General features: G+C 35.5%; 58 protein-coding genes and 2 pseudogenes (1 of these 60 running past the window's edge). 47 read left to right on the forward strand and 13 right to left on the reverse strand.

Going from position 1 to position 57,671, the window contains the following annotated elements; genetic code table 11:
• Window positions 1-190: 190 nt before the first annotated feature.
• A complete protein-coding gene (locus ACQKP0_RS08140; protein ID WP_427405335.1) occupies window positions 191-652 on the reverse strand; it encodes a GNAT family N-acetyltransferase in 462 nt (153 codons plus the stop codon).
• 136 nt (window positions 653-788) lie between these two features.
• On the opposite strand from ACQKP0_RS08140, the gene ACQKP0_RS08145 reads away from it, so the two are divergent.
• The 9 genes and pseudogenes from ACQKP0_RS08145 (at window position 789) to ACQKP0_RS08185 (ending at window position 7,253) form a co-directional block, all read left to right on the forward strand.
• On the forward strand, window positions 789-1,589 hold the full coding sequence (locus ACQKP0_RS08145; RefSeq protein ID WP_427405336.1) for an aminoglycoside adenylyltransferase domain-containing protein: 801 nt from the start codon (window positions 789-791) through the stop codon (window positions 1,587-1,589).
• 121 nt (window positions 1,590-1,710) lie between these two features.
• Complete coding sequence (locus ACQKP0_RS08150; RefSeq protein WP_427405337.1) at window positions 1,711-2,709, forward strand: zinc-dependent alcohol dehydrogenase family protein; 999 nt, start codon at window positions 1,711-1,713, stop codon at window positions 2,707-2,709.
• Window positions 2,696-3,673 carry a nucleotidyltransferase domain-containing protein gene (locus ACQKP0_RS08155; protein WP_427405338.1) on the forward strand — a complete coding sequence of 326 codons (978 nt, stop codon included), beginning with the start codon at window positions 2,696-2,698 and terminating at the stop codon, window positions 3,671-3,673. The genes ACQKP0_RS08150 and ACQKP0_RS08155 overlap by 14 nt, the downstream gene beginning before the upstream one ends.
• A 22-nt stretch (window positions 3,674-3,695) precedes the next feature.
• Window positions 3,696-4,607, forward strand: a complete 912-nt coding sequence (locus tag ACQKP0_RS08160) for a phosphotransferase enzyme family protein (RefSeq protein WP_427405339.1) — start codon at window positions 3,696-3,698, stop codon at window positions 4,605-4,607.
• Window positions 4,604-5,173 carry a nucleotidyltransferase family protein gene (locus ACQKP0_RS08165; RefSeq protein ID WP_427405340.1) on the forward strand — a complete coding sequence of 190 codons (570 nt, stop codon included), beginning with the start codon at window positions 4,604-4,606 and terminating at the stop codon, window positions 5,171-5,173. Before ACQKP0_RS08160 ends, ACQKP0_RS08165 begins: the two co-directional genes overlap by 4 nt.
• A gap of 12 nt (window positions 5,174-5,185) precedes the next feature.
• The gene (locus ACQKP0_RS08170; protein WP_427405341.1) at window positions 5,186-5,416 is read left to right on the forward strand and encodes a hypothetical protein; all 231 of its coding nucleotides are present in this window, start codon (window positions 5,186-5,188) and stop codon (window positions 5,414-5,416) included.
• Window positions 5,416-6,177: a kanamycin nucleotidyltransferase C-terminal domain-containing protein gene (locus ACQKP0_RS08175; RefSeq protein ID WP_427405342.1), complete on the forward strand. Its 762-nt coding sequence runs from the start codon at window positions 5,416-5,418 to the stop codon at window positions 6,175-6,177. The genes ACQKP0_RS08170 and ACQKP0_RS08175 overlap by 1 nt, the downstream gene beginning before the upstream one ends.
• A gap of 247 nt (window positions 6,178-6,424) precedes the next feature.
• Window positions 6,425-6,892 (forward strand): annotated as a pseudogene (locus tag ACQKP0_RS08180) (NUDIX hydrolase).
• A 145-nt stretch (window positions 6,893-7,037) separates the two neighbouring features.
• Window positions 7,038-7,253, forward strand: coding sequence for a cysteine-rich CWC family protein (locus ACQKP0_RS08185; RefSeq protein ID WP_427405343.1), 216 nt, complete (start codon window positions 7,038-7,040; stop codon window positions 7,251-7,253).
• A gap of 96 nt (window positions 7,254-7,349) precedes the next feature.
• On the opposite strand, the gene splB is transcribed toward ACQKP0_RS08185, so the two are convergent.
• Both splB and ACQKP0_RS08195 read right to left on the reverse strand, forming a co-directional pair.
• Window positions 7,350-8,378, reverse strand: a complete 1,029-nt coding sequence (splB, locus tag ACQKP0_RS08190) for a spore photoproduct lyase (RefSeq protein WP_427405344.1) — start codon at window positions 8,376-8,378, stop codon at window positions 7,350-7,352.
• Window positions 8,371-8,628 carry a transcriptional regulator SplA domain-containing protein gene (locus ACQKP0_RS08195; protein WP_427405345.1) on the reverse strand — a complete coding sequence of 86 codons (258 nt, stop codon included), beginning with the start codon at window positions 8,626-8,628 and terminating at the stop codon, window positions 8,371-8,373. Before ACQKP0_RS08195 ends, splB begins: the two co-directional genes overlap by 8 nt.
• Before the next feature lie 213 nt (window positions 8,629-8,841).
• On the opposite strand from ACQKP0_RS08195, the gene ACQKP0_RS08200 reads away from it, so the two are divergent.
• Together ACQKP0_RS08200 and ACQKP0_RS08205 are read left to right on the forward strand one after the other, a co-directional pair.
• On the forward strand, window positions 8,842-9,699 hold the full coding sequence (locus ACQKP0_RS08200) for a VOC family protein (RefSeq protein ID WP_427405346.1): 858 nt from the start codon (window positions 8,842-8,844) through the stop codon (window positions 9,697-9,699).
• Between the two features lie 37 nt (window positions 9,700-9,736).
• Window positions 9,737-10,342 carry a nitroreductase family protein gene (locus ACQKP0_RS08205; RefSeq protein ID WP_427405347.1) on the forward strand — a complete coding sequence of 202 codons (606 nt, stop codon included), beginning with the start codon at window positions 9,737-9,739 and terminating at the stop codon, window positions 10,340-10,342.
• Between the two features lie 203 nt (window positions 10,343-10,545).
• On the opposite strand, the gene ACQKP0_RS08210 is transcribed toward ACQKP0_RS08205, so the two are convergent.
• Together ACQKP0_RS08210 and ACQKP0_RS08215 are read right to left on the reverse strand one after the other, a co-directional pair.
• Window positions 10,546-11,625 (reverse strand): nitric oxide synthase oxygenase, encoded by a 1,080-nt coding sequence (locus ACQKP0_RS08210; protein ID WP_427405348.1) that lies wholly within the window; start codon window positions 11,623-11,625, stop codon window positions 10,546-10,548.
• A gap of 224 nt (window positions 11,626-11,849) precedes the next feature.
• Window positions 11,850-13,544, reverse strand: coding sequence for a M4 family metallopeptidase (locus tag ACQKP0_RS08215; RefSeq protein WP_427405565.1), 1,695 nt, complete (start codon window positions 13,542-13,544; stop codon window positions 11,850-11,852).
• Window positions 13,545-13,790: 246 nt separating this feature from the next.
• Between ACQKP0_RS08215 and ACQKP0_RS08220 the strand changes: the two genes are divergently transcribed.
• The 3 genes from ACQKP0_RS08220 (at window position 13,791) to ACQKP0_RS08230 (ending at window position 15,639) form a co-directional block, all read left to right on the forward strand.
• Entirely contained in the window at window positions 13,791-14,435 is a 645-nt protein-coding gene (locus ACQKP0_RS08220; protein WP_427405349.1) for a DUF4047 domain-containing protein, read from the forward strand.
• Window positions 14,407-14,949 (forward strand): signal peptidase I SipW, encoded by a 543-nt coding sequence (gene sipW, locus ACQKP0_RS08225; protein WP_427405350.1) that lies wholly within the window; start codon window positions 14,407-14,409, stop codon window positions 14,947-14,949. The genes ACQKP0_RS08220 and sipW overlap by 29 nt, the downstream gene beginning before the upstream one ends.
• Before the next feature lie 90 nt (window positions 14,950-15,039).
• The gene (locus ACQKP0_RS08230) at window positions 15,040-15,639 is read left to right on the forward strand and encodes a TasA family protein (RefSeq protein WP_427405351.1); all 600 of its coding nucleotides are present in this window, start codon (window positions 15,040-15,042) and stop codon (window positions 15,637-15,639) included.
• 225 nt (window positions 15,640-15,864) lie between these two features.
• Here ACQKP0_RS08230 and ACQKP0_RS08235 read toward each other — a convergent pair whose 3' ends face one another.
• Both ACQKP0_RS08235 and ACQKP0_RS08240 read right to left on the reverse strand, forming a co-directional pair.
• Entirely contained in the window at window positions 15,865-16,536 is a 672-nt protein-coding gene (locus ACQKP0_RS08235; protein ID WP_427405352.1) for a tetratricopeptide repeat protein, read from the reverse strand.
• Window positions 16,520-17,107: a helix-turn-helix domain-containing protein gene (locus ACQKP0_RS08240; protein WP_427405353.1), complete on the reverse strand. Its 588-nt coding sequence runs from the start codon at window positions 17,105-17,107 to the stop codon at window positions 16,520-16,522. Before ACQKP0_RS08240 ends, ACQKP0_RS08235 begins: the two co-directional genes overlap by 17 nt.
• Window positions 17,108-17,384: 277 nt before the next feature.
• Here ACQKP0_RS08240 and ACQKP0_RS08245 point away from each other — a divergent pair, with 277 nt between their 5' ends.
• Both ACQKP0_RS08245 and ACQKP0_RS08250 read left to right on the forward strand, forming a co-directional pair.
• Complete coding sequence (locus tag ACQKP0_RS08245; protein WP_427405354.1) at window positions 17,385-17,816, forward strand: DUF2935 domain-containing protein; 432 nt, start codon at window positions 17,385-17,387, stop codon at window positions 17,814-17,816.
• 178 nt (window positions 17,817-17,994) lie between these two features.
• Window positions 17,995-18,486 carry a hypothetical protein gene (locus ACQKP0_RS08250; protein WP_427405355.1) on the forward strand — a complete coding sequence of 164 codons (492 nt, stop codon included), beginning with the start codon at window positions 17,995-17,997 and terminating at the stop codon, window positions 18,484-18,486.
• 177 nt (window positions 18,487-18,663) lie between these two features.
• On the opposite strand, the gene ACQKP0_RS08255 is transcribed toward ACQKP0_RS08250, so the two are convergent.
• The 5 genes from ACQKP0_RS08255 to ACQKP0_RS08275 form a co-directional block, all read right to left on the reverse strand.
• Entirely contained in the window at window positions 18,664-18,837 is a 174-nt protein-coding gene (locus ACQKP0_RS08255; protein WP_427405356.1) for a hypothetical protein, read from the reverse strand.
• On the reverse strand, window positions 18,830-19,654 hold the full coding sequence (locus ACQKP0_RS08260; RefSeq protein ID WP_427405357.1) for an extradiol ring-cleavage dioxygenase: 825 nt from the start codon (window positions 19,652-19,654) through the stop codon (window positions 18,830-18,832). Before ACQKP0_RS08260 ends, ACQKP0_RS08255 begins: the two co-directional genes overlap by 8 nt.
• 253 nt (window positions 19,655-19,907) lie before the next feature.
• On the reverse strand, window positions 19,908-21,287 hold the full coding sequence (locus tag ACQKP0_RS08265) for a sensor histidine kinase (RefSeq protein WP_427405358.1): 1,380 nt from the start codon (window positions 21,285-21,287) through the stop codon (window positions 19,908-19,910).
• Window positions 21,284-21,961 (reverse strand): response regulator transcription factor, encoded by a 678-nt coding sequence (locus ACQKP0_RS08270; RefSeq protein ID WP_427405359.1) that lies wholly within the window; start codon window positions 21,959-21,961, stop codon window positions 21,284-21,286. Before ACQKP0_RS08270 ends, ACQKP0_RS08265 begins: the two co-directional genes overlap by 4 nt.
• A 156-nt stretch (window positions 21,962-22,117) precedes the next feature.
• On the reverse strand, window positions 22,118-23,572 hold the full coding sequence (locus tag ACQKP0_RS08275) for an alanine/glycine:cation symporter family protein (protein WP_427405360.1): 1,455 nt from the start codon (window positions 23,570-23,572) through the stop codon (window positions 22,118-22,120).
• A 260-nt stretch (window positions 23,573-23,832) separates the two neighbouring features.
• On the opposite strand from ACQKP0_RS08275, the gene ACQKP0_RS08280 reads away from it, so the two are divergent.
• Window positions 23,833-24,033 carry a PspC domain-containing protein gene (locus tag ACQKP0_RS08280; protein WP_427405361.1) on the forward strand — a complete coding sequence of 67 codons (201 nt, stop codon included), beginning with the start codon at window positions 23,833-23,835 and terminating at the stop codon, window positions 24,031-24,033.
• 168 nt (window positions 24,034-24,201) lie between these two features.
• On the opposite strand, the gene ACQKP0_RS08285 is transcribed toward ACQKP0_RS08280, so the two are convergent.
• Complete coding sequence (locus ACQKP0_RS08285; protein WP_427405362.1) at window positions 24,202-25,131, reverse strand: LytR family transcriptional regulator; 930 nt, start codon at window positions 25,129-25,131, stop codon at window positions 24,202-24,204.
• 193 nt (window positions 25,132-25,324) lie between these two features.
• Here ACQKP0_RS08285 and nagA point away from each other — a divergent pair, with 193 nt between their 5' ends.
• From nagA to ACQKP0_RS08435, 30 genes and pseudogenes are all read left to right on the forward strand, one after another.
• A complete protein-coding gene (nagA, locus tag ACQKP0_RS08290; RefSeq protein ID WP_427405363.1) occupies window positions 25,325-26,473 on the forward strand; it encodes an N-acetylglucosamine-6-phosphate deacetylase in 1,149 nt (382 codons plus the stop codon).
• A gap of 3 nt (window positions 26,474-26,476) precedes the next feature.
• Window positions 26,477-27,205 (forward strand): glucosamine-6-phosphate deaminase, encoded by a 729-nt coding sequence (gene nagB, locus ACQKP0_RS08295; RefSeq protein ID WP_427405364.1) that lies wholly within the window; start codon window positions 26,477-26,479, stop codon window positions 27,203-27,205.
• A complete protein-coding gene (locus ACQKP0_RS08300; RefSeq protein ID WP_427405365.1) occupies window positions 27,195-27,905 on the forward strand; it encodes a GntR family transcriptional regulator in 711 nt (236 codons plus the stop codon). Before nagB ends, ACQKP0_RS08300 begins: the two co-directional genes overlap by 11 nt.
• Before the next feature lie 539 nt (window positions 27,906-28,444).
• A complete protein-coding gene (locus ACQKP0_RS08305; RefSeq protein ID WP_427405366.1) occupies window positions 28,445-29,164 on the forward strand; it encodes a YveK family protein in 720 nt (239 codons plus the stop codon).
• Window positions 29,161-29,808: a CpsD/CapB family tyrosine-protein kinase gene (locus tag ACQKP0_RS08310; RefSeq protein WP_427405367.1), complete on the forward strand. Its 648-nt coding sequence runs from the start codon at window positions 29,161-29,163 to the stop codon at window positions 29,806-29,808. Before ACQKP0_RS08305 ends, ACQKP0_RS08310 begins: the two co-directional genes overlap by 4 nt.
• A gap of 586 nt (window positions 29,809-30,394) precedes the next feature.
• The gene (locus ACQKP0_RS08315; RefSeq protein WP_427405368.1) at window positions 30,395-32,221 is read left to right on the forward strand and encodes a polysaccharide biosynthesis protein; all 1,827 of its coding nucleotides are present in this window, start codon (window positions 30,395-30,397) and stop codon (window positions 32,219-32,221) included.
• A 31-nt stretch (window positions 32,222-32,252) separates the two neighbouring features.
• Entirely contained in the window at window positions 32,253-33,407 is a 1,155-nt protein-coding gene (locus ACQKP0_RS08320; protein WP_427405369.1) for a glycosyltransferase family 4 protein, read from the forward strand.
• Window positions 33,392-34,489 (forward strand): glycosyltransferase family 1 protein, encoded by a 1,098-nt coding sequence (locus tag ACQKP0_RS08325; RefSeq protein ID WP_427405370.1) that lies wholly within the window; start codon window positions 33,392-33,394, stop codon window positions 34,487-34,489. The genes ACQKP0_RS08320 and ACQKP0_RS08325 overlap by 16 nt, the downstream gene beginning before the upstream one ends.
• 6 nt (window positions 34,490-34,495) lie before the next feature.
• Window positions 34,496-35,401 carry a glycosyltransferase family 2 protein gene (locus ACQKP0_RS08330; protein WP_427405371.1) on the forward strand — a complete coding sequence of 302 codons (906 nt, stop codon included), beginning with the start codon at window positions 34,496-34,498 and terminating at the stop codon, window positions 35,399-35,401.
• Between the two features lie 226 nt (window positions 35,402-35,627).
• Window positions 35,628-36,707, forward strand: coding sequence for an EpsG family protein (locus ACQKP0_RS08335; RefSeq protein WP_427405372.1), 1,080 nt, complete (start codon window positions 35,628-35,630; stop codon window positions 36,705-36,707).
• Window positions 36,708-36,723: 16 nt separating this feature from the next.
• Window positions 36,724-37,887: a glycosyltransferase family 1 protein gene (locus ACQKP0_RS08340; RefSeq protein WP_427405373.1), complete on the forward strand. Its 1,164-nt coding sequence runs from the start codon at window positions 36,724-36,726 to the stop codon at window positions 37,885-37,887.
• Between the two features lie 19 nt (window positions 37,888-37,906).
• Complete coding sequence (locus ACQKP0_RS08345; RefSeq protein WP_427405374.1) at window positions 37,907-39,103, forward strand: glycosyltransferase; 1,197 nt, start codon at window positions 37,907-37,909, stop codon at window positions 39,101-39,103.
• Between the two features lie 22 nt (window positions 39,104-39,125).
• A complete protein-coding gene (galE, locus tag ACQKP0_RS08350; RefSeq protein ID WP_427405375.1) occupies window positions 39,126-40,175 on the forward strand; it encodes a UDP-glucose 4-epimerase GalE in 1,050 nt (349 codons plus the stop codon).
• Window positions 40,159-40,773: a sugar transferase gene (locus tag ACQKP0_RS08355; protein WP_427405376.1), complete on the forward strand. Its 615-nt coding sequence runs from the start codon at window positions 40,159-40,161 to the stop codon at window positions 40,771-40,773. The genes galE and ACQKP0_RS08355 overlap by 17 nt, the downstream gene beginning before the upstream one ends.
• Window positions 40,770-41,369, forward strand: a pseudogene (locus ACQKP0_RS08360) (acetyltransferase); the annotation flags it as partial. The gene ACQKP0_RS08355 and the pseudogene ACQKP0_RS08360, both read left to right, overlap by 4 nt.
• A 27-nt stretch (window positions 41,370-41,396) precedes the next feature.
• Window positions 41,397-42,581, forward strand: a complete 1,185-nt coding sequence (locus ACQKP0_RS08365; RefSeq protein ID WP_427405566.1) for a DegT/DnrJ/EryC1/StrS family aminotransferase — start codon at window positions 41,397-41,399, stop codon at window positions 42,579-42,581.
• Window positions 42,582-42,600: 19 nt separating this feature from the next.
• A complete protein-coding gene (locus ACQKP0_RS08370) occupies window positions 42,601-42,927 on the forward strand; it encodes a helix-turn-helix domain-containing protein (protein WP_427405377.1) in 327 nt (108 codons plus the stop codon).
• A 12-nt stretch (window positions 42,928-42,939) separates the two neighbouring features.
• Window positions 42,940-43,977 (forward strand): glycosyltransferase family 2 protein, encoded by a 1,038-nt coding sequence (locus tag ACQKP0_RS08375; RefSeq protein ID WP_427405378.1) that lies wholly within the window; start codon window positions 42,940-42,942, stop codon window positions 43,975-43,977.
• Between the two features lie 19 nt (window positions 43,978-43,996).
• Entirely contained in the window at window positions 43,997-45,190 is a 1,194-nt protein-coding gene (locus ACQKP0_RS08380) for a CDP-glycerol glycerophosphotransferase family protein (protein WP_427405379.1), read from the forward strand.
• The gene (locus tag ACQKP0_RS08385) at window positions 45,171-45,593 is read left to right on the forward strand and encodes an adenylyltransferase/cytidyltransferase family protein (protein ID WP_427405380.1); all 423 of its coding nucleotides are present in this window, start codon (window positions 45,171-45,173) and stop codon (window positions 45,591-45,593) included. Before ACQKP0_RS08380 ends, ACQKP0_RS08385 begins: the two co-directional genes overlap by 20 nt.
• Window positions 45,594-45,612: 19 nt before the next feature.
• On the forward strand, window positions 45,613-46,608 hold the full coding sequence (locus tag ACQKP0_RS08390) for a glycosyltransferase family 2 protein (RefSeq protein ID WP_427405381.1): 996 nt from the start codon (window positions 45,613-45,615) through the stop codon (window positions 46,606-46,608).
• Window positions 46,609-46,612: 4 nt separating this feature from the next.
• Window positions 46,613-47,644 carry a glycosyltransferase family 2 protein gene (locus tag ACQKP0_RS08395; RefSeq protein WP_427405382.1) on the forward strand — a complete coding sequence of 344 codons (1,032 nt, stop codon included), beginning with the start codon at window positions 46,613-46,615 and terminating at the stop codon, window positions 47,642-47,644.
• Window positions 47,645-47,665: 21 nt separating this feature from the next.
• A complete protein-coding gene (locus tag ACQKP0_RS08400; RefSeq protein ID WP_427405383.1) occupies window positions 47,666-48,856 on the forward strand; it encodes a glycosyltransferase in 1,191 nt (396 codons plus the stop codon).
• 6 nt (window positions 48,857-48,862) lie between these two features.
• Entirely contained in the window at window positions 48,863-50,053 is a 1,191-nt protein-coding gene (locus ACQKP0_RS08405) for a glycosyltransferase (RefSeq protein ID WP_427405384.1), read from the forward strand.
• A 26-nt stretch (window positions 50,054-50,079) separates the two neighbouring features.
• Window positions 50,080-51,093 carry a glucosamine inositolphosphorylceramide transferase family protein gene (locus ACQKP0_RS08410; RefSeq protein WP_427405385.1) on the forward strand — a complete coding sequence of 338 codons (1,014 nt, stop codon included), beginning with the start codon at window positions 50,080-50,082 and terminating at the stop codon, window positions 51,091-51,093.
• A gap of 77 nt (window positions 51,094-51,170) precedes the next feature.
• Window positions 51,171-52,430, forward strand: coding sequence for a polysaccharide deacetylase family protein (locus tag ACQKP0_RS08415; RefSeq protein WP_427405386.1), 1,260 nt, complete (start codon window positions 51,171-51,173; stop codon window positions 52,428-52,430).
• Between the two features lie 51 nt (window positions 52,431-52,481).
• On the forward strand, window positions 52,482-54,272 hold the full coding sequence (locus ACQKP0_RS08420) for an ABC transporter ATP-binding protein (RefSeq protein ID WP_427405567.1): 1,791 nt from the start codon (window positions 52,482-52,484) through the stop codon (window positions 54,270-54,272).
• A gap of 23 nt (window positions 54,273-54,295) precedes the next feature.
• A complete protein-coding gene (locus ACQKP0_RS08425; protein ID WP_427405387.1) occupies window positions 54,296-55,462 on the forward strand; it encodes a glycosyltransferase in 1,167 nt (388 codons plus the stop codon).
• A gap of 63 nt (window positions 55,463-55,525) precedes the next feature.
• A complete protein-coding gene (locus ACQKP0_RS08430; protein WP_427405388.1) occupies window positions 55,526-56,455 on the forward strand; it encodes a PIG-L deacetylase family protein in 930 nt (309 codons plus the stop codon).
• 81 nt (window positions 56,456-56,536) lie between these two features.
• Window positions 56,537-57,671, forward strand: the 5' portion of a protein-coding gene (locus tag ACQKP0_RS08435; RefSeq protein WP_427405389.1) for a hypothetical protein. The gene runs 35 nt beyond the window's last position; only the first 1,135 of its 1,170 coding nucleotides appear in the window; its start codon is at window positions 56,537-56,539; the stop codon falls past the right edge of the window.

Consider the following 57,671-nt stretch of genomic DNA (forward strand, 5'->3'; position numbering starts at 1 on the left):
GCGGTCAATTTCGGGGTCCCTTTAGGGGCTTTGTTGGTAAAGTGCCCTTATAGGGCGAAATTAAAACCGCCGGTTCTACCGGCGGATACTTACTTCTAGATTAAGTAATATTTACATATAAAGGTTTCAAGGTGGCAATCTTCCAAATAAAGATAAGGTTTAACCCAATCATTATTACGAGTACTCTGTTCTAAACGGTTTTTACATATTCTATTAAGGTAAGTTTATCATTGATTTTATGTTCATCTATTTTTTTATAGCCTAGTTTCTCATAGAAATGCCGATTTCTAGCGTTATCTTTCGGTGTATTAAGACTCCACTTCTTTGCAGCTTTAAAAGAATCTTCAACTTGTTTCATGATTTCAGAACCAAATCCTTTGTTTTGGCAGGAAGGTTTTAGAAAAACTTGATGGATCCTATAATGCGTGTTTGATATCTTCATGATATTCATTCCACCTACAATTTTATCACCTTCATAAATTGTAAAATGAAATGAATGACGCAGCCTCCACATGAATTCTTCATAGGATTCGGTATATGGACTGGTTTGATAATCATGATATTTTTCAAAGTCTGATTTAAACGCTTCTTTTTGAATCGCAAACAATTCATCGGCATCCTGTTTTTTTGATCTTAGAATCTTTACATTCACCTTATTCACCCCTTTTCAATTTTTCAAATTATCATATGAATCATTGTTATTTGGGGTTCTATGGGTATTGGTTTAAATAAATGGAGTTGCAACATGATAAAATTAACAGTATAACCAGATATTATTAGGATGGGAGATGAATGAAGAATTGTCGGTTAATGAGTATTTAAAAAAGGTTACCTCATTATTTCAAAACCAGTTGGGATCTAATTTAATAGGAATATATTTGCATGGTTCATTAGCCATGGGGTGTTTTCACCCTGAACTGAGTGATGTCGATATATTAGTAGTTATAAAAGAAAGATTATCGAAGGAAAAAAAGAAAAATATCATTCAAGATATTTTACAATTGGAAGAGTATAAGTTGGAAATGAGTATTTTGCTAGAAAAGGACGTAGTAGATTTTAAGCACCCCACTCCATTCGAGCTGCATTATTCCCAAATGCATAGGGAGAGGTATTTACAAGCTGAAGATTACCTTTGTGCAGATAGCGTTGATCCAGATATAGCTGCCCACCTTGTAGTAACCTTTGAACGAGGGAAATGTCTATATGGTAAGCCAATTCGTGACGTATTGAAACCAATTGAAGGGGAATATTATCTTCAATCCATTCTTTTTGACATCGAGAATGCGGTTCAGGAAATCGTTCATAATCCAGTCTATTATACTCTCAATTTATGCAGAGTCTTTTTCTTTTTAACAGACGGTGTGGTTTCTTCTAAAAAAGAGGGGGGAGAATGGGGAATGAAGGTACTGCCTGATCGATATAAGGATCTTGTTTCAATAAGCTTGATCCAATACATTGAACCTACCTCAAAGTTGAACTGGGATAATGTGCTTTTAATAGAGTTTGCAGAGTATATGATAGAGGAAATCCAGAGTGGGACACGGGGTCAGGTCCATTGTCCCATTCCTAAAATTGAAAATTTTTTTTAGAAGATTAAAGGAACATTTAATAAATATATCGAAATTCAAAACATGTATTATCTAACTATGAACAGTTAATTTTAATTAGGGACCATCAAAATTTTTCCTACAAATAAAGGAGACACCATATTTGAAAGCAACATCAATTATGTTTCATGAGTTTGGAAATCCAGAAGAGGTTTTACGATTGGTCAATAAAAGTGTAAAACCGCCATCAACAGGAGAAATTCTTGTACGGATGAAAATGTCGCCAATCAACCCGTCTGATTTGATTCCGATAAGAGGGGCGTATGCACATCGAATTTCTTTGCCTACCATTCCAGGCTATGAAGGAGTTGGCGTGGTGGAGGAGGTCGGTCCATCTGTTTCCCAAGACTTAATTGGGAAACGCGTATTGCCTTTAAGGGGGGAAGGAACTTGGCAGGGCTTGGTACGGGCACCTGCGGAATTAGCTGTTCCGATTCCAGATTCGATAGAGGATCATATAGCTGCCCAATTATATATTAACCCGATGACCGCTTGGGTAACGTGTACAGAAATTTTAGAGCTGGGGCCGGGTGATGTGCTAGTAATGAATGCAGCTGGCTCAGCTATTGGACGGATTTTTGCCCAGCTATCTCAAATTATTGGATTTCAGTTTATTGCTGTCACGAGAAATAATCATTATACTGATGAACTGCTTCAACTAGGTGCAGCACATGTAATTGATACGTCAAATACATCGTTACAAGAAATGGTAATGGAACTTACGGATGGACGAGGAGCAAGTGCGGCAATTGATTCAATTGGAGGGACAGAGGGGACAAAGCTTGCCTTTTGTGTTCGGCCTAACGGGAACTTCCTAACAATCGGTCTATTATCGGGAATACCGATTCAATGGAAGAAAGTTTCTGAGAGTACAAAATTAAATATAAAGCTTTTTCATCTTCGTCATTGGAATGCAAAGGTTTCTGTACAAACATGGCAAGAAACCTTTCAAACCTTAATTCATTTAATAGAAAACAAAAGCCTTACACTTGGAGTTCCTGATTCATTTTATCCTATTGAAAAAGTAAAAAAAGCTGTTCGAGCAGCAGAATCTACTAGTAGAAATGGGATGAAGGTGTTTTTAACTTTTGGACTTGAATAATAGAAGTAAAGAATTAAGAACTAAAGCAATTGATTGGATGAAGACAATTGATGGAGATATACATTACTCGAGTATTGGAGGTTCCACTGCGAGAGGGGAGGCAGATGAATATAGTGATATTGATCTAGTGATTTATCTGGAAAATGATTCAACCATTGGGGAGCAAAACCTTATTTATGACGGTGAATTAATACAAATAGAAATGAAACATAGAAATGAATTGCCAGATAAGAATGATATCACTGCTTTCCCCTGGGACTACAGATTCTTGAATGAACTCCTTATAATGAGAGATGTTGATGGACGTTTTAAACAAATAAAAGGATGGGCAATGGAGTATTTTTCTTCGAAAGAAGGAAAAGCACAGGTTTTTAATCAAGTTGCAAAACTTGTAGCTGATCGAAATGGGTATGCCCTTAAGTATTTGAAAACAAATAAAATGTATTCAGCTTTACATGCAGCGTTAGGGGCAGGGGCAGAAGCTGCACTTTTATATCAATTTTTTGCATTTAATGATCTTTCAACAGGTACTTTAATCCGGAATATCGGAAAAATAAAGAGTCACTTTCATACCTTTCAAGCAGCAGCACCCTTTTCTATGAATATAGATCCATCAAAGGTGAGCGATACTCTTTCACATTATCGTGAATATTTAAGAAATCAAAATTATACATGTGATTTTGCGTTATCCAGGATTCAGGATCAACTGTTTGAAAGAAAAGCGAAAAGATTAATAGAATCTAAAGAAATTTATAATTTGTTGTGGCAAGCCTATGCAGAAGGTGTGTGGCTTTATTTTGAAACATGTAACGGAAAGGATTTTGAAAATTATTTCAATGAGCTGCCATCAGACATCCAAGAAGATTTATCCATCATCGGATTTGTTTCTTTATCAGAGGATAAAATCATGACTATTTGTCAATTAAGTGAGGAACTTTTGCAATTTGCTGATAGGTTGAAGTGATATAAGGGTTGGTGGAATGAAAATGCTAACAAAAGAGATAATCTTTAAACATTGGGGACTTATGGTTTCAGAAATAAAGCAGCTTTCAGAAAGGGCAGCCCTACTGCAGTCCAATGATGGAAGCCAATGGGTAATAAAAAGAAAGATGGGTGAGGATGCTGCCAAAAATGAACTCAAACTACTAATTTATTTAAATAAGCAAAAGATGAAGGTGCCTAGCCCTTTCCTTTCTATAAATGGCGATTATTTCGTCAATGTGGAAGAAGAGAAATACTGTCTATATAGCTATTTGCCTGGAAAAGTATTTAGTGCAAGTGAGAGTTTACAGCATCCACAGCTATTCGGAAAAACTTTAGCTGTTTTACATAAAGGAATGGACCAAGAAAAACTAGAGGCTGACTTCGTGAAAAAGGATCTTTACCAAATGGTCTACGGCTGGGCGGTTGATCAAATAGGAAAAGTCGACGATCATATACAGCTGAAAACGATTTTTCAAGAAATGGAGATGGAGCTTCGGGATAGAGTAGGGAACATAAAGAAGCAGTTAATCCATCGGGATGCTCATTTCAAAAACATGGTTTATTTCAAAGAGCAGGAAATGGGAATCATTGATTTTGAAATTGCAGAGGTCAATGTCCGAATATTTGATCTTTGCTATTGTGCGACAAGTGTACTGAATGAGATTTTTTTGGATAAAAGGTTAAAAGAGCAATGGATTCACTTTGTGGAAAAATTAGTCGATACCTATCATCAAAACAATCCTTTAAGTCAGCTAGAGTACGGTTCTATATGGTATGTCATGCTTTCTATTCAAGCCATTTTCATGGCGTATTTTGCACATATCCCACACTTATACAAAATCAATAAAGAAATGTTTCTGTGGATCTATGAGAAGAAGGAATTAATCTGTTCGTTGGAGGAATCAATAGGATGATAAAAACAGAGGAAGATATTATCCAAATGATTAAAGAGGATCAATGGATGATGGATATTTTACGAGCGGCAAAAACATTGCACCTGCCGGATTGGTGGGTATGTGCCGGGTTTGTTCGTTCAAAAATTTGGGATATGCTCCACGGTTTTCACAAACGAACACCATTGCAAGATGTCGATGTTATTTATTATGATCCTTCTCTTTTGGATGAAAAAGTCGAAAAAAATCTTGAAAACAAGCTTAAGAATTTGCTCCCCAATGTTCCATGGTCTGTTAAAAACGAAGCACGTATGCATGTAGTGAATCATATTCCTCCATATACATCAGCTGTAGATGCAATATGTAAATTTCCAGAAACAGCAACAGCATTAGGGGTAAAATTAAATGATGCGGATCAGATAGTGTTAACTGCTCCTTGCGGTTTGGAGGATGTTTTGAATATGAGAGTTCGTCCGACACCCTTTTTCAGTGAGGATAAAGATCAGGCTACCATTTATAAAGAGCGGATTTTGAAAAAGAATTGGAAAGCGATTTGGGATCAGGTGGATATTCAACATATTCGATAAGGGGGGGAAATGATGAAGTATTTATTCATTTCAATGATATTAGCAGGTGGATTAGGAATTATTTTAATCATGTTTGAACCAATTTTTGCTGGACTACTGGCATTTGGAATTGTCGGAGGATGTATATTTAGAGGTGTTTTTTTACTTGAAAAAATTAATAAAAAACTCACAGTTTTAGTACCTGATAAAAATAAAGTGATAGAAGCTTATGAAAAATATAAGGATGAAAAAGGAGAAATCTGATGTTAGCCTATCCAGTTGCCACGACAAGGGAAGAAAAATATAAAATGATCGAAGAAATCAAGGATAGATTACTAGCAAAATACGGAGAAAAGATTTTAGCGATTGGTGTATATGGATCCATCGGCCAAGAGAATGAAGGACCGTATTCAGATATTGAAATGCATGTCATTGTGGAAGATGGTTTAGAATTAAATGGATATGAATTCATATATGATAAATTTAAAATTGAAATAGGGATTGAACAGAAGAGTGAACTTTTTAAAGAAGCAGCTGAGGTGGATGATTCATGGGCAATAAAAGCTGGAGCTTTTGTTCATATTATCCCATTCTATGATCCAACGAATCTATTTTTAGAATTGAAAAAGCAGCCCTTTCAAGCTTCTGATTCAGTGTTTCGAGAAATCATGAGGGAATTCATGATCTGGGAACCATATGAAACGGTTGGAAAGATAAGAAACAACTATAGAAATAATAATTTTGATTATATAACATTAGGTGCAAAGGATTTAGCATGGCAAACAGCGAAACTAATTGGACTCGCCAATAAGCAATTTTTTACAACAAGAGCTAGGACATTCGAGGAGTCCTTACGGATGGAATCTAGGCCTAAGGGATATGAAGAATTGGTTCATCAAATGATGGCAGGAACTTTAACGGACAAGCAACATATCTATCAACTTTGTGAAAATTTGTGGACAGGTTTAAATGAGTGGTTTGAGGAATTAGGAATTGATTATAAGATAAAAGAGCTGCCTTTTTAAGGTGGGCATAATAAGCAAAGAAACTTCGCTAAAAACAAAAAAAGGCTGGAAGGTAACCATTATTCCTAATGACTTACCAACCAAAACCTTACCGTGCTTTCATTATATCGAAGTATGTCAAAATATGTCGACAAGTAAGTTATGGTTCTGTTGGTTTGTTTTTCCTGATGTTAAGATTGTTGGTGAAGGCAAAAAAATGATCAGATTGATAAATTCAATCTGATCAAAGGTCTGAGGAGGAACAAATATGGGATATATCATGGATCTTCGAAAGATGGTTGGGAGCAGACCACTTATTATGGCTGGTGCCAATGTTATTCTTATTGATAAGCAAGGGCGTGTATTATTTCAGCTGCGAAAGGATAATCAATGCTGAGGCTTTCCAGGTGGATCTATGGAGCCTGGAGAGACTTTGGAAGAGTTAGCGAATCGAGAATTGTTCGAAGAGACCGGACTTATTGCGACCCAGCTTTCGTTCTTTCATGTGTTTTCTGGAGAAGAATTTTACTATAAATATCCACATGGTGATGAAGTATATAATGTAGTCACTACATTTATTTGTACAGAATATGAAGGGGAATTGAAAATGGAAAGCGATGAAGTGACAGAATTACGCTTCTTTCCTCCAACTCAGATTCCTGAAAATATTAGTCCACCAGATCTTCCAATACTACGAGAATTTTTAAACCATTGGAGAAAAAATTATCAGGTTTAAATATTTCGTTTGTACGGGACGCGGGGTCGGGTCCATTGTCCCGTTTTGTTGTTTTTTACATGCAGGGAAAACCATTTTTCTGAGAAGGGTTGCCCTAATCCTAAGCTATTTTTTATTCATTAATATCCTAAGAGGAGAAAAAATTATGACAAAAGAATTCAATGAAGTAGAGAATTGCCCGCTTTGTGGTAAAAATAATAATTGTTGTTATTCTCAAGATAAGTCGTTAGGAATCTGTTGGTGCAGTGAAGAAGTATTTCCTAATGAAATTTTTGATCTAGTCCCACCAAAGGAGCTAAGAAAAACTTGTATATGTAAAAGCTGTCTAGAGAAATTTAAAAAGGAAGCTTTACCGCAATAACATCGGAATACGGATTAGCATGAATTGTTGATTTCATAATTGTTTTGAGGGATTTGCCTTCAGTAAAGAACCCCTCTTCAGGCAAATCTCCCTAAATTAAGTAAAGTATTCAATTTTCGATTCAGGAAAATACTGATGAATATATCCCCCTAATGTGTCTTTAATGTCCTCCTGCTCCTCATTTGTATAAACATATTTCCCAATTCCGTAGCGTCCCCATTTCCATTTTCGTTTCGATTCATCTAACTCGAGCTTAGTCATTGGATAGTTTTCTTGGATGACCCGTTTGGCTGGTTTTGTAAAGCGGTGTTGGATCATTTCGAAGGTTAGGTCTTTTTTTGCCATGGGTGGAAGGGCTGCTTCAAGTTTTTCAAACATTTCATGATATCCTGATTTCCATCCTTCATGTAAATAAATAGGAGCTACAATGAACCCTAATGGGTAGCCCGCTTCAGCAACCTTAACCGCTGCCTCGATTCTTTCATTCAATCTTGATGTGCCAGGCTCAAAAAATTTAATAATGTAATCATCATTGATACTGAAGCGGAATCGAGTTCTTCCGTTATGCTTAGCATCAAGGAGATGATCAACATGTGCAAACTTTGTGACAAAGCGAAGTCTTCCGTATTTAGATTCCCCGAAGTACTCTATAGCTTTCTTTAATGTATGTGTAAGATGGTCGACACCAACGATATCAGATGTACAGGAGGCTTCAAAACGGGTAGGCTCTGGTGCTCGTTCTTTCATATACTCCTCAGCGGCATCAAGAATTTCGTCGACATTCACATATGTCCGAATATATGGCTTGCTCCCCATTGTTGTTTGCAAGTAGCAATAGTGACAATGACCCATACATCCAGTAGCAAAAGGTATAGCGTATTCGGCTGAAGGCTTGGATGTATCAAATTTTAATGTTTTTCTTATACCAACAACGAGTGTTGATTTAGCCATTCGATATTTTTGAAAATGATTTTCCCCCGGTAAGTTTCGAATTTGATTATGGGAAGTTGTTTGACGAATTTCAATTCCCATTTGTTCAAATTTAGCAATGAGCTCTCTCCCTAATGAGTAATCCAGTGCCTTTGGTTCAACATAAACGAGCTGAGGAACAAATGGTTTAACCATAGAAATCCTCAATCATAGGTAAGCCAAATGCTTCCTGATATGCTTGCTCAGCTTCATCCTCCGACTTGTACACGGCAAATTCATCAGAATATGGATAATAGGTCTCATGTAAAAAGAGTGCTAATTCATTAGGGTTATCTGGATTTTGTACCACTGCTGCTTGTTGTACATTAGCTACATCCTGTGCATGGGGGTTACGGATAATGACATAGACCACTTCACCTGCTCTAATGCTTGGAGTAGTATCCATCATCTCACCTAGCTTTCATAAAGTTTCCTTTTCATTATTTCTTAATCCAGTGTTTTTTATGTTTATTAAGGGAAAATATTAATAATGTAAACTTTAGCTTTACGGTTTTTATTAGAAAAAAAACAATCTAATTACTTGACTAATGTAAGTTTAAAAAATATAATAACTTACATAAAGTAACTTGTTATTTCTTTTAGGAGGTACCCATCCATTATGGAATTTCATCAAAGTCCTCATACATTCGTTGATCAGGTTTATTTAAAGGTTTCCAATTTGGAACGCTCACTTGAGTTTTATCGAAATATCATTGGATTTCAAATTTTAAAGCAAGAAGAAAGAAAAGCACTTTTAACGGCTGATGGAAAAAATCCGCTGTTAATCATTGAACAGCCTGAACATGTGACTCCAAAGCAAGGAAGAACGACTGGGTTGTATCATTTTGCTCTTCTATTGCCAACTCGAGCTGACTTAGCTGCTGTATTACAGCACTTTATTCAAGTCGGTTATCCGTTACAAGGAGCATCTGATCATTTAGTTAGTGAAGCCTTATATTTAGCCGATCCAGATGGGAATGGAATAGAAATATACGCGGACCGTCCTGCTTCTACCTGGGATTGGGAAAATGGAGAAGTAAAGATGGTGACTGATCCAATTGATGTTCGTGGATTATTAGCAGAAGGACAAGGGAAAAAATGGACTGGCCTTCCTGCGAGTACATTAATGGGACATATTCACTTACATGTATCTGAATTGCAAAAGACGAAAGAGTTTTATTGCGATGGTCTAGGTTTTGATGTGGTCTCTAGGTATGGAAATCAGGCCCTATTTATCTCGACTGGCGGTTATCATCATCATATCGGATTAAATACATGGAATGGTGTTGGGGCACCTAAGCCTGCAGAAAATAGTGTTGGATTAAAATGGTTTACACTTGTTTTTCCGAATGAGGAAGCAAGGAATAAAGTAATGGATCAATTGCAAAGAATACATGTGATGGTCAAAAAAGAAGATGAATGTTACTTTACAGAAGACCCTTCAGGGAATCGTATAAAATTATCGGTTAAACGGTAATTTTTCATAAATATTTAACAACAAGGAGACAAACAAAATGACAAACAAAAATGATTTTTATTCAGCAATCGAAAATAGACGTTCTATCTATGGAATCAGTTCTGAAGCAGTTGTATCAAATGAAAGAATTCAAGAAGTAATCAACCATGCTGTAAAACATACACCTTCATCTTTCAATTCACAAAGTGCGAGAGTGGTTGTTTTAACAGGTGAAAACCATACAAAATTATGGAGCATTACAACAGAAACATTGAAAAAAGTGGTTCCTGCTGAAAACTTCGGACCAACTCAAGATAAAATGAATGCTTTTGGTAGTGGCTATGGTACAGTATTATTCTTTGAAGACAATGGAGTCATTGAATCACTTCAAGAACAATTTGCAGCATATGCAGACAATTTCCCACTTTGGTCATTACAATCAAATGGTATGCTTCAATATGTAATCTGGACATCTTTAGAGCTAGAAGGATTCGGAGCAACATTACAACACTACAACCCACTTATCGATGACGAAGTGAAAAAAGAATGGAACATCCCAAGCAACTGGAAACTACTTGCTCAAATGCCATTCGGAAAACCAACAGCTCCAGCTGGCCAAAAAGAATTCAAACCACTAGAAGACCGCGTAAAATTCTATAACTAAGTCGGTTATGGTGTCAGGCACCGTTCGTGGACAAATTGGTTATTTTTCCACCTGACGTGGACAGTGTGATGACTTAAATTTTATAACGAATGAATAAAGCATACAGATGTTAGTCTGTATGCTTTATTTGTGGGACGAGGGACCAGACCCTCTGTCCCAATCGAGAAGAAAGAAAATAAAGACAGTGGGACAGGGACCTGTCCCTAATACGGTGATTTTTGATAAAAATAGTTTGGTTTTTTAATTTCGTTTTTGTATGGTTTATGGTAAATATGTGTGGTAGCAGGCGCTAATGGGGGAATGAGCCAGACCCAATTACCAGTTACCGGTCTTCCTTTTTCTACTTCTATTTCCTCAAATCGTTTGAACTGATGGGCAGCTGTATGGTGGTCGACAATACTGACGCCATCTTCCTTAAAGGAATGTAAAACAGCAGTATTTAATTCTAGCAGTGCTCGATCTTTCCAAAGAGAGGCATTTGTTTTTGTATTTAATCCCATTAAATTTCCTATTCGCGGGAGCATATTATATCGAGATTCATCAGCCAAATTTCGTGCGCCTACCTCAGTCCCCATATACCAGCCGTTAAAGGGAGCGGCAGAATAAGAAATTCCACCAATTTCTAGCCTCATACTCGAGATAATAGGTACCCCATACCATTTCAGATGCAAATCTTCAAACCATTTATATTGAGGATGGCGAATTGGAACTTCAAGAATGAGCTCATTTGGTATATCAAAAAGTTTTGGCGAATGGTCATTCACTTGAATGACTAAGGGTAAAACATCGAAATGTCCGCCTTTTCCTTTCCAGCCTAGCTTTTGACACACTTCTGTAAAATCCAAGGAATCTGGATCACCGATAACGCCATCTTCCGTTTGATAACCAGCATAACGAATCAATTGATGATTCCATATTCGTATAGAATGATCAGCAGCTTTTGGTGAAAATATAGTGATAGTAGGACGAATACGGCCATTATTTGTCGCGAATTCAATGTGTTCAAGCAATGCTTCAAAGATTTCTTCCTCTGTCCGAACATGTCTTTTATCAATAACCTTTAAATTTTCCCAAAATAATCTACCGATACAACGATTACTATTTCGCCATGCCATTTTTGCCCCATAGTCTAGTTCATCAAATGTATGTTCATAATAACCCTGTTCTTGTATTTCTTTTTGGATTTCATTCAATCTATTTTCTATCTGTTTTTCCGATTTATTTATTTCCGAATAATAAGTTCGGATAAAATCCTCTGCTTCTATCAGTACATCCTTTATCAAAAGGGGATCCTCCTGTAGTAGAAAATATTCTAATATAATCATAAAGGAATCTAAGTAAGTGAAACAAGGTAGACTGAGCGAAATATATGTTAAATTCATGACTAAAGCAATAATAAAAAGCCAACGTAAAGTTGGCTCAAGATTTGGGCTATAAATAGAAAATTGCGTGCAAACAAAAAAGTACCTACACCGAATGTGCAGGTACCAATATGGACTACGTTTTATTAATAGACCCCTACCGCATCGTAAGCATCGTTTATGGCTTGTACTTCTGCGGATGGTGCTCCATTTTTGTCAGGATAAAGGTCTCTTGCTGCTTGAGTCATGGCCTGACGCATTTGGCTAAAGTCAGAAGATGATGTTAAATAAAGTGTTAGGGCACGATAGAAGATTTTTTCTGCTTTCGCCTTTCCGATTCCTTGGACAGTTACTCCGTAATGTGTGCCTCCTTGAGTGAGGAGATAAGCAGCTTTATTATTAATACTGCTGTTGACATGTACCCCACCATGATCTTGATCTCCTAGATAACGCTGACTATAATGATCTGGATAATATCCTGATTCTGTATAACCTCCGATATAAACAGATGCTGGATCACTCAATGAGCGTAGTCCATCACCAGGTATATCAGGGGTCCAAATATCTTCACCCATTAACCATAATCCTTCATCTGTTTTGTTTTCAATGAAGGAGCCCATGATATCCGCTAGTGATTCATTAAGTGCACCAGATTCACCTTCATATTCTAAGTCGGCTGTGTTGCTAATTACCCCATGTGTCATTTCATGTCCAATAACATCTAAACCGCCGGAAAGAGAAATCATTCTTTGACCATCACCATCACCGTATAACATTTGCTTTCCATTCCAAGCGGCATTATTCCACTTATCGCCGATATGGACGGATGAAATGATTTTCATGCCTTTGTCGTCTAAGGAATTGCGTTTAAAAGTCTTTTGATAATAATCGTAAACTTTTTCAGCGTTAATATGGGCTGAAACAGCTGCAGGATCATAGAAGAAGTTAGAAGGACTCTTCACCTCATCTCCCGTGTAACCTAGTAGTGCAGAAAGAATAATAAATATATCTGTACCAAGGTGCATCGCATTAAACGTATGAACACCTTTTGAACGTGTTCCGTCAAATAAATAGTGTGCTCCAGTATTTGGATCTTTGACCGCTTGGAATGTTTGCAGCTTGCCGAAGATATCCATTCCTCTAGCTTGAACAGGGTCAGGATTCTCTGGAAGTGCTTCTTGAATCGCGTTGAAGCTGTGAATAATGTTTCCATTTGTTGCATCGATAAAATAATGCCAATATCCAGGTTCTGGTTTAGACGTAGATGCTTTGATTACATAAGCTAGATAATTTTTCCCCTTATATGGATAAATCATTAAATCTGAATCGATATCTCCATCATAGTAATTAACTTCCCCAATTTGTTCCTCAATGTTTTGCTTTGCTACTTGGATCGCTTCATCCTTTGATACTGTAGCAGTTGTTGGAATGACAGCGCGTGCTAAGTTAGGTGTTACTTTACCGAAAAAGGCAAAGACATTATTGTCTTTATCTAGTGCGGTCGTTTGAGCAGATCCATAAATCGGAATCCCATTGTATTGTTCGACCGTTCGGAAATGGGTGGTATTTGTGTTACTATCCACTTGTTCTTTAACAATTTTAAACTGGTCTTTTGCATTGCCAGTTGATTTAAACAGACTCGCTTTTGATTGCAGGAATGCATATAAAGCTTCCTGTTTGCTCACCCCCTCAGGAGCCTTCCATAATCCAATGATGGATGATGGAGTTTTTAATTGTTGATCATACTTTACTTTTTCTGCAGCAAAAGTATGGTTCAATGGGAAAGCTAATCCCCCGAATGTAAGTGAAGCAGCTAATACAGCAGGAATGACCTTCTTCATTTTTTTCTTTTTCTTTTTCAACCTAATCACCTCTCCGTAATTTTTTGAATTCTCCATCATTATTCTGAATTTTCTACGAACAGTCAATTGGGTTATTTTTATCTATATTTTTCATGACTTTCTTTCATTTTTGGAAAAATTAAGGCCGTAATTTTAACTATTTTCATAGAAAATAACCCAATTTACAATATTCGGATTATTCAGTAGTATGGACACAAATTAGAAGTTGTATAAAGGAGAGTGGGGATGAGTAGAAAATATCATAAAGTTGTATTTCCTTGCCTATGCTGTCTTTCGTTTTATTTAGGAACACAAATAATAGGGGAAACAGAAGCATCGTTTTCAAGTCAAACATCTTTAGAAAAAATAACCATTACGACGGCTTTTGTGTTTCCATCCACTATTAAAGATCTAAAGAATCGAGCAAAGAAAACAGTCAAACAAATCCAACAAAGCTTTGAAAGAATCGACCTGACTTCTAAGAATCTTTCCATAAAAGAAATAAAAGAAAAGCTTGCTAGAATTTCACAAACCAAGGGTCAAATTGAAGAGTTTTACAAAATATATGATGAACTGAGTCGTTATTATCAACAAGTTCAAAAACAAAAAGATGGTAATCATACATTCAATTATGTGAGTGATGGCTTTAAAAACGTGGATATGCTGAAAAGGGACAAAAAGTTATCGAGTTACTCTCGTCGTATTGAAGCAATAAGTGTTTCCTTAAGGGAACAGATTGAAAAACTAGAAAAACAGGAAACACAAGTTCCGCAAAAAAAGAGGAAACCGCAGGATTCACAAGAAGAAAAAAAGAATCAGGAAACGCCAATTCTACAAGATGATGAGCAGGGGGTGAAAAAAAGTGAAGAAAGTGATTCGCCTGGTAAGTAAGGCTATAAGTGGGTTTGTCTTACTATTATTATGCTGCTTAGTTATTCTAGTTCTCTCTTCTAAAGCTTCTGGAGGTGAGCCAACCATTTTGGGTTGTCAAGTGAAGGTAGTCCTATCAGGTTCAATGGAACCAACCTTTCAAACAGGTTCGATCATTGCTATTAAACTGGCAGACAGTGGGGCTACATACACGAAGGGGGATGTCATTACTTTTCGCGATGAAGAAAAACTCATTACACACAGAATTATAGAAGTGAAGAAAGTGAATGGACAAGTCTTGTACAAAACGAAGGGAGATAATAATAACGCTCCTGATACAAATCCTGTTGTTGCACAAAATGTGGTTGGAAAATATACAAGCTTCACAGTTCCATACGCAGGATATTTAGTAAACTATGCAACGTCTAAAGCAGGATCGGCACTTTTATTAATAATACCTGGCCTATTATTAGTACTTTCTGCAGCTCGTTCCTTAATCGGTACGATGAAAGAGATAGAAACAAAGAATGCGTAATCAATTTAGTATTTACTCTTATGTATCAAATGAAGGATAGGTAAGAGATGAATAGATATTTTTCAAAATATATATTGGGGAGGAATTCAAATGAGTTTAACAAAGAAGGTAACAAAAGGTTTAATGACAGCAGCATTAGGTTTTTCATTAATTGGAGGGGGAACATTTGCGTACTTTAGTGATAGCGTAGCCACAAATAACACCTTTGCAGCAGGTACATTAGATTTATCTGTGAATCCTGAGGCTGTAGTGAATATTAACAACATTAAACCAGGGGATGAAATTAAGCGTGAATTTATGTTGACGAATAATGGAACGTTAAATATTTCAAAAGTATTATTGAATACGAAGTATACTGTAAATGATGCGAAGCTGGATGGAAAAGATAATACAGAGGATATGGCGAAGCATATAAAAGTAACGATTCTTTATAACCAAAATACTGCAAGTGCACCAGTGATTGAGACAACATTATATGATTTGCAAAATCAAACTCCAGATCTGACCCAAATTGATACACTAACAGGACCGAAGCCAGATGGACTTACTCCAGGAGAGAAAAATAAGATGATTGTTCTCTTTGAATTTAAGGATAACGGACAAGACCAAAATCAGTTCCAAGGAGATTCTCTGCAGGTTGAATGGAAGTTCAATGCTGAACAAGAAGCAGGTTCTTTAAGTGAAGGCTAATATGAAAGTTGTTAAGTAGTTATAAGGGCTACTTATATTGGTAGGAAATTGGCCAGGTAAAATGGCATTCATACATAGAAGCCATTTTTACCTGGCTTTGATTTACGTTAAAATGTAATCCTTCACTTATTTAAGTTTTAACAAGCTTTACCTTGGAGGCTATATAATTATGCCATGGAGTGAAACTTCCTTGGTAAAAAGTATTTTTACTTGAATTGTTCCCAATTAAATCATCCTCATAAAAGTATTTGAAATATGAAAAGCCTTTAAAGGTTGTTCCGTCTCTACATAATGGTTATACATCTTTTTTCCAAAAATGTTGATCCATCGAACATGGTTGTTTAATTTGAAATAGGGGAGAGCTCTTTTTTCTAGATAGCTGTAATATTCATCTAGTTTATTTTCAATATTTAATAAAAGAAGTTTAAATACTATATTGTACATCCGATTATCCAGTTTTTTAGCAAGTGATATCCCTTCACGAGCTTTTTTTAACAAAACCGATTTCTTTAATAGATTGCCTTCAAATGAAGTATTTACATAGTTATATAGACGCTTGAGATAGAGCATCGATGACTTTTCTGCTATACGAAGCGCTTCATCATAATATTTCTGAGCTTTTGCATATTCCTTTCTTTTATAGTACTCTAACCCGAGGTTATTCAGAAACATCCCTTTTTTATTGAGAGCGCCTAATATTTCACTGTCATGAATTAGATTTTGATAACGTTCTTCTATCCATTGGAAATCAAGGTTTGTATCCTTTCCAATCTGTAGAAGTATAAGAGATTCTGCGTTAAAAGCTTGTAGAAAATTGTTCGTTTTCTTGAAATGTTTTAGTGCTTTTTCTGCATAAACATAGGCCATAAGTTCTGATTCATTAATAATGATAGGCAACGGCTAAATCATAATAATATTCCGGATTTCCATAGATATCTATATCGATTTTTTTTAAGACCTCAATCGCTTTTAGCTGGTTTTCGCTATTTGGTTGATGAAATAGATAATGGATACCCATAATGTGCCATAGTAAGTTTTTTTCATATGGTGGAAGATCTGGATGATTGTTTTTGACATGCTGCACAATTTGGTATGCTTTTTTTCCATCTTGATGCAAAAGGTAATATCTAGCCTCTAATAGATGAAAAAATGCAGCAAATTTGGAGGCACTGATGAAAGGGAATGATTCAATCGTTTCTTTGATTTTTTCAACAGTCTCCATTCTTTGCATAATCATCGCATTATGCCAGTAATGGAGCTGTTTCTCAATATTATGAAAAGATTCAATTTCTTTTTGAATATCAATTTGTAGGCGATCTGAAAACATCGCAATAATTTCGGATGAATAAGCAGTTTTCCCATGTTCAATCTTACTTACATGTGTGGCTGTACAAATTCCAATACCTAATTGCGCTTGTGTAAGACCATTCCTTTCTCGGTAATATTTGATGATTTCCCCCACTTGCATATATATTTCCCTCCCTTATGTCGTTATTTTTATAGTTTGATCTTATTAAGGGAATCTCCTTTAAAAGTAATAATAGTCAGTAGAATAATCCTATATATATCAAAGAATTTTCGTTTTACAGGTGACTTTGGAGGTGTACTCTCAATTCAATGGAAGGACTAAAGTTCTAGATCACATGTGTAATAAGGAAAAACTAAAATCACAACAGGATGAGTTCTTTTCAAACATTTTTCTTAATAAGCTTTATATAAGGAAAATAAGTGAAAGGGATGATTGCATGCAATATTATTATGGAACTCAGATGCCTCTTAGGGTATTAGATGAGTGCGAGTTTTGGAAGCAGCAAGAAGAAGAGCATACGATCGTGATCCGGGAGCTGGTAAAAGAGTTAGAAACGGAAAATGTTGAGGCATTGTTAGAGTGGGAAAAATCCTTTACTGAAGCTCATAATCGGGTAGTTCGGTTTATCGAAACGACCATTCGCACAACGGGAACCTTCACTTATGAATTGTATCGGGACTTGACGAAGCTAGTGTCTTATTGTTTGGAACAAAGTGTTCAGTTCATTGATTTTTGCAATAAACTGATTGAAGAGAGTGAACCGATTAAAGATAATCCAACAGCGAAAGTAGTTCTGAAGCACATCATTCGCGAATCGGAATATTTTGTAGGTATCGCACAAGCGGTTTTATATAGTAAATCCATCTAGCGGGGGGCTGACATTATCAGTCCTTTTTCTATTAATCCGTGGTAATGTGAGGGCGCGTTTCTTAGTAGTAACAGTGCACCATAGAATTCATTAGGACCAACATTTTTTATTTAACAAAGCTTATCTGGGAGGTATGTTAATGGGAAAAATGGAGAAGTTATAAAAAAGGAGCAAAGATATGGTAGGTTTAATTATTGCAATCATTATTTTTAATTTTATAGCATTTAAAAATATCAAGAAAAGGCTAACCACCAATCAAATTATCCATATTTGTGTATTTACTATCGCCTTTCAAACGTCCTTTGATATTTTTATTGAGATGAAATATCATGGCTATTGGTATTTTTCGAAAGGGATAGAGTATTCAGATCTTATTGCCCATCTTTTTGTTGTTCCACCCGTCAATTTGATGTTTCTTAAATGGTATCCATTCCGTTCTAAGTTTTGGAAGCTATTTCTATATTACGTTTTATGGGAAATAGTAACTCTGTTATATGAGCTAGTGGCCTTGCTTCCAGAGCCATGGGGTTATTTTCATTACGGATGGTGGAATGTATGGCATACACTGATTATAAATCCTATACTATTCATTATTTTAAGAAGTTATTATAAATGGATTGTGAAAAAAGAAAAAGAAGCAGTGGAGCATTACCGAAGAGGAACAATATGAAAAAAACACAATTATGTACTCTATTCTTACCATTTTACATATTGGACTATTTATATCTTAATAAAAAAAGTAACCATGGCCTCTCATCATCTTCTTGAATATCGGTTTAGCCAATAGTTATCAATATTATCTAAAGGTTTTAAAAACAACAAACTAGAATCGATATTAGGATTCCTATTAAAAAAGATTGGTGTCAGGCATTGTCGGTGCCTGACACCTTCCATGGACATATAATGTTTTTTTCCATCCCTGGCGGACACCTATAATTTGTAAATATATCATATAGTGTCCATATGGGGTGGAAAAATATCCTGTTTGTCCATGGACGGTGCCTGACACCAATTTATTCATCGTCGATTGAAGTAGTAACTTCTGCACATATAAGACCAAAGTAGGTGGGGACTTGGTAGGAATATAGATGAATTTTCCGTGATTCCTTTGGAATGGATCCGGCTAATATTAGTGTTTGCCAAATTCCATCAGGCTTTGCAGCTTCAATATATTCCGGATCAAATTCAGCCATTTTTTCCAGTTCGTTCGATCGGATGAATCCTACCACTTCTTCATCCAGCAATTCTGCAGCGGGATCATAACCATAAGGACCTCTTTCATCATGGGCATGTGCCCAATCGCAGCTAGCGATAAGTGCGACTCGTTTCCCACTATTTTGCACGACTTGATTCATCACTTGTCCAAGCCTAACGTGCGATTCAAATGAAAGCTCACGTGAGGGGTTGATCACAACAATCGGAATATCCGGCATAAATGAAAGTGGGACGATAGCACCCCAATCTAAAGGAAGACATGAAATTGGACCTGCGGCTGTTCCATAATTAATCGATGCAATTGGGATGTCTTGTTCTGCTGCAGCTTGGGTAATGGAAAGAGCTAGTTCGCGATCTACAAAACGTTCAAGCTCATAAAAACCATCATTTTCTTCAACAAATCCATACATTCTTTCACTATTTGATACAGAGAAGAAACCGTCAATTCTTGTCCCATGCGGGGTCAAAACAATAATCGTATCAGGATTTGCTTCCCTCATCTTAGTACCGAGCTTCACCATACTATCCCGTGTTAACTTCATTCGATCCGGCAAAGCTCCACATAATTCGGGAATAATCTCACCCCCATGCGGAGCAATACAAGCAAAAACAAATGGGTTCATCGTTATCACTCCCACGAATAAATTTAAAGGCAGTTTTCTTTTTCAACCGAAAACTTAAATATTACTACATTCAACTAAGAAGGGGGCTACGTTTAAGAAATGATGCCCCGAAATCATGCTTATTAGAACTTTAGATGCATTACGAAATAGCAACAATCTTTTCGAAAACTATATATTTAAATCATATATTCGTCTAAATTCCATCAAACTCCTTTAATTAATTCGGAAAATTGGGAAACTTTGACGATAACTGTTATAAAAGCGGAAATTGAATATAAAAGGTTGTTCCTTTTCCTATTTGGCTTCGGGCATAAATTTTCCCGCCGTGCAGGTCAATAATCTTTTTCGTAATAGCAAGTCCTAAACCGCTGCTGCCTTCTTTACGATTCCGTGACTTGTCAGCTCTATAAAAGCGATTGAAGATATGAGGAAGATCTTCTTCGGAAATCCCGATTCCCGAATCTTGAATTTCGATATGGCATTCATCATCCTTTTGACTTATCCGCATGGAAATCGTACCACCTGGTTCTGTATATTTAATGCAATTTGTAATAAGATTCGTCCAAACTTGATGAAGCAGCTTTTGATCCGCATGAATAAAGGTAGCGGGAAGTTCCATATCAATTGCGATATCTTTTTCACGCCAGCTCCACTCTGTCATAAAGATCACTTGTTTGATTTGAGCCGCAATATCAAAGGTTTCTCTTTCCAATATTCCTTCCTCTTTATCTAAGGAGGCAAGTGTAAGTAATTGTTTGCTTAACTGCGACATTCGGCGGCTTTCATCCTCGATAATCGACAAATAATTTTTTCGCTGCTCCTCAGATAGATTTTCGGAACGCAATGTTTGTGAAAATCCTTGAATGGAGGCAAGGGGAGATTGGATTTCATGCGAAACATTGGAAACAAATTCTTGACGCATTTCCTCCAGCTGCTCCAAGTTTTTCGTCATTTGCGAAAAATGACTGGCAAGTTTTCCGATTTCATCTCGACGCTTTACATTTAAATCGATATTGTAGTTGCCTTTTGTAATTTTTTTCGTTGCTTCTGTCAGTTTGACAATCGGCCTAACTAAATATCGAGTGCTGACAATAACGAAAAGAATACTTAATAAAATGGTGAAAGTGAGAAGAACTGCAAAAAAGATCCGCATTTCACCAAATTGAACTTCGAGATTCGGCCGCATGAATAGTGCGTAACGTGTACCATTTACTGTAACAGGTACACCAATGGTATTAACGGCCACATTATCAAAAAATCCAGTAACAAATAATTTAGAAGGGAATTGAATGATTCCATGGTAGACTTCACCGTGTAGAACATCCTGGATCACTTTTGAATCAATCTCTTTTTCTCTAAAAGCTCCGCCATAAAAAGAACCTTGCTTCTTTTCATTCACTAAATATATTTGGTAACCTAAATTTCCAATATGCTTCAAGTAATCATCTATATTTAAGGTTGGATGGTCTTCATAAAACCTTTGGATGTCCGTAGTCATCTCTGTTATCTTTTGATCATTTTTTGGTTTTAAATAATAATGGTAAAAAAGGTTTGATGAGAAAAATGCAAGTAAACCACTAAGAAGCATCACAAAGAGAATCGTAACCACAATTCGTAAATAGAGGGTTTTCACTTCTTGGTAACCTCCAATTTATATCCGACCCCGCGAACGGTTTTGATGCTGAAATCATCGATTCGATTGGAAAAGCGTTCACGTAATCGTTTAATATGCACGTCTACTGTTCGTTCATCCCCTTCAAAATCAGCTCCCCAAATCAATTGAATTAATTCCTCACGGGTAAAAATTCGCTCAGGATAGCTAGCTAACTGCGCAAGTAATTCAAATTCCTTCATCGGAAGCATTAATAGCTTTCCATTGCAATGAACCTCATAGCTTTTACGATCAATCACTGTTTCACCTAACGTTATTTTTTCTGCATTTACCATTTGGTAACGGCGAAGCAATGCTTTTATACGAAACAGCAATTCTTTTGGCTCAAATGGTTTTGTTAAATAATCATCTGTTCCAACAGAAAATCCTCTTTCTTTATCAGCGAGCTGATCCTTTGCGGTCAAAAGTATAACCGGAAAATCATAATATTTTCTTATTTCTTCACAAAGCTGCCATCCATCCATATTTGGCATCATCACATCGACAACTGCTAAATGAATTTGTTGTTTGGTAAGTAAAATGGAAGCCTCTTTTCCATCTGCCGCTTCAAAAACAGCATATCCCTCTGCTTGAAGTGTATGTACCAATAGCTCACGAATATGTGCATCATCATCAGCAACTAAAATATGTATCATGAAAAACACCTTCTACAGTTGATTTAGATAGTTTCATTTTGGCTGATTCAATATAGAATTTCAAATGTTAGTTGTGGATTTTTATAAACGTAAAAAATGCGAAAGAAGAGCAAATTAAAAAAGTCTGCACCCACAAAGGTACAGACTTTCACAGGTTTAAATAACTTTCTTCTTATTTTCCTTTTTCGCCTCAACCCAATAATCAGCATTTTTAATCCCAAGTGGTTCAGGGTCGAATACAGGATCTTTTCCTTCTCTTTTCTGACGTTCGTAATCCTTCAAGGCGACAAGGGCTGGTTTCATCAGGATCAGTATGGCGATAATATTCAGCCAAACCATTAGACCAAGTCCAGTATCACCGAATGCCCATGCTACATCGGATGTTTTAACACAGCCATAGAATACAGCCGCCATACTTACAATTTTTATCGCGAAAATGGCCCAGCGATTATTTTTTCCACGTGTTAAATAAGCGACATTCGTTTCAGACATATAGTAATAGGCCATAATCGTCGTAAAGGCAAAGAAGAATAAAGAAATGGCAACAAATCCAGATCCAAAACCTGGTAATACGGATTCAACGGCAGCCTGTGTATATTGAGGTCCTGGCTTATCAGTTCCCATCGTTTTAACAAGATATTCCCCATCTGGAGTTTTTGTACTGTACATTTTAGTAAAAAGAATCATAAATGCTGTTGCGGTACAAACGAACCATGTATCAATATAAACAGAAAATGCTTGTACTAAACCTTGCTTTGCAGGGTGGGATACTTCAGCGGCACCAGCTGCATGTGGCCCTGTTCCTTGTCCTGCTTCGTTTGAATAGATTCCACGCTTAACTCCCCATGCAATCGCGGAACCAATTAATCCGCCAAAAACGGAATCAGCTCCAAATGCGCTTTTAAAAATAAGTCCGAATACTGCTGGTATTTCTGAAATATTCATTAAAACAACAATTAATGCAACGATGATGTAACCAAGCGCCATGAAAGGAACAACAAACTGTGCAACATTGGCAATCCTTTTAACACCACCGAAAATAATAATTCCAAGTAAAAGAGCAATAATCGTAGCTGTCAACATATTGTTCATACCAAAGGCATTATTTAAACCCTCTGCAATTGCATTTGCTTGAACACCCGGCATTAAAAAGGTAAGCGAAATAATCGTAGCAATAGCGAAGACAACTCCATACCATCTCATGCCTGTCCCTTTTTCAATGTAGTAGGCAGGTCCCCCGCGATATTCTCCGTCCTGCTTTACTTTATAGATTTGAGCAAGAGTTGATTCAACATATGCTGTTGCTGCACCAACAAAGGCGATTAACCACATCCAGAATACTGCTCCGGGTCCTCCTAAACCTATTGCTGTAGCGACACCAGCAATATTCCCAGTTCCTACACGTCCCGATAAAGCTACTGATAATGCTTGAAATGATGAAATTCCAGCCTCAGAGCTTTTCCCTCTGAACATTTGCTTCAGCATGTCTGGAATGAGCCGCAGCTGTAAAAAGCGAGTTGCAATTGAGAAAAACAACCCTACCAAAATACAGATAATAATTAGCGGCGGACTCCAAAGAACATCATTAAGCCACCCAACAAACTTATCCATCCAATTCCCCCTTGACTGTTTTTAGGAAAGGCACTTTTCATTGACTTGTTACTTTTAAATAGCAACAATATATTACGAAAAGAACCTAAAAAAATCTCCCATCAATCAAATTATAAGATAATTAAGAAAATTGAACAATGATAAAATTTGGAAGATTGTTAAAATTATATAAATATTTTTTGTTGAAAAAATTTGTTAATAAATTTTACTATGTTTTGTAAAATTGTATTAAGACTGAATCCAGTTTAAGGGGTGATCATTTGAGTGATAAAAGATTATCGAAATCAACAACGGATAAAAAGGTTTGTGGAGTGCTAGCAGGGATTGCGAAGTATTTTAATGTTGATCCTACTCTAATCAGACTTGGATTTATTGTTTTAGCCCTTGCAACAGCTATATTTCCTTGTTTAATAGGTTATTTTCTCGCATACTTGGTATTGCCGGATGATACTGATGTTTAAAACCAATTTGATTCTGTTTTTTAAAACTACAAAAAGAGCATCGAAAATCCGATGCTCTTTCTGTAATACCACTAGTTATACAACAATTGCATAAACGGTGTCAGGCACCATTTATGCAAAAAATGAATAAATATGAGAAAAATGAATAAACGGTGCCTGACACCAAGTTTACTTCAATCCCAAATGTTCTTTTAGTCGATTTTGGGCTTTTTGTCTTTCTGCTTCAGGGACGATAAAGTAGTAAATACCGTTAATTTTTGTTCCATCGCCCTTTAACTCGAATGGATCAATTTTATGTCTGGCGTCTTTGTAATATTTTTGAATGGACATCATTTCATCAAAGGTTAGATTCGTTTCTATGCTTTTACCGAGTGCTTCAAATATATTGCTGAATCTTGTTAATGATGAGAAGCTGGCACCTTTATTAATTATTCCTTGAATTACTTGACGCTGGCGTTCTTGACGACCAAAATCCCCACGAGGATCCTCTTTTCTCATACGAACAAACTGAAGAGCTTTTTTGCCGTTTAAATCGAGCTTCCCTTTAGGAAAATGGTAGCCTCCGTAGCTAAAATCAAGCGTATTATTGACAGTAACACCGTCCATGGCATCCACAATGCCCTCAAAGCCTTGCATATTGACCTTGATATAATAATCAATCGGAATATCAAGAAATTTTTGTACCGTATTCACCGACATAGCGACTCCGCCAAACGCATAGGCATGGTTAATTTTATCCTGTGTTCCTTTTCCAACGATTTCTGTTCGTGTATCGCGAGGAATACTCAACATTTGTACAGATTGAAGGCTAGGATTCACCGTCATTACAATCATCGTATCTGATCGGCCGCGGTCTCCCTTTCGTTCATCAACCCCAAGCAATAGTATAGAAATCGGATCTCTATTTTTAAAATTAATTTCCTTTTCCCTTAAATTTTGCATGTCAACCGGTTTATGCATCGTGTCAACAGCCTTTGTTAAAGAATGATAAACCGCATATACATATGATCCAGCACCAATGATTAATAATAGAAGAATAATCCCTATTATTTTCCACTTTTTCTTCTTCTTTCTTTGATTCGCTCGATCTGAACGCATAATCACTTTCCTCCAAAGGGAATTTTTTCAAATCATTACAATTAGAGTATCAAATAAAATAGGAAATGTGTATAAGAAATTTTGATTGACAACCACATGATTGGATATGATAATTGGTATAGACAACTATATAAAAATGATTAAGTTTATGTTTAGTATATCCTTAATATCATAAAAAAATGAGGTGATTGCATTGGGACAAAAGGTGATAATCAATGCAAATTTGTATACAGGTGAAGAAAATCTTCCTAATGGATTTTTACGTTTTGATGGTGAAAAAATAGTCGCTACAGGGTTAATGAATGATTTCGAGCATCAAGCCGGTGATGAAGTATTTGATATGAACGGGAAAATTGTTATTCCAGGGATGATTGATGTGCATATTCATGGCGGATACGGTGTAGATGTCATGGATGCGGATCCAGAAAAACTGGCTTTTTTAAGTGAGCAGCTTCTCCAAGAAGGAGTTACTTCCTTTTTTGCCACAACGATCACACAGGATTATCCCGCTATTGAAGCAGCATTAAAATCTGTTAAAGCGGCAAAAGAAACAGGGAAAACAACAATCGAAGGTGTCCATTTAGAAGGACCATTCATTTCTGAAAAAAGAGCTGGTGCTCAGCCGCTCGAGTACATTTCTGCACCAGATATCGATTTATTTTTAAGATGGCATAAGGCATCTGGGGATCAAATTAAATTAGTAACCTATGCTCCGGAAAAAGAAGGAGCTCGTGAATTTGAAAAAATCATGCATGAAAACGGGATTGTTCCTTCAATGGGACATTCTGATGCGGTCCGCGAGGAACTTTTAGAAAGCAAAACGACACATGCGACCCATTTATTTAATGGAATGCGTGGGCTGCACCACCGTGAGGCAGGTGTCGCAGGGCATGCACTTTTATCCCCGCATATTCAAGCGGAAATTATTGCAGATGGAATTCATGTTCATCCTGATATGGTGAATCTCACTTATAAGCTAAAAGGTGCGGAAGGAATCGTTGTGATTTCTGATGCGATGCGGGCAAAGGGATTGCCAGATGGAGAGTCTGAACTTGGTGGACAAAAAGTATTTGTTAAAAGTGGAGAATGCCGCCTCGCAAATGGTTCTCTCGCAGGCAGCATATTAACGATGGATCAAGCATTTCGAAACATCATTAAGTTTACAGGCTGTTCGGTAGCAGAGGCTGTCCAAATGACCTCTGTCAATCAAGCGAAAGAATTCAAACTCCAGACAAAGGGCTATTTAAAAAAAGGAATGGATGCCGATTTTGTCATTATGAATCAACATCTTGAAGTGGAAGAAACCTATCGATTAGGAAAAAAATTTAGCAGAGGGGAATAATTTATGGAACTTTTAACATACAAAACTCCAGATGAGGCAGCAGCCAAAGCATTTGATATAATAAAAGAAGGAATTGAAAATGGAAATATCCATACATTAGGCTTAGCTACTGGCGGAACTCCATTACCTTTTTATAAAATATTTCGTGATTCACAGGTAGATGTCTCAAACGTTTCAACTGTGAATTTAGATGAATATGTTGGATTAAAGGATGAAGATGAAAATAGCTATCATTATTATATGAATAAAGAGCTATTTTCTCATTTGAATTTTAAACAGTCGTTTTTGCCTAACGGTATGGCAGATGTTTTAGAGGCAGAGTGCCTGCATTATGAATCTATTTTGCAGAAACATCCTGTTGATGTACAAATTTTGGGGATTGGTTCAAATGGGCATATCGGTTTCAATGAACCGGGTACACCCTTTGACTCTTTAACACATGTTGTTGAATTAACTGAATCGACTCGTGAAGCGAATAAACGTTTTTTTGACAACGAAGAGGATGTACCGACCCATGCTATTTCAATGGGAATACAATCAATTTTGGCAGCGAAAAAAATCATTTTATTAGCATTCGGTGATAACAAGGCAGACGCTGTTAAACATATGCTAGAAGGAAAGGTTGACGAAAGCTGTCCAGCATCCATTTTGCAAAAACATCCGAATGTTGTTGTGCTGGCAGATACCAAGGCTGCATCCATGCTAAAAGAGGGGATAGTTCGTGATAAATAAAGAATCGCCGATACCGATGTATTATCAGATTCAAGAACATATTCGTGAAAACATTAAACAAAAAAAGTGGCTAATGGGGGAAGCCATTCCTTCTGAACGTATACTTACAGAACAATTTGGTGTGAGTCGAATGACCATCCGACAGGCGGTTCAGGGATTGGTAGATGAAGGAATTTTAATGAGAAAACGAGGGAGCGGAACCTATGTAAGCAATGAAAAGGTACAGCAACCCTTAAAGGAAATCACAAGCTTCACCAAATTGATGGAGCAAAGAGGAATGAAAGCATCCAGTAACATTACCGTTTTTTCGATTAGGAAACCAAACGAAGTAGAAGCGGAACAATTGGAAATCAACATGAGTGAAGATGTATATCATATCGAAAGAATTCGCTTAGGAGATCAAATTCCGATTGCCATTGAAACATCGATCGTCCCTTGTAAATTGGCAGAGGGCTTAACTAATGAAGACATCCAGAATTCACTATATGAATTTATCGAAGTAAAAAAAGGTCAAGCCTTAGGGGAAGCGAAACAATCTATCGAAGCCATTGGCGCCAGCAAACGTGTCGCAGAATTACTCGATCTTGACATCGACTCCCCCATTCTGCAAATTGAACGTGTCGCCATTCTAAAAACCGGCTCTCCATTCGAATACGTTCGTTCACAATATGCCGGCAGCCGATTTAAATTTTATTTATAATGGGTGTTTTCGTTAATTGGGAAAAGGTGTGTTTTAAAGAAGCGGAAAGAAGCACATCATCCGGAAAAAAAGACAAAGATGTGCTTCAAAGGAGAGGGATGAAGCACATCATCTGTAAAATCGGTTAATGATGTACCTCAAAAGAGCGGAAAGAAGCACATCAACCGGCAAATTAGCCAAAGATGTTCTTCAAAGGAGAAGAATAAAGCCACATTATCCAGTAAATCAGCAAAAGATGTTATTCAAAGAAGAAAAATGAAGCATATCAACATCTGATCAATCATATAATAAAGCTTGATAGTAAGAAGTTGGGAACTATTATTGAAATTATTAAAATACTCCATTGACATATTCTTTATAAAGAACTACAATGTAGTAAAATATACTTATATTATCAATGGTATAATTATATATACCGTACATAATTAAGTCATTTCTAGGTAACTAGGCATTTTTTTTAAATAAAATGTTCTTTATTTAGAACGAATGAATATATGTTGTAATACTATGATGAAAAGTTCTAACGATGAGGTGGATGAATGAATAGTTACTATCAACCGAACAATATAAATCCAAGGAAAGTGAAAGAAATCAATCTAAAAGAATTATTTTCTGTCATCAAGCGGCGATTTTGGATAATTATTGTCATAACGGCGATTACCACTTTGCTAGGAGCAGTTTACAGCTACTCAAAAAATACTCCATTATATCAGTCCTCTGCGAGAATAATCATTGGAGCTAATCCAGATGACCGAAATACATTGCAAGTTATCATTAAAGATTCAACAGTGTTGGATATAGTAATTAAGGATTTAAATTTGCAAACTTCGCCAGAGGCACTTGCTAGTCAAATAACCGTTCAAAGTATTGATAATACTCAGGTATTTAGTATTAGCGTAACAGACAGAGATCCTAATCAAGCTGCGAAAATAGCCAATACAACGGCAAAGGTGTTCAAGAAAGAGATCTCAAATATTGTTGATTTTAAAGATGTCCGTTTTTTATCAGAGGCAAAAGTAAATCCATGGCCCATTAACCAAAATCAATATCGTTTCATACTTATATTATTTATTGTAGGTGTAGTACTTGGAATTGGGCTGGTATTATTACTTGACTCCTTGGATGACACAATCAGAAAGGAACTCGATATTGAAGAAATATTAGGGCTTCCCGTATTAGGAAAGGTGTCAAAAATGAGTAAAAAGAATGTTAAAAAGAAGCTAATCAAACGATTTGAATTAAGGGGCGGAGATAATTGAATGGAAATCAAAAGAAGGTGAACAAAAAACGAACACTAGTAGCCTATTCCCATCCGGATTCAATGATTTCAGAACAATATCGAATGATTGAAGCAAACATTAAATTTTCAATGGCTGACCAAAAAAGCCGTTCCTTCTTAATCACATCTCCTAGTACAGGTGAGGGGAAATCGACAAGCGCTTCTAACTTAGCAGCAACGATGGCACAGAAGCAGAAAAAAGTCCTTTTAATTGATGCAAATTTTAGAAGTCCGATCCTTCATTCTATTTTTAAAATATCCAACTCAAGTGGGTTAGCAGATGTGTTGATAGATCAATCAACCTTTGATGAGGCAGTTTGTCATACAGATATTGAAAACTTAGATATTCTAGCCTCTGGTTATGCTCCGATTAACCATGGAAAATTACTAGATTCCTATAAAATGCAAGAAATACTGAATAAAGCTTATCAATCCTATGATGTGGTCATAATAGATTCACACTCGATACTAGAGTTAACGGAAACCAAAATTTTGGCAAGTCAATGTGACGGAGTTGTTTTGGTCATAAAAAAAGGAAAAACCTTGCTCGAAAAGGCGGCAGAATCCAAAAAGGTATTGGAATTTGCTAAGGCAAAACTTGTTGGAGTAATTTTAAACGAATAAATATAAATATCATTCATACAATCTTTTTATTAGCCAATATACCTATATTCTATTCAGGTTTCTTTTTTTAACACATCGTTCTTTATTGAGAACCAGATAAATTATAGGTTAGGGTCAAGGGGGAATGAAAAAGAAATTAGCTCTCTCGCCAATTTCCTCAAATCCAACTTCTGGCTGTAACCTGGAATGGTGATGTCTCCTTATCATTATCAATGGAGGCACTCGGTCATGCTGTGGGTCCCGTGGACCTTAGACGCTAGTCGTCGATAGTGTGGTGTGAGGGGGGGTTAGATGCCCTATATTTTAAAGGTAAGAAAGTATAAAATTTACTAAGGATATTAGGCTTGAAAAGTGTCTGATGTGTCTAGCTCCAGCGCCTATCGGCTAGCGGATTTCTCCGTCTTCTCCCTACGATAAGTCAATATGACTCGTTCCTCGCCGTGTATCCTTTATCTCAGTCGAAGACTACGAAATCCGTACACTAGAGCTACGCGCTTGCGCTTTTCTAATAATAAGAAGATCAATCAAATTGTTCTTAATAAAGAATGGTTTGATTGATCTTTTTATATGAAAAGGAGGGGGAAATATGACCTATCGCCAAAGATTATCTTTATTTCTCATAGTTGATTCATGTTTTGTATTGTCTGCTGTTTTTATTAGTAGGTTTTTAGTAACTGAATCAGATTACATTATAACTTTACCCATCATTATAAGTTCACTCATCATTTTGTTTTGTCATCACATATTTGCAATAAAATTTCACTTATATAAAAAAGCGTGGGAGTATGCCAGTGTAGGGGAACTTCTTATTATTCTAAAATCGGTTACCTTGTCTATTCTAATTACAGCAATTGTTAAGCTGTTCATTATCCAAGAGGTATATTTTCGTATGCTTGTTGTCACGTGGTTACTTAATATACTGTTCATTGGCGGATCAAGGTTTTGCTGGAGAATCTTTCGCGATTCCGTTCTAAATAAAACAGATAACAAAAAAAGGACACTGATCGTTGGTGCAGGATCTGCTGGAATAATGGTCGCGAGGCAACTAAAACGATCGAATGATGCAAACCTAATACCCGTCGGCTTTATTGATGATGACAAAAGGAAGCATAGCCTTGATATATTAGGAATTCCAGTACTTGGGGGTGTTGGAAAAATTGAAAGAACGGTTAAGGAGCTAGATATCGACAATATTGTGATTGCCATCCCTTCACTAAGTAAAAAACAATTAAATACCATTTTTCAGGAATGTGCAAAAACAAATGCGAAAACAAAAATTATACCAATGCTTGAAGATTTAGTGACTGGAAAGGTATCGATTAATCAATTTCGTGATGTTAAGGTTGAAGATTTATTAGGAAGGGAACCCGTTGAATTAAATATTGACAGTATTTCGGAGTACGTAACGAATAAGAAGGTTTTAGTCACAGGTGCAGGTGGATCGATTGGTTCAGAGATTTGCCGGCAAATTTCAAAATTTAACCCGAAGCAAATGATTCTATTAGGTCATGGTGAAAATAGCATATATTCCATCGAAATGGAGCTTAAGGAAACCTATCCATTATCAGAAATTGAGTACATACCAGTTATTGCTGACATACAGGATAGTAAGAAAATGATGACGGTGATGAATAGATATCAACCAGATGTGGTCTATCATGCGGCTGCACATAAGCATGTACCATTAATGGAAAGAAACCCAGAAGAGGCAGTCAAAAATAATCTTATTGGTACGAGAAATGCTGCAAAAGCAGCAAGCTGGAACGGAGTAAAGATTTTTGTCATGATTTCCACTGATAAAGCCGTTAACCCAACTAGTGTAATGGGAGCGACAAAAAGGCTCGCAGAAATGATGATCCAGCATATGGATCGGGAAAGTGAAACAAAATTCGTTGCCGTTCGGTTTGGAAACGTATTAGGAAGTCGAGGAAGTGTCGTTCCATTATTTAAAAAACAAATTGAAAAGGGAGGACCTGTTACCGTAACACATCCTGATATGATCCGCTACTTTATGACAATTCCGGAAGCATCAAGACTGGTCATTCAAGCAGGTGCACTTGCTAAAGGGGGAGAGATTTTTGTTTTAGACATGGGTGAACCTGTTAAAATTGTGGATCTTGCTAAAAACTTAATCAAACTTTCTGGCAATTCGATTGAAGATATAGGCATTGAATTCACTGGAATCAGATCGGGCGAAAAATTGTTTGAGGAGCTATTAAAAGAGGATGAAGTACATGAACAGCAAATCCATCCAAAAATATATATCGGTAAAACGGCTGAACTTTATCAAAATGAAATTGAGGAACTCATCAAAGGTTATGTAAATATGGACAGAGAAGAGATTAGGAAGAGACTTTTAGATCTGGCGAATAATAGAATCGTTGAAAAACAATTATTATCAATTTCCGTATAGAAAAAATATTCCTAAAGCGAGGTGATACCCCATGAATAAAAAAGTATTATTCTGTGCAACCGTTGATATTCATTTTCGAGCCTTTCATTTACCTTATTTAAAATGGTTTAAAGAACAAGGGTGGGAGGTACATGTTGCTGCACGAGGTGATTTAAATCTTCCGTATGTAGATGAAAAATATAATTTTCCCTTTCAACGCTCACCCGTGAGTAAAACAAATATACTCGCATATAAAGAACTAAAAAAGGTGATCAATAATAACGAATATCAAATCATTCACTGCCATACACCGATGGGTGGTGTTATTACACGTTTAGCAGCACGTCAAGCGAGAAAAAAAGGAACAAAAGTACTTTATACGGCTCATGGGTTTCATTTTTGCAAAGGTGCACCGCTCATCAACTGGATTCTATACTATCCAATCGAGAAAATACTCGCTCATATAACGGATTGCCTCATTACAATTAATGAAGAAGATCATAAGCTGGCAAAAAATCATCGATTTAAGGCAAAGGAAATTAAACATGTTCATGGGGTCGGAGTAAATACTAAACTGTTCCAACCAGTCAAAAGAAATAATCAGTTACTACTTCGTGCTATGCATGGATACAAACAAGACGATTTCTTAATAGTTTACGCTGCAGAATTTAATAAAAATAAAAATCAACAACTTCTTATTAAGTCATTAGCTCTCATAAAAGATGAAGTACCAAATGCAAAGCTATTATTAGCTGGAAATGGGCCATTATTAGAGGAGTGCAGGAAGCTCGCTATTCATCTAGGGGTAGAAAAAATGATCAATTTTTTAGGACATCGGAATGACATGGATCTGTTATTAAAAATGTCCGATATTGCTGTTGCGTCAAGTGTTAGAGAGGGATTACCAGTGAATATTATGGAGGCGATGGCCTGTGGATTACCGGTGATCGCAAGTGATAATAGAGGCCATAGAGAGCTCATCCACAATGAGGAGAATGGTTATTTAATTCATTTGGACGAAAACAAGTGTATGTCTGACAAAATAAAAGCTTTGGAACAAAACCAAGCTTTGAAATGGAAGCTCGGTCAAACTGGTCGTCGGATGATTGAGGCTCATTATTCGACGGAAAAAGTTTTACAAGAAATGATGAATCTCTATGAATCGCATATGGAGAAAAGGGAGGAATATCAGTGGGCAGTCCATTAAGAGTCCTTCACGTGGTGGTAAATATGAACCGAGGAGGGGCAGAAACCTTCATCATAAATTTATACAGGAATGTGGACCGTCGGGAAGTACAATTTGATTTTCTAACTTGTAAAGAAGGTACTTTCGATTCAGAAATAAGAGAAATGGGTGGGATTGTCCATCGTATCCCTTATATATCTGATGTTGGCCACTCTCAATATATAAAAGAGTTACATTCTTTTTTTACAGCAAACAATCATTATAAAATTGTTCATTCACATATGGATAAAATGGGCGGGATTGTTCTTCGTGCAGCTAAAAAAGCAGGCATTCCGATACGAATTTCCCATAGTCATAATACAAGAAGTGAGGGAGGATTAGCGGCAAGAATATATAAATGGTATGCAGGCAAATCAATCACTCCGAATGCGACTCATTTATTAGCATGCTCGACTGAGGCGGCTAAATGGCTGTTTCATAAAAAATATCCAGTAACAAAAATAGTAAAAAATGGGATTGATGAAGAAAAGTTCCGTTTTTCACCTGTGATAAGGAATCAAGTAAGAGAGGAATTAGGAATTAGTCAACATACCTTTGTTATTGGGCATGTTGGGAGATTTAATTATCAAAAGAATCATACATTCCTTATCGATTTATTTTCACAGTTTCATAAAGTAGAAGAGGATTCTAAGTTGATTTTGGTAGGGGATGGTCCTTTACGCGGGGAAATGGAAAAGAAAATCAGCGAGTTACATTTGCAAAATCATGTGCATTTCCTTGGAATACGAAGTGATATTCACCGTTTATTGCAGGCTTTTGATTTATTTTTATTTCCATCGCTCCATGAAGGCCTGCCTGTTTCACTTATTGAGGCACAAGGAGCAGGATTGCCTTGTTTAATATCGGACCATATTTCCCAAGAAGTCGATATGGGCATGAATTTAGTTCGCTATGCGTCATTGAAAAATGGTGAGGACTGGGTAGAAAAAATGAAAGCCTTAAAAGTCCGACAAGTGAACCGCAGTCAAGTTTTTAATGATGATTATAATATTAAACGATCAGTAAATGATCTAGAAAAATTTTATTTAGCGACAGTGAGGTGATATTCTTTGAAAACGTTAACCGTATTTACACCTACCTTTAATCGGGCCTACTGCCTAGAAAAATGTTATCAAAGCCTCCTTCGCCAAACTAGTATGGACTTTATTTGGTTAGTTATTGATGATGGATCAACAGATGGGACGAAAACATTAGTAAATAGTTGGATTGAAGAGAATTTAATTGAAATTAAGTATATTTGGCAGGAAAACAAAGGGATGCATGGAGCACATAATACCGCATATAAAATCATCGATACCGAGTTGAATATATGTATTGATTCAGATGATTATATGCCAGATGATGCAGTTGAAAAGATTGTTGCCTTTTGGAAAAAGCATGGATCTGCTAAGGTGAGTGGAATCATCGGTCTTGACGCATATACCGATCAAGCAATCATTGGTACGAAACTACCTGAAAACCTGCAAACCTCTACATTATTTGACTTATATTACAAGCATGGTGTGACAGGTGATAAGAAGCTGGTGTACCGTTCAGAATTAACGAGGCAATATCCATATCCGATTTTTGATAATGAAAAGTATGTTGGATTAGCTTACAAATATTATAAGCTTGATCAACAATATGAAATGCTCTTATTAAATGAAGTATTATGCTGTGTAGAATATCTTCTAGATGGTTCATCATTAAATATGTTTAATCAATATCGTAAAAACCCAAAAGGTTTTGCTTTTTACCGAAAAGAATTAATGAAATTGCCATTTGCAAGCCTAGCTTTTAAATTTCGGCAGGCCATTCATTATGTATCAAGCAGCTTAATGCTTAAAAATCGCAAGTTTTTAAGTGAATCACCCATAAAAAGCCTCACCTTCTTAGCGATACCATTTGGCTATCTATTATATGTATATATTCAACAAAGCTCTTTTCGTAAACTTTTTGTTTTAAAAATCAAGTGAAAATCAGCATTAGGATTTTTACGATTCTAATTTAGCGTCCCATATGAATTTAAAACTTATTATATAGGGAAAAGAGCACGTCTCCAAAATTATACTAAACTGAGAATTTATCCGAAAAGCAACTATCATTCGTAAACAGCTTCAACAAAAAAACAAGGACTTCTTAAGTTAAAGGGATAGTCTTTTTTTGTTTCTTTAGCCTTAACCACCTGAAAGGATATATAAAATGACAATACTTTGGATCAATCTTGCCATCGTGTTTACTTTATCATTTTTTGCAAGGTATTTCTCAACAGCCTTTATCACACCAAATTCCATGGTTATTTTCAAACCGAATAAATGGTTGATTGGCGGTGCTTTACTTTCGTTAGTGCTAGTTTCAGGTCTTAGAGCAAATATTGGTGATACAGGTGCTTATAAACATATCTATATAATAAATGATTTCACCTGGGATTATATTTTATCTCAGAAGGATTATGGATTTGGGATTCTCCAAATGATATTAAAAAATATTTCGAGCGATCCCCAGATCATGCTTTTGATCACTGCTTTAATAACAAATGTCCTTATTATTCTTACATTATATAAATATTCTAGATTGTTTGAGCTTAGCGTATATGTGTTTATTGCTAACGGTTGGTTTTTAACATCCATGAATGGTATTCGACAATGCCTGGCTGCTGCCATTGTTTTTGCGGCAACAAAATTTCTCCTTGAAGGCAGGTGGAAAAAGTTTTTTTTAGTCGTATTATTAGCTTCCACCATCCATCAAACAGCACTCATCCTAATTCCAATCTATTTTATCGTTAGGAGGAAGGCGTGGACTGGTACTACATTTTCCTTGCTTTTGCTGGCGGTTTTGATTGTCATTGGATTTAATCAATTTACAGGTGTGTTATTTTCGGCTTTAAAGGATACCCAATATGGAGGATACAGCAATTTTTCTGAAGGTGGTGCAAATATCCTTCGAGTGGCAGTTGATAGTGTGCCTTTATTGATAGCCTTCCTTGGCCGGCATAAGCTTAGAAGTATTATGCCGAATAGCGACTATATTGTGAATCTTTCCTTGATCGGATTGATGTTTATGATTATTTCTACTCAAAGTTGGATATTTGCTCGGTTTTCGCTTTATTTTACCTTATACCAAATTATTTTGATTTCGTGGGTGGTGAAGCTATTTAAAGAAAATTATCAAAGGCTTATTTATTTTGGAATATTAGTTTGTTATTTTATTTACTTCTATTATGAAGAGGTAATTAGTTTAAATATCTATTATAGAAGTGATTTTTTTACATTATTCCAATAAGAAATGGGGTGAAGAGATGTCTAGCAATGATCCGAAACGAGTATTACAAATTGTTAGCTCCATGGACCGTGGCGGAGCGGAAACCTTGCTGATGAATATTTACAGAAACATCGATCGAACGAAAATCCAATTTGATTTCGTCAGTCATTCTAATACAAAGGATGACTTTTATGACGAAATTACTTCCCTAGGGGGAAAAGTCTATAAAGTAAATAGTCTTGGGAGACAAGGCCCGATGAACTATTTAAAAGAATTGATAAAAATTATGAGATCAACAAAATATACCGCTATCCACTCTCATACAGATTTTCAAAGTGGATTTCCTGCATTAGCGGCAAAAATGTGTGGGATTAAGAAACGCATTAGCCATTCACATAGTAATGATTGGCAAAAAGGAGAACGATTTCGTGATCAGCTCACCTTGAAAATCTTGAAACTACTAATCAAGTTATCTGCCACCGATTATTGCAGTTGTAGTACGGAAGCGGCGGAATTTTTGTTTGGGAAAAAAATGGTGAGGAGGTACAAGGTCAATATTCTAAAAAACGGAATCGATCTTAATCAATTTCATGGGATGGATTCATGTATTCGTGATCATGTAATTGAGGAACTGAATCTTTCGAAACAAACAAAAATCATTGGCCATGTTGGACGTTTTTCTTATTCTAAAAATCACTTCTTCATTCTTAAGGTTTTAATAAAATTGCTAGATAATGACCCCAGCTTTGTCGTTCTTCTAATAGGGGATGGGCCATTAAAAGAATCGATTGAAGAAGAAGCGAAAGCTCTTGGAGTATTAGAAAATATCCGGTTTTTAGGAGTTAGAACAGATATTCCAAGATTAATGAAAGCATTTGATGTTTTTCTCTTTCCTTCATTGTTTGAAGGATTTGGGATTGCCTTGTTAGAGGCTCAATGTTCAGGTACACCCTGTGTAGTATCAGACAGCGTTCCGAAAACGACGGATATGGGTCTTGGATTAATGTCCTGTGTCAGTCTTGAAGGAGATCTGAAAGCTTGGACAGATCAGATAGTAAAGGCAATCACCATTACTAGGCCGGAGCCCAATACCATTTTTAACAACTTACGAACGCGTGGCTTCAGCATCCAAGAGAATGTTCCGAAATGGATGTTATTATATCTCGGGAATAGTCGCAATTTTCCTTCTACTACTATGTGACATAAGGAGTCAATTGCCAGTGAAAAAACAATTGCTATTTGTTACCCAGTACATGCAAACAGGTGGAATCGAGAAAAGTTTGCTCACACTTCTTTCTGATATAGATTACGAGAAGTACGATGTAGACCTTCTCTTGTTTGATCATAGTGGTGTGTTGTTTAAATGGATACCGCAACAAATCAATATCCTGCCGCCATTGTTTGAGACGTTCTCTACACCATTACTGCAGGCAGTACCAGAACTCATCAAAAAGAAAAAGTACCGACTGCTAATTGGGAAATCTCTTGCTGCTACTTTATCGAAACTTTCAAAAGGTATGGGGACAGGAATCAGATGGAGAGTCTATCGGCAAATTTTACAAAGGCAGCCTAAGCATTATGATGTAGCCATCAGTTATATTGATTTCTTCTGTAATTACTATGTAACGGAAAAGGTGAGTGCAGATAAAAAAATTGTCTATAATCATATGGATTATGCTTATAGCCAAATAAATGGCTGGCCATGTCCAGAGCTTGAAAGGAGAACATTCTCTGAATGTGATTATATTGTTAGTGTTGCTGATTCTGCCAAACATACATTAGCATCCTATTTTCCTGAGTTTTCAACGAAAATGCAGGTAATCCACAACCGAATTTCTGCTGAAACCGTAAGATCTTTATCTAAGGAAGCCCCAGTTTTTACAGAAGAAAAAGCCTCCTACCACATAAACATTGTTACAGTGGCTAGACTCGTTGATGAAAAAGGAGTCTTTTTTGCGTTAGAGGCGTGTAAGATTTTGGTTCGGGAAGGCTATGATATCAGCTGGTTACTTATAGGAAATGGTCCTTTGTATGAAAACCTTCAGCAGAAGGCAAATGAAATGGGGATCAATCAACATTTTATTTTACTTGGGGAAAAAGAAAATCCATATCCTTATATGGGGCTTTGTGATATTTATGTTCAGCCATCGAAAACAGAGGCACATTGCGTGGCAGTGGAAGAGGCAATTGTCCTTTCGCGGCCTATTGTTGTGACAGATATTCCATCATTCCAAAATCAAATTCAAGATGAGAAAACTGGACTCATTGTCGAACTAAGTGCTACAGGAATAGCAGAAGGAGTAAAGAGACTAATCCATTCATATGAATTAAGAGAAAAGTTAACGGATCATCTGTTGAATACCTGTGAAAGAGACCAGGAACACTTACACAAATTTTATCAGCTAATTGAAGGATAAATGAAGATGGGAGGTTAGAAAAATGTCAATTTTGGTTACAGGAGGAGCAGGGTATATCGGTAGTCATACGATCATAGAGCTTCTCAATGCCGGGTATGAAATCATCGTGTTAGACAATTTTTCCAATAGTTATCCTGAATCGCTGAAACGGGTTCATGAGATTACTGGAAGAGATATGAAGGTTTATGCAATAAATCTTCTTGAAAAGGATGGACTTGAGGAGGTGTTTTCCGAAAATAAGATTCAGGCGGTCATTCATTTAGCGGGAATGAAGGCGGTTGGGGAATCCGTAGAAAAGCCACTCAAATATTATCAAAATAATCTATCTGGTACACTCGCACTCTTTCAAGCTATGCAAAAATATAGTGTGAAAAAGCTAGTGTTTAGTTCATCAGCAACAGTGTATGGTACTCCGAAAACAGTGCCAATTAAAGAGGATTTCCCACTCAAAGCAACCAATCCTTATGGCCGCACAAAGCTAATGGTTGAAGAAATTCTTCACGACCTCTATCAATCTGATAACGATTGGAGCATTTCTATTTTAAGGTATTTTAATCCGATTGGGGCACACCCAAGCGGTATGATTGGAGAAGATCCGGCCGATATTCCGAATAACCTGGTCCCATATATTACGAAGGTTGCAGTTGGAGAACTAGACGAACTAAAGGTGTTTGGGGCAGATTATCCAACAAAAGACGGGACAGGGGTGAGGGATTATATCCATGTGGTTGATCTTGCCTTAGGGCATGTAAAAGCACTTGAGTGGAATTTGTCCACTACAGGACTTCATACGTACAATCTTGGAACAGGGAAAGGGTATAGTGTCATGGAGATCATTCAAGCATTTGAAAAAACTTGCGGGATAAAAATCCCCCATTCCATTAGTAAACGAAGGCCAGGTGATATAGCTATCAGCTTTGCTGACCCTGCAAAAGCAGAAAAAGAACTTAACTGGAGTGCATCACGAAGTATCGAGGAAATGTGTGTAGATTCATGGCGATGGCAATCCAATAATCGGGTAGGGGATAACAAAAAAGGGAAGAAGGACGAGGAAATTGAAGCGACTTTTTGATTTAATCATTTCCTTTCTATTATTTATCTGCTTCTCTCCATTGATGGTTATTATACCTTTTTTAGTAAGATACAAGCTAGGGTCACCTATTTTTTTTAAGCAATTACGTCCAGGATTAAACGGAAAACCCTTTTACCTTTATAAATTTCGAACAATGACAGATGAAAGAGATAAAAATGGAAATTATCTATCAGATCAAATAAGATTGACTTCCTTTGGCAAATTTTTAAGAAAATATAGTTTAGATGAATTGCCACAGCTCCTAAATGTTATGAAAGGAGATATCAGTTTAGTTGGACCAAGACCATTATTAATGGAGTATTTGCCGTTATATACAGCAGAACAAGCAAAACGTCACAATGTTAAGCCTGGAATAACAGGGTGGGCACAAATAAATGGCCGAAATTCAATTAGCTGGGATGAAAAATTTAATTTAGATGTTTGGTATGTAAATAATCAGTCGTTTTTACTAGATATGAAAATAATATTTATGACTATAATGAAGGTCATTCATTCGGAAGGTATTAATCAACCGGGGAATGAAACAATGGAAAGCTTTAAAGGATCAAACTCTACTGTAAAAGAGGGACATGGATGAAGATTGCAATTATTGGTCAAGGCGGTCATAGCAAAGTCATTCAAGATCTAATTAAGTCTAAAAAAGGCGTTCAAATTGTTGGGTATTTAGATGATCAATATGAAGAGATAGCAATGACGAATCAACTCTATTACGGCCCGGTTTCATCCGTTCTATTTTTTATCGATTACTTTAAAGATATTAAGTTCATTGTCGCCATTGGGGATAATAAAGTTAGAAAATCCGTCGTGGAAAGATTAAGTCTTCCAGAAGAGTATTTTGTAACATTGGTACACCAATCAGCTATTATGAGTCCGAGTGCTAAGGTAGGCGTAGGAACTGTGATAATGGCAAATGCAGTGATTCATGCGGATGCTCAAATTGGTCAGCATTCGATCATTAATACAGGTTCTGTGATTGAGCATGATAACCAATTAGGAGACTTTGTACACGTGTCACCAAATGCAACATTAACAGGCTCTGTCAAAATTTCAGATGGAGTACATATCGGAGCAGGCGCAACAGTGATCCCAAACAAAACAATTGGCGAATGGTCTATTATTGGAGCGGGAGCGGCGGTAACCAATCATATCCCAGCTAACTGTACAGCTGTAGGAGTTCCAGCCAGAGTAAAAAAGGAGAGAATGAGTTTGGTGAATAAGAATAGGATATTATTATCTCCTCCACATTTGAGCGGCCATGAAGAAAAGTATATTAATGAAGCATTTAAAACGAATTGGATTGCTCCATTAGGACCGAATGTGGATGCTTTTGAAAAAGAGATATGCCAGTATGTAAGAGCCGATGATGCAATTGCCGTCAGTTCAGGGACCGCAGCGATTCATTTGGCTCTTTCTTTATTAGAAGTGAAAAGAGGAGATACCGTTTTTTGTTCCAGCCTCACTTTTGTGGCAAGTGCTAATCCAATTATTTATCAAGGGGCAGAGCCTGTTTTTATCGACTCGGAGCCGGAGACGTGGAATATGTCTCCCCAAGCACTTGAAAAAGCATTTAAAATTGCTTCATTTGAAGGAAAGCTGCCGAAAGCAGTCATAGTCGTCAACCTGTACGGACAAAGTGCCAAAATGGATGAAATTCTTTCCTTATGCAATAAATATGGTGTTCCAGTTATTGAGGATGCGGCTGAATCGCTTGGCTCGACATACAAGGGGAAAGCAAGCGGTACATTCGGGAGGTTTGGAATCTACTCTTTCAATGGAAACAAAATTATCACCACTTCAGGTGGGGGGATGCTCGTATCAAATGATACTGATGCCATAAAAAAGGCACGTTTTTTAGCGACACAAGCAAGAGATCCAGCCCCCCATTACCAACATAGCATAATGGGATTTAACTATCGGATGAGCAATGTATTGGCTGGGATTGGCAGAGGGCAGCTAAAAATGTTAGAGGATCGAGTGAAAACAAGGCGATTCATTTTTGAAAGATATAAGAAGGAGCTGGATATGATCCATGGAATCTCCTTCATGCCTGAATTGGAAAATACCTTTTCTAACCGTTGGCTTTCAGTCATAACCATCGATGAACAAGAAACAGGCATTTCTACAATTACACTTTTACAATCACTTGCGGAGGAGAACATTGAAGCCCGTCCAGTTTGGAAACCGCTTCATATGCAGCCACTGTTCAAAGGGTATCGTTACTATCAACATAGCGAGAATGAAAATATTAGTGAAAAATTATTTCGAACAGGAATCTGTTTACCATCAGGTTCGAGCTTAACGAAGGAAGATCAACTGAGAGTGATTAATTCTATCAAAAACACCATTTGTGCAAAGGAGCAGATTTATTTGAATTACAAAATTTAATATAGATGGGGTAAAACGAATGATAGGAACAAGAATTTACGAATTACGAAAACAAAGAGGATTAACATTATCAGAGCTTGCAGAACGTGCAGGCATTTCTAAATCATATTTAAGCAATATGGAAAGAAATTTAAATCAAAATCCATCCATTCAAGTAATGTCAAAAATAGCCTCCGTTCTAAAGGTGGAACTTATTACATTATTAACGAGTGATACACAGGCAGAGCCGCTTGAGAAAGAATGGCTGGATCTTGTCATGGAATTAAAGGAATCCGGTGTGGATAAAGATCAAATTCAAGAATACAAAACATTAATTGAGTTTATAAAATGGAAAAATGCGAATTAAGGAGCAATAAAAATGAACGATCAAAAAGTGAGTGTGATTGTTCCGATTTATAATGTGGAAAAATATTTGGAAAGATGTGTTGATTCGATTATCAATCAAACTTATGAAAACTTAGAGATTATTTTAGTCAATGATGGATCATTGGATAACAGCGGTAGAATTGCTGAGGAATATAAAAAAATAGACAACCGTGTAAAAGCGTTCCACAAACAGAATGGAGGCTTATCCGATGCTAGAAATTTTGGAATCAAGCAAATTACGGGGGAGTGTATTTTATTTGTTGATAGTGACGACTGGTTAGAACCAAATATGATCGAGAAAATGGTGAATACAATCCTAGAGTACAAAGCTGATGTTGTTCAATCGGCTTTTTATTATGCCTACGAAGACCATTTGCTTTTTGATAATAGGTATTTTGACAAAACTTGTCCGCCACTAGTTTTAAGTAATAAAGAGTTAATGAAAGAGCTTGTGATTAATGAAAAAGTGAAAAATTTTGCGTGGGGGAAGCTGTTTAAATCCAATTTCATCCAAGATATTCCTTTTGAAAAAGGTGTTTTGTTCGAGGATGTATTTTGGGCACATAAGGTTATGCACCGAGTCCATAAATATGTGATCTTAAACGACCCCCTTTGTTACTATTTTCAAAGAAATGACAGCATTGTTGCTACTTACTCCCCGAGGAATCTAGATATCATTAGGGGCTTGAAGGAAAGGCATTGTTTCTTGGAAGAATACTATCAAGATTTAACAGAAGAATCGCTTAAAGGTATTTTAAAAACAAGTTTAATACACTATAACCTCTTATTAGCGAATCGAAAAAAAGATAAAGGGGCTACGTATAGAAAAGATATTAAAACTTATATAAAAAGTAATTATCGTCAATTCAAAAAATCAGTTAAACATGAAAAAACATTAAATAGGCAGCTTATTTTGTTTTCTATCCATCCCTACTTAAATGTTCTCTATCTTTTTGTACAAAAGATTGTTAGAAAACTAAAAATTAATCGCCAACCAGTCGGATTGCAGCGGCTAGAATTTAAAAGCTAAAAAGGAGTTCAGGATCGTTATGGATAAACCAAAAGGGAGTGTAAAAAAATATCTTGCTTTCGTGATGATATATTTTTTCAACCTATTGCCAGTAAAGAAAAATAAAATCATCTTTTTTAGTTATTATGGAAGCCAATATGGATGTAATCCTAAATACATTACAGAATATATTTTAAAAAACTACCCTGGAAATACATTTGATATTGTTTGGGCATATACAGATCCTAGCTCGAAGCCCGATAGAAAAGGGATTAGAAAAGTAAGAACCATGTCAATCAAATACTTCTATGAATTATGCACATCAAAAGTAATCATTACCAATTTTCGTACAACTGAGTTATTTGTAAAAAGAAAAAATCAATATTACATACAAACATGGCATAGCTCTCTCAGATTAAAGCAAATTGAAAAAGATGCTGAAGAGTCATTGCCACTACATTATGTGCAAAATGCGATAAAGGATTCCGGGAAATGTGACCTATTATTATCCGGATGTGACTATAGTACTCAAACTTTTAAAAGAGCCTTTTGGTATGAAGGGGAAATATTCGAATGTGGTACTCCTAGAAATGATGTTCTTTTTCATACTGATCCTGAAATGAAGACTAGAATTTTTCAACAACTTAACATCCCAAAAGAATCTCGAATTATCTTATATGCTCCAACCTTTCGAAAAAACCACAACTTAGATGTATACAATCTAGACTTTCAATCAATTTTAGAAAAACTCAAGAATCAAATCGGTGGCAAATGGGTCATTCTTGTGAAGCTGCACCCTCACCTTATACTCAAATCAAATCAATTAGCTGTTGGGCCGAATGTAATGGATGTCACCTCTTATGATGATACACAGGAGCTACTTAGTATTGCAGATATTTTAATTTCAGATTACTCATCACTCATGTTTGACTTTAGTATTACACTCAGGCCTTGCTTTTTATTTATTCCAGATTTAATGGATTATATGAAAAATGAGCGAGATTTATATTTTGATATAAAAGAGCTTCCTTTTATCAGTGCTTTCAGTAATAAAGATTTAATCGAGAAAATTGAAAACTTTGATAAGGAAAAGTACAAGAAGGATTTGAATGAATTTTTACTAACGGTCGGTTCTTATGAAGATGGAAAAGCAAGTGAGAAATTGCTTCATAAAATTTATGAAGTAGCTTTTAGTCGGAAGAGGAGGAAAGTGTATGCAAGAGAAGCACTATAACATTGGTTATACGACAGGTGTGTTCGACTTATTTCATGTAGGACATCTAAATATTTTTAAAAGGGCGAAAGAAAGATGTGACTACCTAATTGTCGGCGTCAGTACTGATGAGCTAGTAATGGAATACAAAAGTAAAAAGCCCGTCATTCCCTTTCATGAAAGAATTGAAATCGTTGAAGGCATCAAATACGTTGATAAAGTTGTCTTTCAGACCAATAGAGATAAGTATGCAGCCTGGGAGAAGTTAAAATTCGATGCCATGTTTGTCGGAGACGATTGGAAAGGAAATCCTCTCTTTAATGAAGTAGAGAGAAGGTTTAGTGAGGTAGGAGTAGACCTGGTCTATTTTCCATATACTCCGGGTGTTTCATCCACTTTAGTAAAGGACAAAATTATTATATAAGGAATGGAAGTAAAACATGATGAATCCTGCAATAAGTATTATCGTCCCTGTATATAATGAAGAATTATATTTAAAGCAATGCATAGATAGTATTCTTGCGCAAACCTTCACCAACTTTGAATTAATTCTTGTGAATGATGGATCGACGGACTGCAGTGGTGACATTTGTGATGAATATGAGAGCAAGAATAGTAGGGTTAGGGTAATTCATAAAAACAATGGCGGGCTAAGCTCTGCAAGAAACGCAGGGATAAAGGAGGCAGAAGGTGAATATATTGGCTTTATCGATAGTGATGATTTTATAGATGAAAATATGTACAAAAATCTTTACCAGCTTTGTCAGGAAACCAATAGTGATATATCGATTTGCCGATTTGGAAGAGAGATAGATGGTGAGCTTATAAGTGACGATGAGGAAAAGATTATAAAGGAAATGGATCATATCGAGGGAATGAGACAGCTTTTTAAAGGTGTTTTATACAGATTTTCTGTATGTAATAAGCTGTTTAAGAAAACTTGCTTTGAGAATATTCTATTCCCAGAAGGTCGAATCCATGAAGATTTATCAACAACTTATAAACTATTTTCTAATGCAAATAAAGTTGTTTTTACAAATTATGTAGGATACATGTATGTAAAAAGAGAGAATAGCATCTTAACCTCCACATTCAATAAAAGGAGGTTGGACGCCTTTACAGGATGGGAAGAAATCCTACCGTTCATGAAACAAAACTATCCGCAGCTGTCTAATGTAGTTTATGCATGCTTTGCATATGCTTGTGTGGATAATAGTTATTATATTGTAAATCAAGTGGCCGACAAAAAAGAAAGAAAGAAGTACTTACTTTTTATTCAATCCTCTGTCAGAAAGTTTTATAAAGACATTGTTAAGAATGATGTATTAACGATGAAATATAAAAATCTTATTACACTCGTAAATTACAGTGTTGGATTATTTATTATATCGCATGCAATCAATAATTTAAGGAACAAGATAAGAGTTGAAAGGGTTTAAGATGATGGATCCAAAAATTAGCGTGATAGTACCTGTATATAAGGTCGAACCTTATTTACACAAGTGTATCGATTCAATTTTAGCGCAGACCTTTTCATATTTTGAGCTGATCCTTGTGGATGATGGTTCACCTGATCGGTGTGGTGAAATTTGTGATCATTATGCAAAAAGTGATCCACGAGTAAAAGTTATACACAAAGAAAACGGCGGATTATCATCTGCAAGAAATGCCGGGTTAAAGATGGCTAAAGGTCAATATATTGGCTTTGTTGATAGTGATGATTATATTGATAAGAAAATGTATGAAATTTTATATACCAGTGCTAAATTACATTCTTCAGATGTTGTCGTTTGTGATGTTGTTAAAGTAGATGCAGACAAAAAGACTGTCTTAAAAGAATGGGGGAATAAGGAGTATTGTTTAGAAAACTATACGAATATCGAAGCGTTAAATAAATTATATCTTCCGAATGGGAGTAGAAGTACATTTGATCCAATGGGAAGAAGCGCTGAAAGGTGGATCTTCGCAGTTAATAAATTATATAAAAGGTCCATCTTTCAAACTTTACAATATAAGGAAGGGAGGATATACGAAGATGAACTTATCGTACATAAAATTTATTATCAAAGTACGAAAGTTACTTCTATTTCAGCAAAATTATATTACTATGTTCAAAGGCCAAATAGTATCGTATATTCCCCTTTCTCTATAAAGAAGTTTGATAGGGTATATGCCTTAAAAGATCGTGCTGAATTCTTTAAAACAATAAGGCAAAAAAAATTGCACGAAAAAGCATTCAAGTGCTATATAGAAGTATTTATCTGGAATTATCTTGTGGCTAGGTCACAACTTAAGGGTGTTGATAATGAATTAATCCACCTTAAGAAATCTATAAAAAAAGATATGAAAACGCTCATTAAAAATCCCTATATTAGCTGGAAACAAAAAGTAATGGTGGCATTGTTAATCATAAGTCCTTCTATATATGTGTATGTTTCAAATGAAAAAGGAAAATGGTTTTTAAAAGCCACATAAAATTATTGGAGATCTTTCAAAATGAAAAAATCTTTATTATTTGTTATAGACTCATTAGTCGGAGCGGGAGCAGAAAAAAGTTTAATTACGTTGCTATCATTACTGGATTATGACAAGTATTCGGTAGACTTAATGTTGTTTGCATATGGTGAAATTCTTGAAGAACTCGTTCCAAAAGAAGTGAATATTTTACAGCCATTAAAGTATACGGATTTTACAAAGTTAAATTTAAAGAGTGCCCTTCTATATTCTTTGAAGAGAACCGACTTTAAAATGTTTAAATCAAGGCTAAAATATTCGTTAAACATACGTATGGGGAAATATAGTAATCCTCAGAAAGCCAGATTATACTGGGAGAATGTTTCAGGCGTCATTGAGGAAAATCCTGAATCATATGATATAGCTATTAGCTATGCACAAGGAGTACCAACTTTTTATGTAGCTGAAAAGGTAAAAGCGAAGAAAAAATTTGCTTGGGTCAATGTAACATATAGATTAGATCATAAAGAAGCAGATTTTCAAAAACAGTTTTACGATCAATATAATAAAATAATCGCCGTATCTGATTCAACGAAAGAAGTTCTATTAGAAACCTTTCCATCATATGATCATAAAATCGAAATCATTTATGATATTAATGACCCCCATTTTATTTCTAGTATGGCGGATCTCGGAGAGAATTACACAGACCATTTTGATGGATTAAGAATCCTTACAATAGGGAGATTAGCACATCAAAAAGGCTATGATATTGCGTTAAATACATGTAAAAAGCTAAAAGAAAAGGGAATTAAATTCAAGTGGTACGTACTTGGGAAAGGTCCTCTTTTAGGAGACATACAGCATTTTATTGAAGAAAATGGATTATCTGATCATTTTGTATTATTAGGAGTGACTACAAATCCGTATCCGTTTATAAAAAACTGTGACATCTATGTGCAAACATCACGATTCGAAGGTTTCGGTCTTGCGATTGCTGAAGCACGGATGCTTAATATTCCAGTAGTTACAACAAGGTTTGATGCCGTATTTAATCAAATGATAGATGGGAAAAATGGGCTAGTTGTTGATATGAATGCTGATGCTGTTTGTGAAGGAATAGTAAAATTAATTCATAATAAGGATCTCAAAGAGAATATTGTTAACTATTTAAAACAGGAGAAAAAAGGAAATCTTGAGGAATTAGATAAATTCTATCAATTGATAGGGTGAATGAGAATGAGAAAAAAGATCGTTTTCATGTTAATCAATATGAACATAGGTGGGACGGAAAAAGCTTTACTCAACATGATCAATGAAATGCCAAAAGATAAATATGATATTACTATTTTAATGTTAGAAGAATACGGAGGATTTCTTAAATTTATCCCTTCAGAAGTAAGAGTCAAATATTTTACAGGGTATCAAAGCATGAAAGATTTATTAAATAAGCCTCCACAATTTGTTTCGTTACATTTATTAAAAAAGGGGAGAGTTTTTAAAGCTGTTACCATTTTATTTCTACACATTATTACGAAAATAGTAAAAAACAGAAGCCTTTTCTATAAATATCTATTAAGAAAATATCCACCTCTTAATGAAGAATATGATGTTGCTGTAGCTTATGATGGTCCAATGGATTTCATAAGCTATTTTGTTTTGAAAAAAATGAAATCGAAAACGAAAATCCAATGGATTCATTTTGATATTACAAAGACCGGGTTTAATCCAAAGTTTGCTTCGGAAGTGTATTCCAAATTTGATAAGGTTTTTGTTGTATCAAATGAAGCGAGAAAGAAATTGTTGGGAAAAGTACCCATTTTAAAGGAGAAAACAGACACTTTTATAAATATCTCGTCTCTACAAATGATTAAAAGTCAGTCGAGAGATGGGGAAGGGTTTACCGATCGATTTGATGGATTGAGGATTTTGACAGTTGGGAGATTGTCGGCTGAAAAAGGGCAGGATTTAGCGATCCGAGCATTTTCTAAGCTTGTAAAAGATGGATATAAAGTGCGATGGTATTGCGTAGGGGATGGAAACTGTAGAGGGGAATATGAACGTTTGATCAAGAAGTATAACTTAGAAGATAAATTTATCTTATTAGGTACGGACCCGAATCCCTATCCATATATAGACCAATGTAATATATATGTTCAGCCATCTAGACATGAAGGGTATTGCCTTACATTAATGGAAGCTAGGTTATTAAGAAAACCGATTATAACAACTTGTTTTACCGGGGCAAAAGAACAGATAAAGAATGGAGTAAACGGACTCATTGTTGGAATGAATGAAGATGAAATCTTTCAAGCATTAGTGAAATTAATAAATGATAATGATTTACGAGAAAGTTTTTCTAAAAATTTGGCTGAAGAAACCGATGACTGTAAACATGAAATGATAAAAATATTCGATTTTGTAGGATAATTGCTTGGATTTGGAAGGAGTCTAAAATGAATGGTAGCTATATGTATATATTAATAGCTGTTTTTTTAATTTTACTTTTATTGTTGAGTAAGTTATTCAATAGAAAAATAATGTTAGGTATATGGTCCATAACGGTGTTTCATTCTAATACGATTATCTCTAAGCAACCAAATGGAAAAAAGATAAAGGATCCAACTTTACAAGCTTCAGATGTTTCAGATGTGCCAGCGGAGTTTGTTGCGGATCCGTTTATTATTTCTGATGAATCCAAGTTTTATATGTTTTTTGAGATTCTTGATAAATCGACGGGTAAGGGGATTATCGGGTTAGCTACAAGTATTGATGGAGAGAATTGGGCTTATGATCGAGCTGTCCTAAGAGAAAATTTCCATTTATCTTATCCATATGTATTTAAATTTAATGAAGATTTCTACATGATTCCTGAATCCTGTGAAGCAAACAAAGTCTTGTTATATAAGGCAAAAAACTTCCCATATGAATGGGAGATAGCTTGTGAACTCATCCAAGGAAAATATGTAGATTCTAGTATATTTCAATATAACAATAAATGGTGGATGCTAGCAGGAAAGAGCGGGAAATTGCATTTATTTTACTCTAATAAACTTGAAGGGGATTGGTTAGAACATCCCAAAAGCCCCTTGATATCTAATAATGTTAGTATCACTAGACCTGGAGGCAGGGTAATTGTAGATAGGGGGAATATTTATCGGTATACCCAAGATGGAAAGCCAAGCTATGGGAGTGCCGTTCGGGTATTTAAAATAACCCGATTGTCAGAATTTGAATATGAAGAAGTAGAACTTAATGTTGTGTTAAGAGGAACTAAAAGGGAAATTGATTGGAACAAAGATGGTATGCATACGATCGATCAATTAAAAATTGCAGAAAACCGATGGCTAATAGCTGTGGATGGACATAAATTAGCAAATAAAAATTATTTTTTATGGAAGATTGACCGAGTATTCGCAAAGAATTTTGCGAGAATAAAATCCTTTAGTGGAACAATGGATGATGTTTAAATGTTAACAATCCTTTATTGTAAGCACAATTCACGAACACAAATTGTGGGAGGGATCATTAATGGAGGTAGATGAATATGCAAAATAAGCTTAGGCAGTTGATTCATTTACTAATGAAGAAATACTTTCAATGGAGATACTGGAGTCATTTATATAGAAATATGGTTAAACAAGTAAAAAGCAATAATGAACAATTAAATAAAGAATTGATTCCATATATGAACAAACCAGGAATTGCCCTTTCTTTTGATGATAGTTATCGAGTCAATGATTGGTATAAATACGGAAAAAATATATTCGGGTATTATGATGTGAAGGTGACATTCAATATGAATGGTGTTCATCCGCTAGAAGAAAATAGAGAACATATACAGCAGGAAATAGATAAATTATTAGAATTGCAAGCAAACGGTCATGAACTTGCTCATCATAGTTTCAGACATAAAGATGCTACAGAGTATTCAGCTGCATATGGATATGACAGATGGATGGAAGAGGAAATCATTACACTTTTTAATTGGATGGAAAAACAATCACATTCTAAGACAAAGGAAAGATTCAAAAAGCCTGTAATCTTTGCATTCCCACACTTTAAATGTAATGATCTTACTTTACGAAAGTTAATTCCTAAGTATTTTAAAATTGCTAGAGGACACTTGGATAAAGATAATTTAACATCATTTAATCATAGTGGATTTGCTCCATCCATTTGTTTAGATACCTATTATGCTTGTAATGTTAACTATCTAAAAAAAATGATCAAATTAGCAAAGAAAACAGGAAAAAATTTAATATTAACTTGCCATTCGATATTACCAGAAAATGTTAATAGGGATCATATTGGCAAAGGGAAAAAGGCTGAAAAATGGGGAAATTGGAGAGTATCTCCTGAGCTTATTCAGAGGATTATTGATATCGGACGGAAATATGATATGGAATTTTACACGACATCAGAAATCGCAGGTATCGCTACGTTTATCGATTACAATTTTGAAAGGGCGGTTAGAGAAAAAATTTCAAATCCGGATAGATGGATAGACATTGCAGATTTAACCAAAGTAAAGGAACTCGATTTAAGTAATAAGGGAATTTCAAATTTAGATGGGCTAGAGTATTTCTTAAATGTAGAAAAGTTAAATTTAAGCAACAATTCTATTTCTGATTTTAGGTTGTTAAAGAAACTTCCAAAGCTTAAACATGTAAACACTGAAAATAATTCTCTTGATCATAGTAAAAACGTAAAAAGGTACTCTTCTCTAGTAAAAAGCAGCTTTCTTCTTTTAGCACTTAAGGTAACACCATTCGTGAAAGTTTTTCATTTTCCAGAGTGGAGTTGAATGCTTCAAATATAGATCAGGACTTAACAAAAAATTAAGTTGAAAGAGGTTATGGAATTGATCGATTCAATCAAAAAACTATTAATGCTTTTCAATAAAAGAGAAAAGAAAGTATTAGTAGTTTTATTTTTTATGATGATTATTGCTGCCGTATTTGAAACGGTAGGAATCGGGATGATCGTTCCGATTGTTGGGGTCCTAACTAATCCCGATATCATCCAAAAGCAGGCGATTTTAGCTTATGTATATAATTTATTCAGCTTTCGATCCACATCATCATTTATTGTATTTGCTGTTATCATGCTGCTTTTAGTATTTGTTCTTAAGAATCTATATTTACTTCTTTTTAACTATACACAAATTAGAGTCATCCTAAATCAACAAGTTAAATTATCACGAAGATTGTTTAAAGAATATTTAACTAAATCATACGCGTTCCATTTACAACGAAATACTGCAGAATTACTTCGGAATGTAAATAGTGAAGTATCTAGAGTGTTTAATGGAATGATTATATCAGGATTTCAGTTGTTTACGGAACTTCTTGTTACAACATTAATATTATTATTACTTCTGAAAACTGCGCCTTTAGCAACAATTATAGCTTCCATTATATTAGGTGGAAGTGTTTTTATATTTTTTAAATTTTTTCGAAAAAAGATTAGTTACTTAGGGACCGAACAGCAAAGGCTAAGCAGCTCTATGATTAAATGGGTGAATCAAGGGTTAGGAGCAAGTAAAGAAGTAAAAGTTTCAGGGAAGGAAGATTTCTTTATTAATGAATACACAAAGCATAGTCAAATTAGCGCAAATAACAACCGATATATGAGTATGTTAGATCAAGTACCAAGGCTTTTTATTGAAACATTATTAGTATCTGTTGTTCTTATTACCATGCTCATCATCGTTTTTCAAGGAATGAGCACGACCCACTTAGTATCAACAATGGCACTTTTTGCGATGGCTGCTTTCCGCTTAATGCCGTCAATCACTCGTGTGGTTGCATTAATAACAACGATTCGCTATAGCCAACCAGCTCTATCAGTTGTTTATAGAGATTTATTTCTAAATAAAGATCAGGGAGTCCTGAATAGGAGTATTATTTCAAAAAATAAACTAGTACGAGAGTATAAAGGAAAAAGAATGTTTAATGATTCAATAAAATTAAATGAAGTTTCTTTTCGTTATCCTAACCAAAAAGAATTTGCAGTAAAAGATATATCTTTAACAATTCCAATTGGTCAGTCCGTTGCGTTTATTGGTGAATCGGGTGCTGGCAAAACAACGCTTGTTGATATCATCCTAGGATTATTTCGACCAGAAAAGGGGGCTATTCTTATAGATGGAAAAAATTTAGATGAACAAGAAGAATTATGGAAGAAGAAGATAGGCTATATCCCACAATCAATCTTTTTATCTGATGATACCATTCGTGCTAATGTAGCGTTTGGGATTGAAGATGAACAGATTACGGATGAAGAGGTTTGGAGAGCCTTAGAGCAAGCCCAGTTAAAGGAATTTGTCGAAGCATTGCCAGATCAATTGGAGTCAAGGGTAGGCGAACGAGGAGTTAGGCTATCAGGAGGTCAAAGGCAACGGATTGGTATCGCACGGGCTTTATATCATAATCCTGAAATATTATTCATGGATGAAGCAACATCAGCTTTAGATAATGAAACAGAAAAGGAAATAATGAGAGCTTTTGATGGCTTAAAAGGTGAAAAAACGTTAATTATTATTGCGCATAGATTAAGTACAATCGAAAATTGTGACATTGTATTCAAAATAAACAAAGGTAGATTAGTAGCGATAGAAAATAAATTAAAACAATCGGTTATGTAATTACATTAAAGGAAGGATGGAAAATGAAAAAAATAGTCATTGTTACTAGAAGAATGGTGATGGGAGGAATAGAAAAGGCATTGATTTCTATGCTAAATTCTATTCCAAAAGATAAGTACGATGTCACTGTTTTGGTTATGGGGATGGGTGGCGAGCTTGAGAATGAGATACCTGACCATGTAAAGGTTGAGTGTATATATGGTTATGAAAATACGACGGTAGACAAAATATGGAATTATACAAAAAACGGTAAATTCATCCTTGCTGTTAAAACTGGTTGGTATACAATTTTGGCAAAAAAAACTAAAAATGTATTTAAACAAGAATGGTATCACTCTAAATTCATCCCAAAGGTGAAATCTGAATATGATTTAGCCATTGCCTATCATGTTCCTGCATCTTTTCCAGTTGTTTTTGTGATGAACAATATAAAAGCAAAGTCAAAGATTGCTTGGATACATGCAGATGTTTCTCAATATGTAGAGGAACTAAAACCTTATAACAAGTTTTATGAAAAATACGATAAAATCTTTTGTGTTTCAGAAAACGCAAAGAAACAATTTAATGATCTTTATCCTCATTTGAAAGAAAAAACATCTATTTTTTATAACTTAATGGACAGAGAACAAATGGAAAAATTAGTCGCAGAAAATAATGGTTTTGATGATTCGTTTAATGGAATTCGTATTTTAACAGTAGGAAGACTAACGAAGGAGAAAGGGCATGACTTGATCCCTAGCATTCTCATAAAGCTAAAGGAGGAGGGGTACCGTGTCAGGTGGTATTGTATCGGTGACGGTGATCGTCGCTTGGAGCTGGAACATTCGATCAAGCAATATGGTTTAGAAGAGTATTTCATCCTGCTGGGAACAAAAACAAATCCGTATCCCTATATTAGACAATGTGATATCTATGTCCAACCATCAAGACATGAAGGATATTGTCTTTCACTAGCAGAGGCAAGAACATTCAATAAACCAATTATAACAACAGATTTCTTTGCTGCTAGAGAACAGATTGAAAACGAACAGAATGGACTAATTGTAAATTTTGATGAAAATGAAATGTATCAAGCACTTAAAACCTTAATAAATAATCAAACATTACGTACAAAGTTTGAAAATAATTTAAAAAAGAACAATGTAGAGATGGCAAATGAAATAAAAAAGGTACTAGATTGTGTCTACTAAAGCAATTTTTCGAAAAATAATGAAGTGGTGAGGCTTTTGTTAGGAAAATATAAAAATAAGAAAATGCTCTTTTTAAAATTAAGACAATATATACGAGGACATGTTATTGAATATGTACAGGGGAGAGAAAGATTCATTAAACAGATAGAATTTATAAGAGGATTATATAGATATCCAAGTCGAATGCTCGGGCGAAAGTTTCCGGTAATTGACGTAGATGATGATACAGATGTTTTAGTTTTTGCCGCTCATCCGGATGATGATGTATTAGGTTTAGGTACTGCATTATATAGACACAGTTTAGAGGAGGATAACATAAAAGTTGTTTTTATAACGAATGGAACGGGGCGGGGAGGAGAGAGCTGGAATGTTAAAGTAAGTGAATCCATTCGGAAATCAAATATAAGATATCGAGAGGCTGTTCAGGCATTATCATTAATTAATATCCCAAAGGAAAATATTTATTGTCTAGGTTTTCCAGATGGAGGAACACAACGATATTTGAAAAATATGTCAATGGACATTCAACAGCTAGTGCAAAAGCTGGATCCAGGTCGTATATATGTTCATTGTATGGAGGGGGGGCATCGGGATCATGATTTAACAAGTTTTGTTGTTAAGACTGTATGTAATAAAGTAGGATATTCAAAAGTATTTGAATGGACTGAATATAATCCAATGCAGCCATTAGGAGCTCACGATGTAAACTTTTTGCCAACTCAATCTGCTGTAGGAAAAGAAATAAAAATTAATATTTCAGTAGAAGAGCGTAGGGTGAAAAGAAAAATGTTAGCTTGTCACCAATCCCAAGATGTTGAGCAGTTCTTTTTGCAAGGAGAGGCCATTCGGAAAGCTGATATTTCTCATTTGGAAATGGAATTATTTGAACACTGTCAATTTCCAAAAAGGGAATTAATACGGATAGTTGATGATTTTAATAAATCTCTGAAGACAGGGCACAAAAATAAATACTTATATCAAGTAAGTGATTGACACTATAACAAAAAGATGATATTTTTTTATTCAAAGAATGTTCTTTAAAAAGAACACACATTGAATAAAAAAGGAGATAACATGGAATATGCATATTTATTAATTGATCATTCATTATTTATTAATATAGATATAAATTTAATAGATCTTATATACTATTTGTTGTTTATGGCTAAACCATTTAACTTTCTCGAAAGAAAAACAAATAATAAACTGTTGAATTTTTTTAAACCTTTGGTAAGAATTAAACGAGTATTGGAATTTACCTACCTATTTTATAGAAGAAGACAATTATACTATAGGTCAAAAGATTCCTTGCCAATTATTACATCAAAATTTTATGGACATTGTTTAATGGTATCACGTCTAGGAGAATACAAAATTATCAATTTCAAGAAAAAAGAAATAACCACTGTTTTTTCTGATGATGATACAACGACGGAAGTTGAATCAAACATTCATAAATTAGTAGAGGCTCGAAAGTGTAACTTAGCACCTGAAATTACTGAGATGGATATAAATAGACGTTATGTTAAGGAATGTTATGTAAATTTAAAGACTTCTTCTTTTGATTATGATAATAATCACAATTTTAATTTAGAGGTCTTTCCATTACTAGGGATTATCATGATGAGCACAACTCCTCAAGTTATGATATTGAGACAGTATCAACAAAACTTGATAAACAGGATTCATCAATTGAAAGAGGCTTATATAAATGAAAATCCTCATTCCGAAGTATTTGATCCTGGTATACTGGAATTTTTCTCATTCATAAAAAGGAAAATGAAATTGGATGCCTCGATAAAAGATGTACTTTTGGTATTTTCACATGGTGATTTTTGGGAAGGAAATGTTCTTACAGACAACACAAAATCATGGGTTATTGATTGGCATACACTTGATAGACGAAGCTGTTATTTTGATTTTTACTTTATCGTGTTTGATAAAGTTGCAAAAAGAAAAGATGCTGAAAGGGTTCATATTGTCGAAGAAATAGATCAAGCATTTACATGTTTTCAAAAGCATTTAATAGAAAATACTAATTTTAATTCAGTGATAACACAAGAATTAATAAACCAATCGGATACATATAGGTATCTGTTTTATTTAGAATTTATTCTCCTTAGATTGCAGGAGTATCCTAAAAGAGATCAAAAGCATGTAGATTTTTTTGAAAATTGGATAAAATTATTCGGGGTATATGAACATAATA

The organism is Heyndrickxia sp. NPDC080065 (assembly GCF_050281185.1).
Classification (GTDB): Bacteria; Bacillota; Bacilli; order Bacillales; family Bacillaceae_C; genus Heyndrickxia.

Coding starts and splice junctions, on each gene's coding strand:
- ACQKP0_RS08275 (WP_427405360.1), bottom strand. CDS start 23,572: ATGGATAAGTTTGTTGGGTGGCTTAATGATGTTCTTTGGAGTCCGCCG.
- ACQKP0_RS08395 (WP_427405382.1), top strand. CDS start 46,613: ATGGATCCAAAAATTAGCGTGATAGTACCTGTATATAAGGTCGAACCT.
- ACQKP0_RS08370 (WP_427405377.1), top strand. CDS start 42,601: ATGATAGGAACAAGAATTTACGAATTACGAAAACAAAGAGGATTAACA.
- ACQKP0_RS08200 (WP_427405346.1), top strand. CDS start 8,842: ATGGAATTTCATCAAAGTCCTCATACATTCGTTGATCAGGTTTATTTA.
- ACQKP0_RS08410 (WP_427405385.1), top strand. CDS start 50,080: ATGAATGGTAGCTATATGTATATATTAATAGCTGTTTTTTTAATTTTA.
- ACQKP0_RS08205 (WP_427405347.1), top strand. CDS start 9,737: ATGACAAACAAAAATGATTTTTATTCAGCAATCGAAAATAGACGTTCT.
- ACQKP0_RS08315 (WP_427405368.1), top strand. CDS start 30,395: ATGACCTATCGCCAAAGATTATCTTTATTTCTCATAGTTGATTCATGT.
- ACQKP0_RS08365 (WP_427405566.1), top strand. CDS start 41,397: ATGAGTTTGGTGAATAAGAATAGGATATTATTATCTCCTCCACATTTG.
- ACQKP0_RS08425 (WP_427405387.1), top strand. CDS start 54,296: ATGAAAAAAATAGTCATTGTTACTAGAAGAATGGTGATGGGAGGAATA.
- ACQKP0_RS08405 (WP_427405384.1), top strand. CDS start 48,863: ATGAGAAAAAAGATCGTTTTCATGTTAATCAATATGAACATAGGTGGG.
- ACQKP0_RS08305 (WP_427405366.1), top strand. CDS start 28,445: ATGAATAGTTACTATCAACCGAACAATATAAATCCAAGGAAAGTGAAA.
- ACQKP0_RS08285 (WP_427405362.1), bottom strand. CDS start 25,131: ATGCGTTCAGATCGAGCGAATCAAAGAAAGAAGAAGAAAAAGTGGAAA.
- ACQKP0_RS08145 (WP_427405336.1), top strand. CDS start 789: ATGAATGAAGAATTGTCGGTTAATGAGTATTTAAAAAAGGTTACCTCA.
- ACQKP0_RS08175 (WP_427405342.1), top strand. CDS start 5,416: ATGTTAGCCTATCCAGTTGCCACGACAAGGGAAGAAAAATATAAAATG.
- ACQKP0_RS08340 (WP_427405373.1), top strand. CDS start 36,724: ATGTCTAGCAATGATCCGAAACGAGTATTACAAATTGTTAGCTCCATG.
- ACQKP0_RS08400 (WP_427405383.1), top strand. CDS start 47,666: ATGAAAAAATCTTTATTATTTGTTATAGACTCATTAGTCGGAGCGGGA.
- ACQKP0_RS08335 (WP_427405372.1), top strand. CDS start 35,628: ATGACAATACTTTGGATCAATCTTGCCATCGTGTTTACTTTATCATTT.
- nagB (WP_427405364.1), top strand. CDS start 26,477: ATGGAACTTTTAACATACAAAACTCCAGATGAGGCAGCAGCCAAAGCA.
- ACQKP0_RS08380 (WP_427405379.1), top strand. CDS start 43,997: ATGGATAAACCAAAAGGGAGTGTAAAAAAATATCTTGCTTTCGTGATG.
- ACQKP0_RS08160 (WP_427405339.1), top strand. CDS start 3,696: ATGCTAACAAAAGAGATAATCTTTAAACATTGGGGACTTATGGTTTCA.
- galE (WP_427405375.1), top strand. CDS start 39,126: ATGTCAATTTTGGTTACAGGAGGAGCAGGGTATATCGGTAGTCATACG.
- ACQKP0_RS08185 (WP_427405343.1), top strand. CDS start 7,038: ATGACAAAAGAATTCAATGAAGTAGAGAATTGCCCGCTTTGTGGTAAA.
- ACQKP0_RS08375 (WP_427405378.1), top strand. CDS start 42,940: ATGAACGATCAAAAAGTGAGTGTGATTGTTCCGATTTATAATGTGGAA.
- ACQKP0_RS08245 (WP_427405354.1), top strand. CDS start 17,385: ATGCAATATTATTATGGAACTCAGATGCCTCTTAGGGTATTAGATGAG.
- ACQKP0_RS08385 (WP_427405380.1), top strand. CDS start 45,171: ATGCAAGAGAAGCACTATAACATTGGTTATACGACAGGTGTGTTCGAC.
- ACQKP0_RS08260 (WP_427405357.1), bottom strand. CDS start 19,654: ATGAACCCATTTGTTTTTGCTTGTATTGCTCCGCATGGGGGTGAGATT.
- ACQKP0_RS08220 (WP_427405349.1), top strand. CDS start 13,791: ATGAGTAGAAAATATCATAAAGTTGTATTTCCTTGCCTATGCTGTCTT.
- ACQKP0_RS08415 (WP_427405386.1), top strand. CDS start 51,171: ATGCAAAATAAGCTTAGGCAGTTGATTCATTTACTAATGAAGAAATAC.
- ACQKP0_RS08320 (WP_427405369.1), top strand. CDS start 32,253: ATGAATAAAAAAGTATTATTCTGTGCAACCGTTGATATTCATTTTCGA.
- ACQKP0_RS08165 (WP_427405340.1), top strand. CDS start 4,604: ATGATAAAAACAGAGGAAGATATTATCCAAATGATTAAAGAGGATCAA.
- splB (WP_427405344.1), bottom strand. CDS start 8,378: ATGGTTAAACCATTTGTTCCTCAGCTCGTTTATGTTGAACCAAAGGCA.
- ACQKP0_RS08195 (WP_427405345.1), bottom strand. CDS start 8,628: ATGGATACTACTCCAAGCATTAGAGCAGGTGAAGTGGTCTATGTCATT.
- ACQKP0_RS08250 (WP_427405355.1), top strand. CDS start 17,995: ATGGTAGGTTTAATTATTGCAATCATTATTTTTAATTTTATAGCATTT.
- ACQKP0_RS08270 (WP_427405359.1), bottom strand. CDS start 21,961: ATGATACATATTTTAGTTGCTGATGATGATGCACATATTCGTGAGCTA.
- ACQKP0_RS08430 (WP_427405388.1), top strand. CDS start 55,526: ATGCTCTTTTTAAAATTAAGACAATATATACGAGGACATGTTATTGAA.
- ACQKP0_RS08420 (WP_427405567.1), top strand. CDS start 52,482: ATGGAATTGATCGATTCAATCAAAAAACTATTAATGCTTTTCAATAAA.
- ACQKP0_RS08170 (WP_427405341.1), top strand. CDS start 5,186: ATGAAGTATTTATTCATTTCAATGATATTAGCAGGTGGATTAGGAATT.
- ACQKP0_RS08255 (WP_427405356.1), bottom strand. CDS start 18,837: ATGAATAAATTGGTGTCAGGCACCGTCCATGGACAAACAGGATATTTT.
- ACQKP0_RS08390 (WP_427405381.1), top strand. CDS start 45,613: ATGAATCCTGCAATAAGTATTATCGTCCCTGTATATAATGAAGAATTA.
- ACQKP0_RS08230 (WP_427405351.1), top strand. CDS start 15,040: ATGAGTTTAACAAAGAAGGTAACAAAAGGTTTAATGACAGCAGCATTA.
- ACQKP0_RS08240 (WP_427405353.1), bottom strand. CDS start 17,107: ATGCAAGTGGGGGAAATCATCAAATATTACCGAGAAAGGAATGGTCTT.
- ACQKP0_RS08215 (WP_427405565.1), bottom strand. CDS start 13,544: ATGAAGAAGGTCATTCCTGCTGTATTAGCTGCTTCACTTACATTCGGG.